The organism is Microbacterium sp. CFBP 8794 (assembly GCF_014841235.1).
In the GTDB taxonomy this organism is placed as follows: Bacteria; Actinomycetota; Actinomycetes; order Actinomycetales; family Microbacteriaceae; genus Microbacterium.
This window is the reverse complement of record NZ_JACYTT010000004.1, coordinates 114897-171059: the sequence shown is the minus strand read 5'-3', so window position 1 is coordinate 171059 and position 56163 is coordinate 114897. Positions and strand designations below refer to the sequence as shown.

Below are 56163 nucleotides of genomic sequence, written 5' to 3'. Positions count from 1 at the left end.
ACCGCTCGTGGTTGCGCCGGTGGGAGGCGACCAGCCCCGACGGGCCGGTCTCGTTCGACATGCGCCTCGGCATCCGTCGTCTTCTGCAGCAGTACCGTGACGGCCTCGGCGTCCCCTTCGTGATGGCGTGGGACGACGAGGTCGCCGGGCAGCTGAACGTGTGGGGGGTGTCGCGTGGGTCGCTCGCCTCGGCGACGATCGGGTACTGGGTCGCCGAGGAGTACGCGGGGCGCAACATCACCACCGTGAGCGTGGCCATGGCCACCGACGTGTGTTTCACCGAGCTCAATCTGCACCGCGTCGAGATCTGCATCCGCCCCGAGAATCACGCGAGTCTGCGCGTGGTCGAGAAGCTGGGCTTCCGATACGAGGGACTCCGCCGCCGGTACATCCATATCGACGGCGACTGGCGCGACCACTACGCCTTCGCGCTCGTGCGTGAAGAGGTGCCGCACGGCGTGCTCGACCGGTGGACGCGCGGTCAGGTGCCGCCCGATGCGGCGCGCATTCCGCCGGCCGATCGGCTGTGACCGGGTCCGTTCGCTCTTTGTGCGCCTGATCGGCGAAACTCTCGGCGCGACACGCGGGAGGATGCCGAGGTGTGATCTCTCGGTGACCTACCGTTGAGCCATGGGTGGGCAGGTACTGAGCGGCGGCGTGATCGTCTTCGTTGCCGTCGCGCTCTGGTTGGTGTATCTCTTGCCCTCATGGCAGAGCCGGCATCGTTTCACCGCCGTCGAACGTAATGCGGTGCGCCTGAATCAGGCGCTCCGGGTTCTCGCCGAGACGGCTGAGACCCCGCGTGAGGTGCGCCTCGAGCTCACCACCCGTACCGCCCACCAGCAGCAGAAGCTCGCTCGTCAGGTGCAGGCGCACAAGGCGCAGACCGAGCTGGCCGCCGCGAAAGCCCGCCTCGAGGTGGCGCGCCTCGAGAACGCCCGCGATCTCGACGTCGTGAAAGAGCAGCGCGCCGCCGCCGTCGAGCTGGCCCGCGCCGAACGCGCCGCGGCCGTCGAGGTCGCCCGCGCCGAGCGCGCCGCGGCCCTCGAGACCACGCGCGCCGAACGCCCCGCCGCGGTCGAGCGGGCGAACGCCGAGCGCGCCGCGGCCGTCGCGCGCCCCGAATTCCGTCGCGCCCGTGCGCGCCGTCGCTTCCGTCTCTCGGTGACGATGGTCGCCCTGCTCGGCGCGATCGCGTCGGGTGTCGGGGCGATCCAGGTCGTCGCGGGCGCCGTTCCCGTGCTTCTCGTCGCCGGCGCCGCGGTGGTGCTCGCCTCTCTCGTCCTTCTGCGTCGCGTGTCGGTCGTCGCCGCGCGCACCGGTATGCGTCCCCTCGAGGTCGCCGCCCCGCGCGTCGCGGCCGTGGTGCAAGACGTCGCCCTCGTTCCCGAACCGCGTCCCACCTGGACCCCGCGCGAGCTTCCGCGCCCGCTGGTCGCCTCGGCCGGTTCTCGCGCCGCCGCGGTCGTCGACGAGCAGATCGCCCGCGAGGCGCTGCGCTCCGCCGCTCGCGAAGAAGCCGCTCGCGAGATCGCCGCGCAGCAGGCGCCCACCCCGATCGAGACGGCACGCCCCGCGGCCGCCGCGGCTCCGGCTTCGCCCTACGCGTCGATGGGCTACGTCGACGACAGCGAGATCGAGGACCACGTGCGTCAGCTGCTCGAGCGGCGCGCGGTCGGCGCCTGAGCCCACCCCTCCCCGTAAGGGAGAGCCGGCGGTATGCCCGAGTCGGAATGCGGCGTCGGGGACCCGAGCGGAGAGTGCGCTCGAGTTCGAGGCACGCCGCTCTGCGTGATAGTGTTGTCGAGGTTTCCGGGCCTGTGGCGCAGTTGGTAGCGCGCCTCGTTCGCATCGAGGAGGTCAGGGGTTCGAATCCCCTCAGGTCCACCAAATTGGTCTCTTTAGAACATGTGACCTTGTAAGAGCCATTTGTTCGCGGCGCTTCTCCGTAAGGAGAGGCGCCGCTGGTGTTTTGGGTCGCAGTCACGATCGTGGCGAACGGCTCAGCTAGCTCGCCCTCAGCTCCCTCGTCGCGAGTGATGAGGATGCGTTTGAAGAACGCCTGATTGAAGGTGCGCCGTAGAGAGTTTGGGGCGCGCACGTAGGCCTCATAGCAATTCTCAATCAGTGCCATCGCGTCATCGAGATTCTGTTCCAGCGCGTGAAACTCGGTTTGCAGGGCGTCGAGTCGATCGCTGATGACTGCCATCTCACGGTTGATGCGTTCCTGTTCATCCCGGTAGAGCTGGCTCGGGATTGTGCTCTCGAGGTGACCGTCGAGGAGCTTCTTGCTGCGCTCCATCAGGCGAGCCTGCTGGTTCAGAAGCTCTTTCTGACGCTGCCCAAAGGGGTGTCGGTCCATATCCGAAGCATCCAAGCGGATGAGTCAGGCGGTTCTGTGTCCCGTTTGCGAGGGAGATCCCGGCCACCGGTTCGCAGTAGGTTGTCGGAGTGAGCGTCGCGAAGTATCACCACATCAACCCACAGTTCGTACTTCGCGGCTTCGCGGACGAAAACGAGCGAATCAGGACCATTCGTCTACCTGAACGGAAGGGCCGCACCTCGCTGGTTGAGAAGACAGGCGGCGAGAACCACCTGAACTCGATACCTGGCCATCCGAGTGGCTCCGATGTGTTTGAGAGGCGACTGGGTGAGGGTATCGAGTCCGAGACTGCGCTCCTGTTCGAACGCGTCGACGAGGGTGACTGGCCGCTACCTCGCACCGACCGCGACACTCTCGCGGAGTTCATCGCATTACAGATGTTGCGCGGACCCGAGCGGCGTCGGCAGATGGAGTCGGCCGCGGGAGGGCTGTTCTCCAAAGCGGCGGGCCAATTGGGTCGAGAGAAGTTTGGAGAGTTGGCGTCGGATATCGTTGGGCGACCACTCAGCGGGGCAGATGTCGACGAGATGTGGTCTGCTATCACTGACCCCGGTGGCTTCCGATTGCCGCAGACAGCTCGTGACCACATCGAATTGATGGGCGAGGCCACCGGCGAGATCGCTGGGTTCCTTGCGTGTCGTCCGTGGACATTGGTGCGGTTCACGGACCGCGCACTCATCACCAGCGACGCTCCCGTATCGCTGGTCGCTCACGAGCAGGCCGGTCCGTGGATGGGCGTTGGTGTCCGGGACGCCCGGCTTGTGCTGTACCCGATGACTCGGAGAATCGGTCTTGTCATGCGGAACCCGTTCGACGGCCGCTACTCAATCGACGACGACCTTGGCGCGCTCATAGACAAAACGCGCTCGGGGTTTCTTGACGATCGGTCATTCGGGACCATAGAAATCGAGAGGACGATGAATGCGTGTACGGCGGCCCACGCAGCGAGCAACATCTATCATCATCCCGACGACTCTCAGTTTGTCCCGTTCGATTTTCGGGAGAAGTAGAACGGTCTGGCGCCTGCGGTTGCCCGAACGCTTCGCCGGCGCGCCGAATTCCCTGGCCCGCTGCCAAACGGACGCCATGCAGCCGGTGGAATGAATCTCCCAGCGCCCCCGCTCACATCCAAGGGCGTATCGCGTACCTGACGCCGCGTGAGCTTACTCACTCAATTTGCTACCGCAGCCCGACGCGGGATCCGCCCAGTCGCTAGGAGGGATTGCAACGATTCGCCACACCAGCCACCACACATAAAAGGGAAACGGAGAGCGCTCTTCTTCATCGGAAATCTGGCCATGGGCTACGCGATGGCGAAGGTTGGGACCCCCTGCATCGCCGAAAAGAGCGCGAAGCTCGAAAGCCAACGAGACCCCGAAGACCTGTTCGAGCTTCCCGGATTTGAGAAGCGAAGGCAGGCTGGTCTCGTCTTCTACTCCGTCGGCGTAGCGGCTGGTTCGATCGTCGATGGCCTTCAGCTGTTCGCGGACGAGGTGCTCGGTTTGCGGGATCAGGAGCTGGAAGGCGGTGAAGAAGTCGCCCGTGAACCCGTAGAACAGTGCTGTTCCAACCGATGTCGTCCTGTCTTTGGGAATCGTGTCGCTCTGGGAGGCGATGTCGACGAAGTCCGAGTGGGACCAGTGCTGTGTTTCGTGGAGGTGCCGCCAGACCGGGTGGAGAAGCTGGGGGACCATGGTGTGGACTCGAAATTCGTGGCTGCGCATCATCTGATGCCACAGAGGTGAGGGAACACCGAAGACTTCCTTCTTGGTGTCGCCGGTGACTGCGCTCACCCGCCCGTCCTTTTCGATGGTCCGGCGGGGTGTGTCGGTGAGAAGCGCAAAATTCTTGCGGATGTTCTCTGCGCCGGCGAGCTCTGCTGCGTAGTCGGTGTTCATAAGGCCAAGAAATATTGCGCGGGCATCGTCGCCCCTGGCGTTGGCGATCTGAGAGAGCACGTGATCCCGCGCGGGGCTCAGGTCGGGGAGCACGGTGCTTCTACGAGTGCTGTGGGACACCATGATCTTCCCGGCGCCGCGGATGTCGGCAGTGAGTTTATTACCGAGGTCTTCGAGAGCCCGGACGGTGCGGGCTCGGATCGAGGTCCGTAGGTAGTTTCTGTATGCACGGTGGAGAAGTTCCGACGCGTAGAAAGCGCTGTCGACACGAGCATCGGCGATGTGCCCTCGTGCTTCCTCCTGGAGCGTCAATGCAAGATCGAGCAGCAGGTCGTCTGAACGATCGCGATCTCCTGCGATGGCGGCCCATTCCGCTGCCTCCTCAAACTCGAAGGTGGACCGGCTGCTTCGCGCGGCGAATGAGAACTGGCAGGCTAGCCGTTTCGCATGGCGGTGGGTGCGTTTGTCCTCACGTAAGCGTCGACTGAATGAGATGTAGTGCAGATCCGGGAGGGGAGCGAAGATGAGCTCTACCACCCGGTCCTCAATCTGCTCCACCACCGCACGATGCGCGGGACCGAAGCCTCCCAGCTCCAGGGCGCGGGTCACGAGGTCGATATCGCGCGGCTTGAAGCCCTGTTCCGCTATAGCTTCTCGCAGGCTCTCCAGCATTGTCAGTGCTGCGTCCGCTCGCGCGCGCCCCGCGCTCCGTAGCGCGATCAGGTCCAAGCAGCGGACCCGCAGCCGCCAACTGTCGGTCATGTCGGCGAGATTGACGACGATCCGCATATCGTCCTCGGTGAGATCTGTGGGGCCAATGTCACCGAGGAACCACGGCTTGTAAGGAACGGAGCGATTAGTGGGGTCGAAGATGTAGTCCTCGACCGAGGTGACAATCTTCTTCGCTCGTTGTGCGTCGGCGTCTTCGGCGCTCACATCGGACACCAGCGCCCGCTGGACGGCCCTGCGCCACCGCTCGTCAACGCCTTGGTCACTGCTCATCCAGTGAGAGTAGCGGCGCAGTCTTATGGCCGGGGTCGATCGCTTGTCTGCCTATACAGGTGCGACGAGATGACGCGATGATCTTGAGATCGCGGGGTCTGCCCCACGGGGATCTCCCACGCAACCACATCCGGGGCGCGACGCCGGCACTCCTGCGTTTCGACACCCGCGCGATGAAGGTGCGCAGTCGTGCGGTAGATCCCGAAACAACGGGCGAGCGCGTACCTGGATTTGTCCGCCTGGTGCTCCTTGATGAGCTTCCTAAGATCTGATACCGGCAAGACTTTGACGCTCTGTTCTGGTGCGCTCCCATTCCCGCAAGGTATCTAGACCGTCTCGGGCACACCGCGCGATTTACTGGAGCAGCGAAAGCGTTGATATTCCGCGGTCCCCGTGGTTCGAGTAGTTTCCCGGCACTTGAAGAGACTTTGACCTGCCGAGAACCATTAGGAGCGGTTCCACTCAGTCGCCCTGACGGAATCGAGACTGGCGAGGCAAAGAGGGGAGCAGGTGCTCGGGTCAGACGCATTCTCTGAGGGCGGGTATGACAATCCCTTTGCGGGCCACCGCGGATGGGATTCAACCACAAGGCGGAGGCGGCGATCGAAAACCTTAAGGTGTCTGAACCTTGGCCACGCCGGCGTACGGCAGTGCCGCGAACGCCTCGAGGAAGCTTGGGTAGTCAGCAACGGGCTCGCGAGGGGCCTCGTTGAGTGAGTACTCGCGCAACCAACCGGTCATGACGGCTCGTACCTCATCGGCTTCGGCGCTGTCGTCGAGTTGGCTGTCGACTTCTTCAATCAGCAGTAGTACGTCCTCGCGCGAGGCGGAGGCGGGATGGTCGGTCTCGAAGCGGTCGCGGATCCGGTTGACACGATCCTTGATCAGCTCCGTCGACTGGACGCGAAGTGCCTTACGCTGCATTGCCGCGAGTTCTCGTAGCAATATCGAGAAGTTGCCTGAGAGCCGCTCCCTTGCGGCGATCGGCACCTTCTTGGAGCCCGCAGAGACCACTACGTGTCGGGCGAATGCGATCTTGTCGAGGTGAAAGTCGTCATTCGAGAGATGAGATCGCACCGCTGCTTGGACGCGGTCGAGTGTCCCCCCTGGCGAAGAGAAGACCGACTTCACGTCTAGCTTGAGGGCATCAACGTTCGCGTCTGTGACGAACTCCGCGACGTAGCTGCGGACCGCGTCCAATGCAACGTCGAGAGGAACCAAGTCTTCGATGCCAATCACGCCGTCCGGGTTGTCGGACTGCAGGCCGGCGATGTCCTTCAGCTGGCGAACGAACTGGGGATCGACCAGCTGCTTGCCGTTCGGGCCGCCCTTCTTCAGTTTGGCGACGGCCTGATTCCCCGCCTCGTCGCTATCGAGAAGGACGATCACGGCGGGCTTGTCGACATCGCGGCCACGCGCAAGGAATGCCATGTACGGCACGTGACTCGCCGAGCCCGCAGGAACGAGGGAGATGTCGTTGAGGTCGAGGTTCTGAGTCTCCGGCGTGCCTGCGTGTCGGAGGGTGCTAGACATGCCCGCAATCATGACTTGATCAGAGGCGCCCTCCAGAACGAGGTTGCAGCCACCCATGAAGGTCGTCTCTGCGACGAGCTCACCAAGAGCAGAGCGGAGCGGCTCGTAATGATTACGGGCCGCGTTCGCGACAACTCGTGTGCCCTCGTCGTGACGGCCTTTGTCCAGGACTCTCAAGCGCTCGGCGTGGTTCTTGTCTATGAGGAAGGGTGAGTGTGTGACGTAGACCACCTGAACAGCGGGCACGGCTGGGTCTTGGGGAAACGCGAACGCCTCGAAAATTCGAAGAAGGTCCTGCTGACCCGAGGAGGACAGGTACGCGTCAGGTTCGTCCATCAGGAGAATCTCGGGACGTGCTCCTGGCGACTCGATTGCCGTCTTCGCAACGTGTGCGAGGTACTGCACGAAGTAGCTGAGGAAGTACTTCAGGCCGCCGCTTCGCTCGTCGAACGAGTATGTGCGACCGGTTCTGTCCCGGATCATGAAGTCGAGGTGGAATTCCTGATGCTCCACGAAGAGTTCGAAGTGCTGGTCTTGCCGCCACCAGTGTTTGAAATTCAGGGCGTGCGACAGCTCCGCGTTGATCGTGTCGACGATGCTGGTCGCGTAGCCGCTCTTACCTTGCGCGATCGCGGCGGATAGATGTTCGAAAAGATCCGGGTTGAGTCCAGCTACATTGAGGAGGAGCGTTCGCGCCAGCTCAAACTTCCGTATATCTGTGTCCGCCACACTCGAGTTGGCCGTGAGGCTCGACCGTAGTGACTCTTTGTTTGCCTCGAAATTCTCGGGCGAAGACATCATCCCAGAGGCGCCGAAGAGCATCTCAAGCCCTGATCGCACCTGGGCATGTGGCATCGCGTCCTTCTTCTGACCGGACGCTACGTACTTGATCGGCACTGAGTCGGGAAGTGGGACCCCCGCGTCAATTTTGAAGACTATCGGCATCCCCATTTGATCCAGTGCAGAGGGCTTCTTCACTGACGCGAGCGACCACTCCTCACCGGTCCTCAGGTAGACGCGGGTCTTCGGTGTCGTGTTCATCCGAAACACCGCCAATTCGTCGGGGACGGCCTCGATCTTCTGCCCGAGTGCCTCCCCAAGCAGCGGCAGGTCCGCATCGGTGAGGCCTTTGAACCTCAAGCCAAACTCCGGTACCAGAAGTTCTTTGTGGCGCAGGAAGAAGGGGGAGTACCGGCAGAAGTCACGTTGCAGAACCTTCTCGCCAGTCAGTCCGAACTCGATCGCGGCCAGGACCTGGCTCTTTCCCGACTCGTTCGCTCCGACGATCGTCGTGATGTGGTCATCCAGTGAGACCTTCACGAACGGGTAGGGAGCTGGGCCACCGGGCACCTCATCCCACGGCAAGGGTTTGTACCCACTGCTGGCCCGCTTCATGAAGTCGAAGTTGAGCGAGCGAAAGAATCGCGCGTACACCGTTGTCAGCTGCATCAGTCCCCCCAAAGAGTTCTGCTCAATGTAGCGACTCGGTCCGACATTCGGGGTGTCTGGGCCACTCAGCCGCACTCAGATGGCCCCGCTTCGAAGTCGCCGCTAATATCTCGCGGACACCGATTGCCGGCGCGGACGGACGCAGGGCGGCAGCTTTGCCGCCGCAACGCCGGTCCGGGGCGACAGAAAGGGGACCGGAAAGGTGCCGGGGGACTTGCCGCTGCTGAGAGTCGCGACCGATGCTGTAGTCCTTGTGCGGCGCGGACGGATCCCAGCCCTCCATGTGCGGCCGTAGGTCGATCACTGACGGCTCCGCGTCGAAGACACCGTCGTCAAGGAGTTCAAGGTTCAGGATCGGGTCACGCCAGTCCGCGCGAGTGCGCGCCCATTCCAGCCATTCCTCCAGGCGGGGTCGCTCCGCGAGCAGTCCTTTCGCGATTGCTGCGGCCTCAAGTTGGTCTGCAAACTCCCGGAGCTCCCGTGCTCCTTGCCAGTTCTCGAACGATCTCGCGAAGATCGTCTCTCGCTGGACAAGGAGTGCCTTGGAGCGAGCGCGGTCACGTATCGCTTCCCATGCTTGCCGCTCGGCTGCCTTCTCCCGCTCGTATGCCTCTCGGGCCTCGGTGCGTTCGCGCTTCTGACGCTCCTCGGTCTCAGTGTCATCGACCACGCCCTTCTTGATCGCACGTGCAACTTCGCGGACGCGGGTCTCGAGTGGCCTCTTCGTTTCATCTGACCAGGTGTCGCTGTTGCGTTCGTATCGGTAGCTTCGATGGTCCAGATGGACCTCGTGCGAACCGTCTCGTTCGATCTTTAGGTGCAACCGGCCGGAGGGCACGTTGTCGAACTTCGGAAACTGCTTCCACGGGGAGCGGCGGAGTTCTCGCTGCTCTGCGTCCGTGAGCACGTGGGGCACCTCGTCCAAGAGCTCTGTAAGTTCGAGGTTCCGGCGACGGGTGCCGACCTGGACGAAGAGTCTCGGTTTTTTCAGCTTGACGTTCGCCCCGAGCTTGAGATCGTGCGTACGGAGCTCCTCAGCGAGACTGAGCACTACCCCGATGGCGCGCGGCCGAAGCGCTGCGCTGACCGTGCTCAGGATCGCCGCGGTCTCCAGTGCGCTACGGAGCGTTTCGACGTTCGTCGTGACAGTTCTTGCCGTCGTTCGGAGGCGGTCCCAGTTCGTGGTTTCCGCAGGGGAGCTGGCACTGAGCATGATGACAATGTCGCCCGAGCTGCGGCCGGTAAAGCGCAGCTCTCGTCCGTCAGGTACCAGGTCCTGGACCCTGCAGGCGTGCAGTACACGTCGATAGCGTGCTCTCATCGACGCATCTGGATCGCTGACGGTGAGTTGTCCTTGCTTCTGGAGCTGCTCGATCAGAACCTTGGCTTCTGCGAGTGTCTCCGGCGCGCCCTTGCCCGGCGCGGGTTTCGCCCGGCTTGGGCGGGCCGGAGGATCACCAGAGACGACCGCGGTGGGCGGCTCGTCGCTGGGAGGGTAGCCCCCATGTTTCAAGTAGAGCATGCCAGCTTCGGTGATCGCGGCGGTCCAGGTGCGACCATGACCGGTGACAGTTGCGAGGCCTCGGGATCTGAGAGCTGCGGCACTGATCTTGTGTACGTTGTTGTCCTCGGACCACCTGCCCGTGGGACACCCGTCAGCGATCCACTGCAAGACCTCCAGCTGCCGGTCATTGACGGGCCTGTTCATAGGAGCACCGTAGCGAAAGGTGCCTGGCGTCGGTTACGTCTGGTGGATGAATTCGAACGGATGGCGGACCTTGCGATCGACTACGCGAGCGTGATGCCTTCCTCGATTTGTTCACGAAACCGGGTCAGGCTTCACTCATGTGTGTAATTACAGCTGCGTGCTGACGAACTGCTGCGCGGCGCGGGGCAGAGACCACCAATGTCCGCCGAAGCCCAACGATTCGCGCTCCGCACTTGAGAACACCTCCGTCATCGCTTCGGCGATCTTGCGCGCGTCAGAAGCGGGGAACAACGCCGCGCGTGCGTCCGCATCGGTGGCGACAATCTCAAAGGCTGGATTGGCTCGGTCCTGGTTCATCGCCGATGCGGCCGGGTATCCACTTCCGTGATGCTGCCCCTCAGCGGCAACGATCAGGCAGTAGAGAATGTCGAACTGGCAGAGCGAGTTGAAGAGCACATCGTCGTGCGCGAGGTCGCCGGGGTCGGCGACCGCACTGTCGGGGACATCAGGACGCATCGCCGGCTGCTCGCTCATCAGGACCCGCGCGGCAGAGATCATCATCCCGCCCTTGCCTGTTGGGAAGAGGTCCGCTCGGCTCGCTTCGACCTGCCCGTGTCTGATCCACGACGAATAGACATACGTGTCACTGCTGGGTGGGTAAGGGCGAAGTACGAGGCTGTGAACGACCGACCACTGCCGAAGGCGGACGGCGAGGCTGCCAAGGACGTAGACGCGCGTGATGATGTCGAGTTGCGTCGCGGCCTCCCCGTGGCCGAGCGTGGTGTAGGCGTCGAAGAGGCTATCGATGGCCTTCACGGCAACTGCGTTGCGCTCAAAGTACATCGCGTGAGCAGCGACGATGGTGATCTTGTCCACCGCCGCCCGCCGCTCGTCGGGAATGCCGGCGAGTGCGGCAGCCTGTCCGAGGAACTGTCTCAGGCGGACGTCGCTGTCAGCTTCCAAGTGCGACACCACCGTCTCGCCGAAAGCGTCGTCTGCCATCTCAACGGACAGCGGGACGAGGGCAGGCCCGGGGCCACCGGCCCGCATGGCCGCCGCCAGGTCCGCGATCAGCGAGTCGACCTGGGCGCGGGCTTGCTCGCGGAGCTGTTGATCTCGCAGGCTCAGCAGGTCGTTCCAGTGCGCATGCCGAAGAGGGGTGTTCCTGGCTCCCTCGCGAACCAGGACATCTCCCTCACGGAACACCACGACTTGCTTGTTGTTAGGGCCGGGGAACTGGCCCAACTTGCTCATCGGCACAGGTAGCCCGTCGCGATGGTGGGGGAGGTAAATCAGAACGACTTCACGTCCGTCGACCTCGTGGATCTGTGAGATGGCGTGGACCTCACCTTCGACGTATTTCCTGATCATGTCACCCAACCGGGCACCGTCGAAGCGAGTTCGATCGGCGATGGTGCCAGTCGGAAGAGCGAGAGTCCCGTCGTCGTTGACACCGACCAAGATGTACCCACCAGGCGGCCGATTGCTCATCGAAACCGCATCCTTGACAAAGTTCAACTCATGATCCTTCGCCGTCAAGTCCAGCTCGGCCTTGAACTCCAGGTGCGTCTGCTCCGGCAACTGAAGAAGCTCGATGAGCTTCTCTCGGTCAGTGCGCCCCTCGACGACGATCACGCCCCATCACCGTGTTCTATACGCGCTGACTCGGCCAGCAATAGAGTCGGTGATGACTGTCGCATGGCCTCTCCCTTTGTCGATCGTGCTTGTCCGAGCATTCCTGCGCTCGATGATCGAGCCTTAGCAACGACTGTACGAGACAGCGCCGACAGAGCCCGCTCAGGCGCGACCTGTCCGCGGATCAGAGGTTTCGAGGATTGGAGTGGCATCCATCGAGCTCTCGTTCCGGCGTGCGTGATGGGCTCGGTCCCACTCGGTACGCACCGCAACCTGCCGGGCGAAAGACTGGCTAGGTCGTCCGCGTCGCACTGATTATGCGCCGGGAGCCGGATTAGGAGAAGCTCGCCCAAACGTCCTTGGAGCACGCCGAGCTCATCCGCGGAGAGAAGGGTCGAGTTTGTTCGTCTGGATCATCTTCTTGACCGTCGCAGGGTCGCGCTTTAGCCGCCTCGCGATCGCAGCGTACGTCGCGCCGGCTAGGTACAGCTCACAAGCTTTCGTCTTCTCGCCGTCTGTCATCGTGCGTCTCATCACGACGCCGGCTGCAGTCAGATGCTGCGAGACGGTGTAGCGGTGTAAGCCGTGCTTGCGCGCAAGGTCATAGATGCTGAGCCCTGCGCGGTAGTCGGCAACAAGCTGGTCACGAACCAGGGGAGTGACCTGCTCATGCGCCTCGTTCCAGGTGTAGCCAACCGAGCTGGCTGCTGCATCGTGCGGGCAGTCACGCCCCGTCGAAGTGCGTCTCGCAGGGCCAACAGGGGTCGTGAATTACTCGCGAGCGCTTCGCTTGGGGCCACCAACGAGACGCCCGTCCCGACACAAGAAATTGTGTCAGGTCGGGCGTTTTCTCTTGTTCACGCCCGTGTGCCACATGCTCGAGCGCGTCGTCACAACGATGCTCGGGAGCTTCGGTACGGGGACGATGACGACATCTTGCAGTTTCCAGTCGAGCGAGATGCATCCTTCTCGTGCGCTTTCGACATCGTCCAGAGACAGTCTTTTCTTTCGTGGCACGACGAAGGCCTCGACGTGGAAGACATGTCCTTCGTCGCGCACGCGGCTACCGGCCTCTGCGACCCAGGAAAGGCCGGCCAAGTACTGGTCGACGCGGTCGGCAAGGGGGTGCGGCTGCGTGTCGTCGAAGGTGGTCGCCCGCCCGTCGACGAGGTCTACGACGGCCGCGCGCAGGTTGCTCACGCCGTCGTGCACGATGCTGATGGCGATGAAGATCGCGGCCGCCGCGTCCATCCACCACAGCCCCACACCGATCCCCAGGACACCCACAATGGTGCCCACCGACGTCATCCAGTCAGCCTTGTTCATGTCGGCGTCGGCGTAGAGCACCTTGTCGTGCAGTTCGTTGGCGAGCGTGAGCTTGAGGTGACCGATGATGACCGGCGGGACGGCGGTGAGGGCCATGACCGCGACCATGAGCCATCCGAGCCAGATAGTGACCCCGAACAGGTTGACCGTTCCGATGGTGGGGTGCTCTGCCGTGACGAGTCCGATGCCGGAGTCGACGATGAGGAACGCGCCCATGGCGGTCAATGCGACCGCGGCAACGAGGTGCCCGACGCCGATGGAACGGTGGTATCCGTATGGGTGCCGCGTGGTGGGAGGGCGCCGAGCGAGCCGCACCGCGATGAGGAACGCGAGGGGAGGGATGAAGGACAGCAGGTCCTCGATCCACGCCGCCTTCATCGCCTGCGAGTTGCCGAGCACGAGGGCAACGAGAGTGGCGGTGACGGACAAGAGGCCGATCGTGATCCACTCGAGCCGGATGGCGCGCCGTAACACTCGTGCCTGTCGCTCAGGGAGTGCGCGGCGCCCGAAACGAACCGTGCCGCTGTTCATGGCGCTGTACCCACCCGCGCGGCCTCATCAGTGAGGAATGTCTCCAGGGCCGACACGAAAGCGTTCTCTCCGAGCGGAACGAGCATGACGAGTTCGACAGTCGAGCCGTCCGCGAGCGTCGCCTCGGCGTAGGGCCTGGTCATTCCGGCCTTGTTCGTCCAGGGGGTGTGATCGGTCAGGCCACCAGCGACGACGTCGAGCTCGCCGTCTTCCAGCCCACGCACGAGAGCTTGCTCGGACCCCACCGTCCATTCCACATCGGCGTCGAGCGACTCGGCAAAGCGGGTGAGTGCGTCTATTTCTGAACCAGTCGGTTCGTTCTCGTCCATGCGAACCCACTCGCCATTCGGGGTCACCCCGGCGCGCAGAACACCGCCCTGGACCGCGTCCAGGGTTCCAGACGGGTCAGTGGGAATCCGCACGCCGCAGCCCCCCAGCAGCAGTGAGACGGCCGCCACAGCCGCCGCGTATCTGAATTTCGCCATGAATCTCCCTCCCGGCAGGCAGCTTGCTCGTGCCCGGTGACTGTTGTCGCGGGGGTTGCGACGATGGGCTGAAATGCACCACTGAGCAGATGGGCTGCTGAGAAGTCGTTACGCGTCGCGAGGTTTCCGCCAGCGCTGAAGACAAGACGGACCTGAGCGGGCGATTGTCACGCACGGCGCGGCGGCACACAACCCCCATGTGCATCTCGTCGGATCGGCCGTCTGTTAGGGGATACGCGTCGACCAGTCATCTGGTCGGCACCCTCCCCCAGGACGCAATGAGGAGAACACGATGTATTTCCACCGGCAAGAGCTGCAGCACTCCGCGACCCCCGACAAGCCCGATGCGGTCTACGCCCGCAAGCTCCAGGAGGTGCTCGGCGGGCAGTACGGCGAGATCTCGGTCGCGATGCAGTACCAGTTCCAGGCCTGGAACATGCACATGCCCGGCAAGTACCGCGACCTGGTGTTCGGCATCGGCGCAGAGGAGATGGGGCACGTCGAAATGCTCGCGGTCATGATCGCCCAGCTGCTCGAGAAGTCGCCGCTCGGCATCACCGAAGAGGCCGTCCAGGATGACCCCACGGTCGCGGCCGTCATCGGCGGCACCGACATCCAGCACGGCATCGTCGCCGGCGCCGGCGCGCGCCCGGTCGACTCCAACGGCAACCCTTGGCAGGGCAGCTTCATCACTGCCAGCGGCAACCTGCTCGCCGACTTCACCGCCAATGCCAATGCCGAGATGCAGGGCCGCGTGCAGGTCGCGCGGCTCTACCACCAGACAGACGACCACGGGGTGAAAGACCTTCTCGCGTTCCTGCTCGCCCGTGACACGATGCACCAGAATCAATGGGCCGCCGCCGCCGCCGAGCTCCAAGCCGAGGGCTACGAAAAGCTCCCCGTTCCCAGCAACTTCCCCCTCGATAAGGAGGACCGCGACGTGGCGTATCAGTACATCAACTTCAGCGATGGAAAGCACGCGGGGGAGGGAACCTGGGCTTCGGGTCCGACTCCCGACGGTTGGGGCGAATTCACTTACCTGCCCGAGCCGCCTGCGGGCGTTCCGATGCCGCCGCCGACCAAGCCCGACGTGCGCTTCTATGGCACGACCGAGCTGCCGAACCCGGTCGAAAAGCTCGCCGGGCGCGCGCAGGACGCGCTCCACAAAGAATGAGCGGGACGGATGCCGTGACACCGGGCCCGGCGACAATCTCGGCGCCGCGAAGCGGAGCGAGCTTCCTCGCGATGAGGGCTGCCAAGGTACCTCGAGCGGTCGTCGCGGGCCCCTATGGGCACCCGTTCCACCCGGTCGCGGTGACCATCCCCCTCGGGGCGTGGTCGTCGAGCCTCGTCTTCGACCTGCTCGGCTTCGCCGCCGACGACCCGCGCGGTTTCGCTCAGGGCTCGAGATGGCTCATCGCCATCGGGCTCGCAGGAGCCGTGGGGGCCTCGGTGCTCGGGCTGCTCGATATGTCGCGCATCCCGAAAGGCACGCCCGCCCGGCGCACGGCCGTGGCGCATCTCGTTCTGAACGTCACTGCGATGGGCCTGTTCTCGACGAGTCTCCTCGTGCGGATGCTCGACCTGGGTCGCGTGCCGGGCGTCGCCTTCGCGCTGAGCGCGACCGCCGCGACCGGGCTGAGCGTCTCGGGTTGGCTCGGCGGCAAGCTCGCGTATCGCTGGGGCGTGCGCGTCGCCGATGAGAACACACAGCGCGAAGGCTTCGAGACGACGTGACCCTCGTGGCGTGAGATCTGGGGGCCCGGTTCGCCATGGCATCCGGGCCCCCGACATCGGTGAGCTCAGCGTGGCCGGCGCAGCGGGATGCGCGACCAGCCTCCGCTCACCGCACCCGGGCCACCCGGTCAGCGGACACCACCGGGGGCAGCGGGAAGGGCCGTGCGGCCCGTCGCATTCGCGGCGCGCTGGGAGATCGGCGTATCGATGCTCACCGGCAGCACGATCTTCACCCGGATGCCGCGATGGGCGAGCATCTCCTGCCGCAGAGACCACGCAAAGCCGAGCAGGCCCGTGCTTTCCCGCGATGTCGATGAGATCTTCGACGGACCCGCTCAGGCGAACGACTCAGAGGGCACGCTGTCTTCGGGGGGCTCGGGTACGACGTACAGGCCGGTGGCGGAGTTCGCGGTGGACATCAGCGCCTCGAGCCACGCGCGGTTCAAGGTCGGTGGCCGCCCGCCATGGAATTTGAAGACGAGATTCGCGCCGGGGTGCATCCAGACCGAGGTGCGGCCGCCTCCCGTGCTGATGTCGTCCTTCCAGACGAAGTAGAACGGTTCACCGCGGCGGAGCTTGTTTCCCACGACCACCTGCAGGTGCGCGAGGAGACGATCTTCGAATTCGTGTCGAACGCCGCTCTCGTAGACGAATTTACCCACGTGTTCCTCCCGCGGGCACCGTGCCCGCTCCTTTTCACTGTGCAAGGGAGAGGTCGCTTCGTCGGGGTCTCGGCACGTCTCGCGCAACGGCGAGACCGAACACGTCGCGTCAGAACATGCGTGCGATCTGAGCGGGATTCTGCCCGTAGTGCTCGCGATGGTAGCGAGCGAAACGCGAGGCGCTCGAGAACCCCCAGCGTCGCGCCACCTCCGCCACCGACACGGCCGTCCCCGCGCGCAGTTCCTCGTGCGCCCCCGAAAGTCGCACGAGTCGCAGGTACTCCGTCGGCGTCGTGTCGAGTGCGCGGCGGAACGCGTGCTGAAGCCCGCGTGCCGAGATCCCGGATGCCGCAGCGATGTCCTCGAGTGTGAGGGGCTCGCGCGCGTGCGCCTCGATGTGAGCCACGGCCCGGCGGACGGTCCGCGGAGCGGCCGAGCGCTGATGAGTGCGCTGCATCGCGTCGAGGTACGGCGTGTGGAAGGCGCTGAGGGTCGACATGAGCGCGTGGCGTCGCAACTCGACCGCGAGGATCGCGTCGTCGTGCACAGCGTTCAGTGCCGTCGAGACGTAAGAGAAGCTGCGCTCCCACTGCAGGCCCGCGTCGCGGTCGCGGGCAGACGGCGCGAGTCGCCGTAAGACCAGGCGATCATCGCCCGTCGCGAGACGAGCGACGCGTTCCGCATCCGTGCGATCGAACACGAACGCCCGGACGCGGGCGGTGTGGGTCCACTGCGCCTCGGTCGATCCGCCGGCCCCCAGCCACGGCCGCCGCGGATCGACGCTGTGCCCGTCGGCCTCCAGCCGCACGCTGTCGCCCACGAGACGGCACGCCATGATCTGGTCGTCCATGCGGATGGACGAATGCACGGATGCCGCGAGCTCGTACGCCACCGTCGAGAACCCGGGAAGCTCGACGGAGTCCCACGAGAACGACACCCGTTTCGGATCGATGCGGTCCAGCCGAGCGCTGGGCACGAACCGCTGCCAGACCCTCTCCACCTCCTCGTGTCCCGTCGAGCGGACGTTCAGTCTCTGCCCCATCTCGCTCCTTCCGGTGCGCTGCGTTGAGGCGGAGAGCGAGGGTGCAGTGGGGGACACAGGCGGTACTGTGACGTCTCGATCGACGGATGCCGAGACCCTTGACACGCACGCGGGCGTGCGGTGAGGCACTGATGCCACGGTGCAGGTCCCCGGCCGACGTTCGAGCTGACGGACGAGGGGACATCTCACGTCCGGCCGTCTTTGGCAATGCCCTGGACCTCTTCTCACTGCTTCTCGACCCTGGCGAAGCGCTTCTCCACGATGAGGACGCACGCGAGAGGAGACGCCATGAGCATCGAGACCACCGCCCCCGACCGGTTCTTCCGGTGACGGTCTCCTCCACCCCCGCACCTCTTCGAGACGAGCCTTTCGGCACTGCCCGCGCGGAGCGCCGCCGCACGCGCCAGAAGGTGAAGTACAACCGTCGCGAAGCGATCGCGGGCTATCTCTTCATCTCGCCGTGGATCATCGGATTCCTCGTCTTCACGGCGGGGGCGATGATCTACAGCCTCGTCATCTCGTTCTCGAGCTACAACCTGGCGACGGGCTCCGCCCGCCCGGTCGGACTCACGAACTACGCGCAACTGTTCGACGACCCGCGGGTGGCCGTCTCCCTCGGCAACACGCTCTTCTACGCCGTCATGGCGGTGCCGCTCGAGATCGCCTTCGCGCTGTTCCTCGCGCTCCTGCTCAGCCGGGTCGGACGCGGTGCGGGCATTTTCCGCACCCTGTACTACCTGCCGAAGATGACGCCGGCCGTCGCCACCGCCGCCGTGTTCTTCCTGCTGCTGAACGGTAACTCCGGCGCCATCAATCAGGCGTTGCGCGCCGTCGGCATCCCCGGCCCGCAGTGGCTTGTCGACCCGGCGTGGGTCAAACCGAGCATCGTGCTCATGGCCCTGTGGACCGTCAGTGGAACGATGGTCATTTTCCTCGCCGCGATCAAGAACGTGCCCGTCGACCTCTACGAGGTCGCGCAGATCGACGGAGCCGGGCCGGTTCGGCGTTTCTTCTCGATCACGCTGCCGATGATCTCGGGCGCGATGTTCTTCAACGTCATCGTGCTGACGATCGCGGCGTTCCAGGTGTTCGACCAGGCCTACCTGTTGTTCTGGCGAGATCAGAGCAACGCCTCGCCCGAGGCGTCGCTCTTCTACGCGATCTACCTCTTTCAACAGGCGTTCCGGCAGTTCAATTTCGGCTTCGCCGCGGCGATGGCGTGGCTGCTGTTCGTGATCATCCTGCTCATCACGCTCGTGCAGATACGCCTGGGCAACCGTTTCGTCTACTACGAGGGGGACCGCTGATGACGAACACCCTGCAGACCCCGGGCGTCGCCCAGGCTCGGCCGGAGCTGGCGGCCTCGGCGACGAGACCCCCGCGGTGGCGCCGTGCGCTGAAGCAGCCGAAGACCCTGGCGGGCCGCGTGATTCTCGCGGCCGTGCTGGTCGTCTTCGCTCTGCTGTTCCTCTACCCCTTCGCGTGGCTGCTGGCCGCGAGCCTGAAGCCGCGAGGCGAGGTGTTCGACAACGCCCTGATACCGAGAACCTTCACCCCCGGCAACTACGCCGAGGTGTGGAACCAGCTCCCGTTGCTCAGTTGGATGTTCAACAGCGTCGCGATCGCCCTTCTCGCCGCGACGACCGTCGCCATCATGAGCTCGATCGTCGCCTTCGGCTTCGCCTACTTCCGCTTCCCCGGCCGCGGACTGCTGTTCGGTCTCGTGCTCGCGACGATGATGCTGCCCGGCGCGGTCACGATGATTCCGATCTACCTGATCTGGAAGGAGACCGGGCTTCTCGGCACCTGGGTGCCGCTGTGGGGGATGAACCTCTTCGGCTCGGCCTTCTACATCTTCCTGCAGCGGCAGTTCTTCCTCGGGGTGCCTCGCGAGTTGTTCGAAGCAGCGCGACTCGACGGCGCCAGCGCGTGGGGTCTGTTCTGGCGCATCGCCATGCCGTTGTCGATCCCGTCGTTCATCATCGTGTTCCTCTTCGAGTTCCAGGCCAGTTGGAACAACCTGCAGGCGGCGCTCATCTACCTGAACGCCGGCAGCGTCGAAGAGTTCACGGCTCCGCTCGGTATCGCCTACGCCATGACCAAGTACAGCCCCAGCGCCGGCGGTCAGGGCGACTACCAGTACGTGATGGTCGCCTCGCTGCTGGTGACCCTCCCGATGCTCATCATCTTCGCCTTCGGTCAGCGCTATTTCATCGAGGGCGTCGCAACCCAGGGCCGCAAAGGCTGACCCCTCTCCCCGTCTCGAAAGGACACACCATGCGAAAGCGTTCCGCCGCCGCCGCCGCCGTCACGGCATCCGTCATCGTGCTCGCCTCGTGCAGCGCCGGATCCGACGACCCCGCCGCCGACGTCGATTTCTCCGCGGCCCCGACGGGCGCCCTCGCCGCCTGGGGCTTCGAGAACGCGGACGACGTGGGCCAGTCACGTCTCGACTACGCCGCCGACCAGCTCCCCGACGTCGAGGTGACCCTGGATGCCACGGCCTTCGACGCGCAGAAGTTCACGACCCGCATCGCGAGCGGCGACGTCCCCGATGTGGTGCAGATGGATCGCCGCTACGTCACGACCTACGCCGCGCAGGGCTTGCTGATACCGCTCGACGCGTGCTTCGAGGCCACACGCGTCACCCCGAACGAGCGCTGGTACCAAAACGTCGTCGACGACGTGACCTACGACGGCGGCGTCTACGCGGTGTCGCAGTTCTACCAGCCGCCCGCGATCCTGCTGAACATGAACGTGCTGAACGAAGCCGGGGTCACCCCCGAAGAGTTCGACACCTCGAACATGGACGGCCTGCTCGCGGCGGTCGGAAAGATGTATCAGGCCTCCGGCGGCACTCCGTCGCGTCTCGGCTTCGACCCGGTCGCGACGGGACAAGGCGGCCTGTGGGTGCTCGGCATGGGCGGGCAGCTCACCGACGACTCCGGCAGGCCCACCCTCGACGACCCCGCCAACGCCGCGGGCATCGACGCGCTCAAGCAGATCACCGACGCGCAGGGCGGCTACGCGGCGGTCAAGAGCTTCACCGACTCGTTCGACACCTTCGGCGACGCCAACCAGTTCGTGAAGAATCAGGTCGGCGCCCAGGTCGCGAACCAGTGGTATCCGAACGTGCTCGGGGCCTACCGCGACCAGGTCTCGCTGCAGGCGGTCCCGTTCCGAGATGCCGACGGTCAGCCGTTCTCGCTCGCGTCGGGCACCGCGTTCGCGATTCCGGTGGGGGCGAAGAACCCCGCGACCGCATGCGCGTGGATGGCCGACCTCACCTCGACCGACGCATGGATGGCCGCCGGCGCCGCGCGCGCCGCGACGATCGAGAGCAAGGGCGGGCTGAACACCGGCCTGTTCACCGGGTCGCCCGAGGCCGACGCGATGATCCGCGATCAGTTCGTGGTGCCGACCGGTGACGATGGCTTCGACCAGGTGATCTCGACGTACTACGACGTCGTGGAGAGCGGGAAGTCCTTCGGTTCGTCGCCCGCCGGTCAGGACATTCAGAACGAGCTCAACAACGCGATCACCGCCGCCCTCCTCGGCGACAAGACGACCGAGCAGGCCCTGGCCGACGCCCAACAGGCCGCCCAGCGAGCGTTCGACAACGCCACAGCGGGCTGAGCCTGAGCTGGGCGTCTCGTCGCCGGGCCAGACCTCTCGTCACCCTGCGCGGTTCACCGCGTCGGGCGGGTCGGCCGAGCGCGTCCGGGTGTTCGCCGCAGCGCTGCCTCAGCTCTCGTGAACCACGGCCGTCAGCTCGAGGAGGAGATCGCGCGCGAGGAAGCCGATCCCCACTCGCTCCTGAAGACGGTCGCCGGCGCGCGCGTGGGTCCATCCGCCCCAGACGCTCGCCCGTGCGGCATCCATCCCCCGAGCGGCGAAGCCGGTGATCGTGCCCGACAGGACGTCGCCGCTGCCCGCGGTGCCGAGGCCCGACCCGCCCGGTTGGGCCTGCCAGCACCGGCCGTCGGGGGTGGCGACGGTGCCGAAGCAGTGCACGACGGCGCGGTAGCGGCGCGCGATTTCAAGAATGTCGGCGGCGCGGTCGTCGCCGAGGTCGCGCTCGAGCAGCAGCTCCGCTTCCTCTGCGTTCGCGTTGATCAGCAGATCGTCGGGAAGCAGGTCCCGATCGAACGACGGCAGGATGCCGAGCGCAAAAGCATCGAGCACCAGCCGGCCCACGTCTGCGTCGCATACCGCGTGAAGGGCCGCGCGGGTGGAATCCGGATCATCGAAACCGGGGCCGAGGAGCACGGCGTCCGCCGACTCGAGCCCGGAGCACAGGGCGTCGTCGACCGGGTCGGAACCGACCGGCAGCTCGTAGATGCCGGCCTCGGGCATGGCCGGACCGAGTTGCGGGGCGATCGCGGACGGAACAGCGATACCGACGCGACCCGCGCCGACACGCAACGCGGCCTCGGCGGAGAGCAGCGGAGCGCCGGGCGAACGTCGCGAGCCGCCGACGACGACGACCTGGCCGCGCGACTTCTTCGAGCCGTCGGCATCGGGCACCCCCCACTCGCGGAGCAGCTGCAGGGTGACGGGTTCAGGCATCGTCTTCTCCTGCGTGCACGGTGACGTCGGCGCCTTCGGTCGTCAGGTGATCGACGGCCGAGAAAGTCAAGAGCTTCCAGCCGTCGTCGTCGCGGACGAGTTCGGTCACCGACGCGTTGCGCACGGTGTGGGTTGCGGCGAAGGCCATGAGCTTCGGCTCGTCGAGGGGGAGAAGCACGTGCAGGATCAGCATGATGACGGCGTCGTGGGCGACCACCAGGGCCGTCGGGCCGGGGCGGTCCAGAGCCTCGCCGAGGAACGAGCGGAGCCTGAGCGCGACGTCGGCCCACGACTCCCCACCCGGCGGCCGGTGGTAGTACTTGCCGAGGTGCCGCCGCCGCGCGGCCTCTTCGGGGTGGAGTTCCTCGACGCCCCTCCAGGTGAGCAGGTCCAGGATGCCGAGCTCCCGGTCTCGCAGCCTCTCATCGACACGCGCGCGCCGGTCGTCGCAGACCGCAAGGGCGAGGGTCTGCTTGGCGCGGCGATACGGCGACGCCCAGTACTCGTCAATCGGCGCGTCGAGCGATGCCACCCAGGTGCGGAGGGCTTCGGCCTGCTCGCGGCCGACGGGGGAGAGCTCCACATCGGCATCGCGCGCGTCGAGGGCGATCACCGGGGATCCCTCGCGTTCCGCTTTCGATGCGGCGACGTTGCCTTCGCTTTCCCCATGCCGGACGAGCCAGAGTCGAGTTATTGCCATGGCGGCACGATAGGTCGGCGCGCGAGTGGTCGCACGGGCGTTGACAGCGCGGACCGTTGGGCGAACCGGTCGAGATCGCCTGAGCACCTCCTCGCTCGCGTGGTGTTCGCGGGCGCCCCCTCTGTTCCGCGGGGTGAGTCAGAGGATGGGCTTGCCTCCGGTCACCGCGACGCGGGCGCCCGAGACGTAGCTGGCCTCATCGGAGGCGAGCATTACGTACACCGGAGCGAGTTCGGCCGGCTGGCCCGGGCGAGCGAGGGGTACCTGCTCGCCGAAGCTCTCGACCTTCTCCGCGGGCATCGTCGCGGGGATGAGCGGAGTCCACACCGGACCCGGCGCCACGCTGTTGGCCCGAATGCCGCGCTCGGCGAGAAGCTGGGCGAGGGAGGCGGTCATATTCGCGATCGCCGCCTTGGTCGCGGCATAGGGGAGCAGTTGCGGTGAGGGCACGTCGGAATTGACCGAGCTCGACGCGACGATCGATGCCCCCTCCGTCAGGTGCGGTAGCGCGGCCTTCACCGTGTGGGAGTAGGCGCTGACGTTCGTCGCCCACGTGTAGTCCCACTCACTGTCCTCGATCTCCTCGAGAGTGTCGTGGCTCATCTGGAACGCCGCGTTGACCACGAGAACGTCGAGCTTTCCGAGCCGCTGCACGGTCTGTGCGACGAGGTCGCGGCAGTGGGCAGGGTCGGAGACGTCGCCCGGGCACAGGATCGCGCGGCGACCGGCGTCCTCGACGAAGCGGCGGGCCTCCTCGGCATCCTCGTGCTCGTTCAGGTAGGCGATCCCGACATCGGCACCCTCGCGGGCGTAGGCGAGGGCGACGGCCTTGCCGATGCCGCTGTCGGCTCCGGTTATCAGGGCGACCTTGCCCGCGAGTCGACCGGACCCGCGGTAGCTCTGCTCGCCGAGGGGCTACGACGGCGTGCACCCCCCCTTAGATTTCATCGAACAGGGCAGAACTGGGATCCCACTCGATGAACGTCGCCGGGTCGGGGGCGTGGAAGGCGGCGATCTTCGTCGTGAGATCCGCCATGGCCGGTTCGTCGCGGGCTGGGTGCGTTGATGTGCCCCACCGGGTGACGGCGAGGGTCTGAGAAGGTGTCAGCGTCAGTCGCATGGTGCGGTGATGACCATCCGCGTCTCGAGTGGGGATGTCGACGACGTCGTAACCGTCGCTGCGGGCGAGCAGCAGCCAGTATTCCAAGACGGCATCGGCGACGGCCGCGGTCGTGATGAAGTTCCCGACGGGGGTGTGCAGCGTGTTCATGACTCTCCGGGTTCGCGCTCGTGAGCGAAGTCACCGGGGTCCGGGGCGACGACACCGCGAAACTAGGCCGGGCCGGGTGTGCGCGTTAACGGCCTTGCCATTCGGCAAGGAGTGTGGTGGGTGTCACACTTCGATCGACGATGCGCGCGGCAACGGTCCTCAGGGGAAGGGTGTTTCGCCGCGCAGAGGAACGCAACAAGGAGAATGCGTGTTCGACCGAGCACTCGAGCAGGCGAGAGACCACACCCTTCGCTTGTTCGATCACGATCCGGCTATCCAATGCCCGCTGCAGCTGACGGGCGAGGTCCTCCGCGTTGCGCAGCCGCATCGGAATGGCGTGCACGGCAGACACCCCGAGGCTTTCGGCCACGGTACGGAAGGCCGCCCATTTCGGCGGCGTCTGCGCAATGTCGGGGGCGGACACCTGTTCACCCGTCCGGAAGCAATCGATGCACGGACCTGGGTGCGCCGCGATCTGCATCACTCGGTGATCGAGTACGCCTCGTCGTCTCGGAGCGCTCGACCTGGCGATCTTCACCGGAGACTTTCGTCGAAGGCGACAGAAATCGCCGAGGTTGACATCGCGGCCCCTGTGACGGCGCTCGTTCCCGCTATCGCCGCGTGAAAATGCGCACGGACGGTGTCGGTGAAGCGCCACGGCGATTCGAGCCCGCAGCGATCGAGTCGCTCACGCCGACGCCGAGACGCTCACAACCGAATGCAAACGGGTGAGTGACTACCTCGAGACACCAATAAAATCAAGGGGATAAACATTTGCTCACCGATGTTCCCAATCTAGATTCGTGGGCTGCCCCGCGATTCTCGCCCTCCACGCGGCGGGCCACGTGGGGAGAATCATGGGAAAGTTCATCTTCGACTCGAACCTGAAAGCCGACTTCGAGGACAGGCTCCTCGCTCACCTGCAGGCCGTCATCATGGCGAAGGTCCGCCGCGGAGAGAGCTTCGTCTTCACCTGGAAAGACGACATCAGCACGGGTGGAGGACGCACGAGTGTGTACATCCATCCGCACGTCTCGCTCGTGTTCAAGTTCCACGGTGGACGCACACCCCAACTCAACCCTGCGTGGCTCCAGGCGCTGACCTACAACGCCAACACCGTCCGCGGTCTCTACGTCGTCCCGGAACCGGACTCGTACACACCCCCCGAACAGAGACCATCGGAGATGGTGTTTCGAGAAGTTCCGGCGACAGCGCCGTTGTCACCCTGATCTCCGGTCGCTCCCGCACACAGCTTCCCCTGAGCAGGTGACGCCGCGGGGAGAGTGCGATCGGGCGCCCGGCGCTCAGCGCCGGTGGAAAGGGCAGGCCGACGGCGCATCGACGGAACGCACGCGACCGCCGGAACGCGGCTTCATCGGCATCCGCCGCCTGTTCACCTCGAGTCCGCGACCGCTGATGCGCACGCGCGGGTCGCTCAGGGCGGCGACGGCCGCCGCGAGGCCGGCGATCGCCAGTTTCTCGCCCGGACAACGGTGGCCGGTGCGGACGTCGGCACCGCCCTGCGGCACGAACGCCTCGAGTGCCTCGTAGTCGTCGATGCCGCGGAAGCGTTCGGGGTCGAAGCGCGCGGGGCGCTCCCACTCGCGGTCATCGGTGTCGGTGCCCAAGATGTCGAGCACGACCCGCCCGCCCTTCGCGACGCGCTGCCCGTCGAGTTCGATGTCGGTGTCGGCCCACGCCGGCAGCATCGGCACGAACGGCGCGGTGCGGCGGATCTCTTGAGCGAACATCGTCGCCAGCTCGCCACCGACGAGGGAGTCGCGCTCGGCCGTCTCGGCCGCGATGCGCACGCGCCACTCGGGGCGATCGTGCAGCTCTTTCGCGGCGAAGGCGACGAACCGCGACACGGCGATCATGGGGCGGAAGCTGTTCTGCACCTCGATGCCCGCCTGCGTCGCCGACAGCAGCCGGCCGGAACGGTCGCGATGCCACGCCCAGGCATGGAGTGCCGTGCCCTCCGCCGGGTCGAGGGTGCCCGCGCGCACCGCGTCGACCAGCGCGGCGGCGTGACGGTCGGACCAACGGCGGTTGATGAGGGCAAGGAGGTACTCGGGCGAGTAGGGCACGCCGAAACCATCGACGATCTGCGCCTGCCGTCTCGCCCAGCGCGTCTGCGCGGCAGGTGTGCCCGGAATACCCGCCCAGCGCATGATCGCGCGGCCGAAGGCCCCCACGGCCGCGTCGTACGCCGTGTGGTCACCGCCCGCGATCCAGGCGTCGAGCTCGCCTCGCCACTGCCGGTCGAGCTCGGGCAACAGGCGTTGCACCTCGACGTCGTCGTACAGCACGTCGACGAAGGTGGCCTTGCGATGACGGTGGTCGGCTCCGTCGAGGCTGTGCACCGAGCCGTGGCCGAACAGCGACTCCTGAATGAACGCGGGCATCGCGCCCTGCCTGCTGACGCGCGATTCGTCGTAGAACAGGCGCACCCCCTCTTCGCCGCGGACGAACAGCGCGTCACGCCCGAGAAGGCGGAACGGCACCGCGCGAGCGCCACGATCGGCGCGACGCCAGAGGTGAGCGCCGAAGCCGTAGCCGCGGATGAGAAGGGAGAGGGAGTCGTCGCGGAGGAGGGTGCGGGGGGAGACCATGATCGCCACGTTTCCACGCGTCCGCCACCACACCGAGGGGGCAGCACGCCGAGCAGACGTGTGATAGCCGCGGCCTCTCTCAGCGCCGCGCTTCGACGTGTCCGCGCTGCCGCTGCCGCTGCCGAGAGAGCGCCGGGTCACGCCCCCTGGTAGGTCCGCAGCTGCGCGAGCAGCGCCGGAGCGCCCGCGTCGAAACGACGCCCGCCCACCACGATGCCGATCGCGAACACGGCGACTCCGAGCACGGGCCCGACCGCGAGGGCGATCCATCCGGCCACGGCCGAACCGCCGAACGCGGCGATCAGCGCGGGGATGACGGCGGGCAGCGACAGCGCGGCGACGAGCACCCAGCACGCGAAGAACGTCAAGAACATCGCGAACGTCGAACCCGGCACCCGTTTGAACGGCGAATCGCCGGGCGCCGGTGTCGGGATGACGAGGAACGCCGAGCTCACGGCGCTCACCCCGAGCCCCACCAGGGTGAGGGCGAGAGAGCCGCCGAGCACGGCCGGGAGCAGGTCCCAGCGCGCGGCGATGCCGAGGGTGACGAGGTCGGCGAGGATGACCAGGGGAACGCTGACGGTCGCCGCGCCGAGCATGCGTCCGAGGCGGTCGTCGCGTCCCCGGATGCCGGTCTGCATGACCGTGGCGAAGGCGGTGCCGTCGTACGAGACATCGGTGTACGCGAGGATCCCGGCGAAGAAGCCCACGAGCAGCCCCGACAGGGCGAAGAACGGCGACGACAGGTTCCACTGCGAGTAGAGCAGGATGAGCACCGGCGCGAACGGGATCAACAGCAGCTGCTTGATGTAGCGCATGTCCCGCGTCCACGACGTGAGGGAGCGCGCCCAGGTCGCGCCGACGGGACTCGACGGCATGACGCCGAACCAGCCGAGCGAGCCCGAGCGCCGGCGAGCCGCGGAGCGGGCCGGGGGAGCGACGACCGAGGCCGCCAGACTGCGGTTCCACAGCAGCCAGAGCGCCGACAGCGTGGCGGCGGCGATGACGAACCTCACCACCGCGGGAAGCCACGCGCCGGCGGCGAGGTCGCCCGGGACGGCCCAGGCCGCACCGATCGGCGTCCACGCGACACCGTCGACGATCGACTGCACCTGCATGCCCTGGTCGGTCGCCGCGCGGACGCCGTTGAGGATGCCGACCAACAGGGGGCTGGCGAAGATGAGCACCGCGAAGCCGATGAGGCCGATGAGCTCGCGCGTGCGTCGTCCGCCGCCGAGGCCGCCCGCCAGGGCCGCCACCGCCCGCGAGGCGACCACGCAGATGAGCACGCCCAGGGGCACGCAGACGAGCGCGGCGATCGCCGCGACGGGCTCGCGCAGCCACACGAGAAAGGTCAACAGGGCGCCGAGGCTCGTGGCGATCCCGGGGATGCCGGTGAGCCCGCCGGCGGTGATGGCCACCATCATCTGCCGCGTCGTCATGGGGAACGGCGCGAGCTTGGCAGGGTCGAGGGTGGTGTCGATCCCCGCGGCGAACACCGGGCCGATCACCCATCCGAGCGTCAGCACGGCGCCGGCGGCCGTGACCGCCGCCCGCGCGACGTCGAAGTCGAGGGTGCCGATGAAGAAGAGGCCGACCCCGGCCAGCAGCAGCATCCAGAGGGCGCCGAGGACACCGAAGATGAAGCCGACCAGCTGCATGGGGCTCCGCGTGAGGTTGTTGCCCAGCACGCGGAACCGGATTCTCAGGACTGTCGCAACCACTGGGGCCCCTCCGCGTGGTGGCGTCCGCCGACGAGGTCGACGAAGCGGTCCTGCAGGGTCGCGCCCGCGCGCACCTCGTCGACGGTCCCGGATGCCAGCAGCCGGCCCTGCGCGATGACGGCGACGTGATCGCACATGCGCTGCACGAGGTCCATCGAGTGGCTCGACACGATGACCGTGCCGCCCGACGCGGTGTAGCCGCGCAGGATGTCCTCGATGTTCGCCGCCGAGACCGGGTCGACCGACTCGAAGGGCTCGTCGAGCACGAGCAGGCGGGGCGCGTGCACGAGAGCGCACGCGAGGGCGACCTTCTTCGTCATGCCGGCGGAGTAGTCGACGACGGGAGTGCCGGCCGCCTCGCCCAGGTCCATGATGCGCAGCAGATCGGCGGTGCGCGCGGCGACCTCGTCGCGCGCGAGGCCGAACATCATGCCCGTGTAGGTGACCAACTGCTCGCCGGTGAGGCGGTCGAAAAGGCGGACGCCGTCGGCGAGGTTGCCGATGAGCTTCTTGGCCTCGACCGGCTGCGCCCAGACGTCGACGCCGTGGATGCGCGCGACGCCCGCATCGGGGCGCAGCAGACCCGTCGCCATCGACAGGGTCGTGGTCTTTCCCGCGCCGTTCGGTCCGACGAGGCCGTAGAACGACCCCGCGGGCACGGTGAGGTCGAGCCCCGCGACCGCCGTCTTCTCGCCGAACCGCTTCATCAGACCGGTGAGCTCCATGGCGGGCAGTGAGTCGGTCGACGTCGGCGGTGCGACGGCGTCGGGGAGGGCGGACGGCGGCGGTACGTCACGGGGAATGTCGGTCACCCTCCGAACCTATCGGCGGGCCCGGTCCGACCGCAGCATTCGGTTCGACCGTGCGTTCAGTAGCGGATCGCGTCGATCACCCGCACCCGCACCGCCACCAGCGCGGGCAGCAGCCCCGCGAGGGCCCCCACGGCGGTGGCGGCGATGAGGCCGGTGATCGCGGCATCCACGGGGAACGGCGGGAAATCGCTGACCATGCCCTGTCCGATGAGATCGCGCATCGCGGGGGACTGCACGGCGATGATCGACACCGCGACCCCCACGGCGCCGGCGACCACGGTGGCGACGACGCTCTCCATCATGACCGCGAAGAACACGCGACCGGCCGTCGCACCGAAGCTGCGTCGGATGCCGATCTCGCGCACGCGCTGCTTCACCGTCACGAGCGCGATGTTCACCAGACCCAGGGCGCCGAGCAGCAGCACGAGCACCGCGATGCCGATGACCACCATCTTGGTCACGAGGAACGGATCGTCACCGTACTGCGCCCAGTCCTGACGGTTGGCGTTGACCTCGACTCCCTCGCCGAGGGAGCCCGCGAGGTCGCGCTTGATGAGGGTCGTCAGCTGGTCGGCGAGCTCCGGGGGGATCCACATCTCGTACTGCGTCTGCGGGGCTCCGCCGCCGTACGGATCGACGGCGACGGCCGACGATCCGCGCTCCCCGGTCGCGGCGTCCTGCATCGCCTGCAGTTGCCCGGCGAGCATGAACATCGAGGGCTCCACCTCGTAGTCCGCCGCCGGGGTGACGCCGACGACGACGGCGGTCACCCCGCCCGCGGGAATCCCGGATGCGGCGTTCGGCACGCCTTGACCGCCCAGAGCCACGAGGGGGTGGCTCTCGAGGGGCGGGCGTCCCATGCGGTCCCAGAAGACCTCGTTGACGATGAGCTGCGGGGCCAGCTGAGCGGCATCCGCCGACGTGAACCACTCGCCCTCGAGCATGCGCACGCGGTGCATCTCGCCGTAGGGCTGATCGACGGCCTGCGTCGCGACCTGCGCGGCACCGGTCGAGAAGGGCACGAGCTGCTGGATGCTCTGCACGCGGCTGGCGTACGACACCTGGTAGCGGTCGACGACCTCCGACCAGGCGGTGTCCATCGCCGCCGCGTCGAGGGCGGACCCGTCGGTGCGATACGCCTGGACGTACAGGGTGGCCGGCCGGCCGCTCGAGCGCTCGCTGAGCTCTTGGTTGGCCTGCTGCACGATGGCGCCGAGGGCGACCACCGTGGTGAGCGAGCAGACGGCGACGGCGACGCCGATGAGCGACAGCAGCACGCGCGTGCGGTGCACCCGCACCTCTTGCCAGGCTTCGAGCAGGGCGCCCACGAGGGCGGTCAGCGCGCGCATCAGGCGTCTTCCCGCTCGGACGCGTCACCGGATGCCGTGGCGACGGGCGGGGCGGAGGGCTCGACGCGGAGGGGCGCATCGGGCGCGAACCCCAGGTCGGCGAGGGCGTCGGCGTCGGTCGGGGCCGCCCCGTCGTCGGCGTGCGCGGCCGCAGGGTCGGCGAGGACGAGGGCCGCGGCGCCCGCACCGGGCGCCATCTCTTTGCGGTCGCGGCGCGTCAGCGGCTCGAGAGTCGGGTCGTCGACGGGGGTGAGGATGCCGCGATCGAGACGGAAGTGCCGACGGGCGCGTCGCGCGATCATCGGGTCGTGGGTGATGACGACCTGCGCGGCGCCCGTCCGGGTGGCGACGTCGTCGATGAGCTCCATCACGCTCTGCCCGGTGTCGAGGTCGAGAGCCCCGGTAGGTTCGTCCGCAAGGATGAGGCTCGGCCCGCGCACGAGCGAGCGTGCGATCGCGACGCGCTGCTGCTCTCCACCCGACAGGCGGTCGGGCATGCTGTTCAGCCGGTGCTCGAGCCCGACGAGTTCGAGCATCTCGGCGGCGATCCTCTTGCGACGCCAGAATGTGCGGCCGGTCGAGTACAGCAGCGGCATGGTCACGTTCTCGAGCGCCGTGCGGCCGGGCAGCAGGTTGAACTGCTGGAAGACGAAGCCGATCGCAGCCCCGCGCAGTCGATCGCGTCGCGCCGCCGACAGGGCGCGGACGGGCTTGTCGTCGAAGGTGATCTCGCCGCTGGTGGGCTGGTCGAGCAGACCGAGCAGGTTCAGGAGCGTCGACTTGCCTGACCCGGAGCGCCCGACGATCGACACGTGATCGCCGGGCTCGATGGTCAGATCGACGCCCGACAGGATCGTCAGGGCGGGCTGATCCTGCGGGATCACCGTGCGGGTGACCTCCCGCAGCGCGAGCAGGCTCATCCGGCCGGCGCCGGTTCGCAGAACATCGAGCCGTCGGGGTAGGTGGTGCACCCCTCGCTCCCGGCGGCGAGGGCACCGGGGGCGAACTCGAGGATCTCCTCGCCCTCGGCGAGTCCCTGGGTGATCTGCACCTGGGTGCCGTCGGTGAGACCGAGGGCGACGGCGCGTTCCTCGGTGCTGCCGTCGGCCGCACTGACCCAGACCGTGCCGCTCTGCGCCGCGCCGCGCACGGCGGTCGTGGGCACCAGCAGCACGTTCTCGGCGCGGCCGCCCGCGATGGTCATCTCGGCAGCGAGCCCCGAGAACACCGTCACCTCGCCCGGAACCCCGCAGGTCGCGGTGGTCGAGGCGCCGGAGGTGCCGGTGCCGGCCGCCGCGCCCTCGGTCCCAGACGTCGGGGACTCTCCGCCGCCGCTGCCGGCGAGCGGGGTCGTGATGCGCAGGTTGCCGCACGTGAAGGCGGCGGGACCGCCGGTGATCGTGACGGTGGCCTCGGTGGGGCGGTTGAGCAGCCGGTACTGCTGGGCCGGCTCCAGGGTGCCCGACACCGAGTAGCTCGGCGGTGCGACGTTGCCCGCGACCGCGCCGATCGTGACCTCTTGGCCCGAGATGACGCTGAGGGCGCTGAGGGTGCCGCCGGCGGGCGCCGTGACGTTCTCCCACCGGAAGATGGCCGGCTTGGGCTTGCCCTCGGCATCCACGCTGTCGGCGGGGTCGCGCTCGATCGGCACCTTGACGTCGAAGACGACGTCTCCGGCGTTGACCTGCGCCCCCTGGGCGATGAAGATCTTGTTCACCGTGCCGGCGGCAGTGGACTTCAGCGGCACGGCCGCGTCGGCCGAGACCGTCGCCTTCATGACGACGTCGTTGGTGATCGTGCCGAGGGCGGCCACCACGCGGGGCTCGACGATCGCGCCGGTCGGTTCGGCCGGGGCCGCGTCGGCGGGCCGATCCGGGAAGAACGCCAGCTTCACGAGGGCGACCGCGAGGATCGCCACGAGAATGATGCGCAGAATCGGAAAGACCCACGTGCGTGCGATCCCCATGAAACCCCCCGGATGTCGGAACCGTCGTCGACGACGCGATTTCTCTCACCCTAGGGGTGCGCCCGTTTCGTCGATGTATGGCCCCGACGGGGTGAACGACGGATGCCACGACCCCGGCCGTGCACGGACGGCGGGGTCGTGGCATCCGGTGTCGCGAGGGGATTACTCCTTCGGCGGCGAGACCACGCGGGGCTTCGACGGGTCGAGGGGAGCGCCCGTCGCCAGGCGCGAATGACGGCGCGAGTACGCGAAGTAGATCGCGAACCCGATGGCCAGCCAGATGAGGAAGCGCAGCCAGGTCTCGACCGAGAGGTTGAGCATGAGGTACGTGCAGATGAGCGCCGAGAGGATCGGGAGCACCGGGTTGAACGGCACGCGGAAGCCGCGCTTGAGGTCGGGACGGTTGCGGCGCAGCACGATGACGCCGACCGACACGAGCACGAACGCCGACAGGGTGCCGATGTTCACCATCTCTTCGAGGACGCCGATCGGAGTGAACCCGGCGACCACCGCGACGATGGCCGTGACGATGACGGAAATCACCCACGGCGTACGGAAGCGGGGGTGAACCTTCGCCAGTTTGCCGGGCAGCAGGCGGTCGCGCGACATCGCGAAGATGATGCGGGTCGCGCCGATCATCAGCGTCAGCACCACGGTGGTGAGACCCGCGACGGCTCCCGCAGCGATCACGGTGGCCATCCACGTCTGTCCGTGGAACGCGAAGGCGTTGGCCAGGGCCGCTGCCGGGTTGAGCTGGTCGTAGGGCACCATGCCGGTGACGACGATCGCGACGGCGCAGTAGAGGATCGTGCAGATCACCAGCGACGCGATGATGCCGATCGGCAGGTCGCGCTGGGGCCGCTTGGTCTCTTCGGCGGTGGTGGCGACGACGTCGAAGCCGATGTAGGCGAAGAACACCAGGGCCGCACCCGCCAAGATGCCGCCGACGCCGAACGTGGCGGGCTCCAGACCCGACAGGAACTGCAGCAGCGGCTGCGTGAGGCCCGACGCCGACTCGGTCGGGACCGACTCCGGCACGAAGGGGCTGTAGTTGGCGGGGTTGATGAACATGATGCCCGCGATGATCACGAACAGCACGATGAACAGCTTGACCGCGACCAGCACCATGTTGACGCGGAGCGACTCCTTGATGCCGAGGGTCATCAAGCCGCCCAAGACGATGACGAGCAGGATCGCGGGCAGGTCGACGACACCGCCGTACGAGAGCTCCGCCGGCAGCGTGATGCCGATCTGCTGCAGGAAGGTGCCGAGGTAGGCGCTCCAGCCCTGCGCGACGACGCTCGCTCCGAGGAACATCTCGAGGATGAGGTCCCAGCCGATGATCCAGGCGAACAGCTCGCCCAGCGAGGCGTACGAGAAGGTGTAGGCCGATCCCGAGACCGGCACCGTCGAGGCGAACTCGGCGTAGCACATGGCCGCCAGGCCGCAGGCGATCGCGGCGACGATGAAGCTGATGACCACGGCGGGGCCGGCGACGTCGTGCGCGACGCGACCGGTGAGGGTGAAGATGCCGGCGCCGATCACGACGCCCACGCCGAACACGGTGAGGTCGACCGCGGTCAGGGACTTCTTCAGCCGGAACTCGGGCTCGTCGGTATCGGCGATGGACTGCTCCACCGATTTCGTACGGAAAAGGCTCACGCGGTGCATCCTCTGTCTCGGGTGGTGCTCGGGGAGCGAACACCACCCACGGAGAGTAGTACCGTCTTCGCCGTTGCGCCTAGCGTCCCCGCGGGAACGCCGGAGGGTGTAGCACGTCGCGCGCGCGGTGAGAAATACAGGGAATGCGGGTGTAAAGTTTTTCGTATTATGGCTCTCAAGCACATCACGCACCTCGTCGACGATCTCGACGGTTCCGTCCTCGAAGAAGGACAGGGAAAGCAGATCACTTTCTCTCTCGAAGGTCGTACGTACGAAATCGACCTCTCCGACCGCAATGCCGACAAGTTCTATTCGGCGATCGCTCCTTTCGTCGACGCCGCGCGTTCGGCATCGCGAGGCGCGTCGACCACGCGTCGTGCGCGTCCGGCCCGCCGCGCGAACGACGTCGATCTGGGTGCCGTGCGTGAATGGGCGCGCGCGAACGGACACACCGTGAGCGACCGCGGTCGTGTTCCCGGGACCGTTCTCGACGCTTACACGGAAGCCCATTCCTGAATTGACCTCGGCCGGATCCGCCTCGAGGACGGCGCCGATCGCGTCGACGTCGGTCACGCAATTCGCCGTTCTCGATGCGCTTCTGGGCGGCGTCTATTCGTCGGGCATCGCCGTTCCCGACGTGCGCCTTCTCGGCGACACCGGGATCGGCTGCTGCGAAGGCCTCGGTGGTGAGGTCGTCGTTCTCGACGGACAGCTCTTCGAGTGCACGACCGACGGCCCGCCCCGGCTGATGGACGACAGTGAGGTGCTGCCGTTCGTCGACGTCTGCACCCTGGCGGATGCGGCGACCGCGAAGGTCGAGGGCCTCGACCTCGACGGGATCGGCGACGCGGTCGACGCACGACTCGCGAGCCGCAATCTGTTCCACGTCGTTCGCCTCGACGGAGTCGTCTCCCGCGTGAAGACGCGCGTCACGCGGCGGCAGGAGGCGCCTTTCCGGCCGCTCGCCGAGGTGGCGGCGGAGCAGATCGAGACCGTGACCGTCGACCGCGCCGGCTCGCTCGTGGGCTTCTGGATGCCCCGCATCTATCAGGGCATCACGGTGGCGGGTCTGCACCTGCATTTCCTCAGCGACGACCGGCTCGTCGGCGGCCACGTTCTCGAGGTGCAGCTGGATTCGGCCCGTCTTCGCGTGGCCGCGTTCGCCCGATTCACGTTGCAGTTGCCGCAGGATGCGCAATTCCTCGGTACCGAGCTGACGCACGACGACGACCATCGCATCGTGGCCGTAGAGGGCGGTCCGCTCACTTCATCGACCCGATGAAAGCGGATGATTCGGCGGGTGAATCTGCAATAGCAGACACCGGATCACCCGGGAATCCCGACTTAGGATGACGGCATGGCTAAAAAGCAGATCACCCAGTTGATCGACGATCTCGACGGCACGGTTCTCGACGACGGAGACACGGTTCGTTTCTCACTCGACGGCCGGGCGTACGAACTCGACCTTTCCGCTGAGAACGCGCAGACCCTCCGTGACGCTTTTGCGCCTTTCATCGCCGCGGGTCGTTCCGTCGGGTCGCCGTCGCCGAGTGGCCGCCGTGTTACCCGCGGACGGGCGACATCGTCACGGGATCTCGTCGACGTGCGCACCTGGGCCGCAAAGAACGGCCACGACATCAATGCGCGCGGGCGCATCTCGACGACAATTCTCGAGGCCTACGACGCCGCGCACTGACCTTTTCCGAAAAGAATCCGGATGCCGCGAGACCGCGGCATCCGGATTCTTTTTCGTTCACACCGGAGCTGCGGCGCCCGCTCCGACGGAAAGTCGTTCGGCGGCCAGACCCTCGGCGGCGGCCAGAGGGGTCACCCCGCGGGTCTCGGCCTCGTCGAAGACGCGGCGGAGGGTATCGCCGATGCCGGCGACGCGCCCCATGATCTCGTCGAGGGTGCCGCGTCGCTTGGCCACGAGGTCGAGGTAGATCACGCCGCCCGCGTTCACGACGAAGTCGGGGGCGTAGAGGATCCCGCGGCGGGACAACCGCTCCGCCCCCGCGCGCTCGGCGAGCGGGTTGTTCGCCGGACCGCACACCGCGCGCGCGTCGAGCGCGTCGATGACGTCGTCGGTGAGCACTCCACCGATGCCGGCCGGCACGAACACGTCGGCCGGAACCAGGTGCGCCTCGCCCGGCTCGACCCAGGCGGCACCGAGCTCGGCTGCCCGGGCGCGCTTGGCGGGATCGACGTCGGTGACGGTCAGGGCGGCGTGCTCCGACGCCAGGCGTTGGGCCAGTCGGCCGCCGACCTGGCCGAGGCCGGCGATCGTGATGCGGCGTCCCGCGACGTCGCCGGTGCCCACCGCACGCTCCAGGGTGGCGACGAGCGAGGCGTAGACACCCGAGCTCGTGGGGCCGGCGGGCTCGCCGGAGCCTCCGACAGAGTCGGGGAGACCCACCACGTGCGCGGTGCGCTCGCTGACGGTGAGCATGTCTTCGGTCGTGGATCCCACGTCCTCGGCGGTGCGGTACAGCCCGTCGAAGCTCTCGACGGCGTCACCCAGGTCGAGGAAGGCGGCACGGCGCCGGTCGGTGTCGAGCACCGTCCCCTCGGGAAGGCCGATCACCGACTTACCCCCGCCGGCGTCGAGACCGGCGGCCGCGTTCTTCAGCGTCATGGCGGCGGACAGGCGCAGCGCGTCGCCGACCGCGTCGGTCCACGACGGGTAGGTCCACAGTCGCGCGCCGCCGAGAGCGGAGCCGAGAACCGAGGAGTGGAGGGCGACGGCGACGAGCAGACCGCTGCGCCGCCCCGTGATCACCTCCACGCGTTCGTGCGTGAAATCGGGCAGGGGGAGGGCGTGGGTCATCGCGTTCCTTGTCGTCGACCGCCTTGTGGGCGGTACTCAGCGGGTGCCGCGGCGTTGCGGCATCCACCCTCCATTGTGACCCGGGCCCGCGGCGTGCGCGAGTGAGGCGTGCGCGAGTGCGTCGCGCAGTGGATGCCGAGAGCCCACGATCGGCGCGAGGACCCGCGAGGAGGTGCGACCCCCCGCGGACCGTGTGCTCTCGCGAGGGAGCGAGGGGGAGCACCTAGGCTGACGCCATGAACCACGCCCTTCCCGCTCGCAGCCGTCTCGTCGCCGCCTCGCTCGAGGCCGCGGGCATCGAGGGGGCGATCATCGTGCTTCCGGATGCCGCTTCCACGGCCGCGCTCGCGGCGGCGGCGCTCGACATCGAGGTGGGGGCGATCGCCAACAGCCTCGTGTTCTGGAGCGACGACGAGCCGCTGCTGGTGATGACGAGCGGCGCGCACCGCGTGGACACGACGACGCTGGCGGATCGGCTCGGGCGCGGGAGCATCCGCCGGGCGACGCCCGATCAGGTGCTCGCGGCCACGGGGCAGCCCATCGGGGGCGTCGCCCCCACCGGGCACCCGGCCCCGCTGACGACGATCGTCGACGAGGCGCTCGCGGAGTTCGCCGAGATCTGGGCGGCGGGCGGCACCCCGCACACGGTGTTCCCCCTGACGTTCGACGAGCTGGTTCGACTCACCGGCGGCACGGTGACGCGGGTCGCCTGAGAACATCGGGTCGCGCGACGTGTCGAAAGGCCGGACGACGGCGGTCGGGGGAGGCCGCCGCCGCCCGGCGGCTACGCTCCGGGCGAGGTCGTGAGCGCGGTCAGGCACACCACCGCGGCGGCGGCCGACCAGGCCTGGGGGCGGCACGCCGCGGGGTACGGCGTCGGCACCGACGAATGGGTGCGCGGGTCGCCGGAGTGCAGCTCGGGTACGCGGTAGGCGAAGCCCTCGGCCGCGTCGAGCAGCCCTCCGACGACCGCCCGCGCGTCGGCGCGGAGGCCGGCGCGCAGCATGCCGTGGGCGGCGATCGCGGTGTCGTGCACCCACACGCTGCCCCCGTGGTACGACAGCGGCCAGTAGCCCGCGGCCGCGGTCGACATCGTGCGGATGCCGTACCCGCTCGACAGGCTCTCGCCGCGGAGCAGCCCCGCGACGTGCGCCTCATCGTCGGGTGAGAGGATGCCGGTCCCCAGCAGATGCCCGATGTTGCTGGTGAGGGTGTCGACGGGCTCCTTGTCGCGGTCGAGCGCGACGGCGGGGTACCGGCCCTCGGGCGTCTCGACCCAGTAGCTCTCGGCGAACCGCGCCTTCAGATCGGCCGCCCATCCGCGCCAGAACACCGCCTCGATGGCATCCGACTCGCTCCCGAGCGTGTCGAGCAGGTCGGCACCGGCGAGAGCCGCCTCGTAGGCATAGGCCTGCACCTCGCAGAGCGCGATCGGCCCCTCGGCGAGTCGACCGTCACGCCACTGGATCGAGTCGCCGGAGTCCTTCCACCCCTGGTTCGACAGGCCCGTGCCCAGGCGGTCGATGTAGTCGAGGAAGCCGTCGCCGTCGCTGTCGCCGCTGTCGCGGATCCAGCCGAGCGCGGCGCGCAGCGTCGGGAGCAGCTCCCGCACCTCGGCGTCGGGCATGCCGGCGCGCCAGGTGTCGGCGAGGAGGCAGATCCACAGCGGCGTGGAGTCGACGCTGCCGTAGTACTTCGGCGGCAGCACGATGCCCTCGCCGGGCATCTCGAGCGCCGAGGCGCGCAGCTCGTGCAGGATCTTGCCCGGCTCCTGCGCGGTCGACGCGTCGTCGTCGGCGCCCTGCAGCCGCGCGAGCACGCGCAGCGTGGACTCCGCGATCGCTCGGTCCAGCGGCAGCGTCAGACGCGCGGCCCAGATCGAGTCGCGGCCGAAGAGCGTGAAGAACCACGGCGCTCCGGCGGCGAAGAACTCGTCGTCGGGGTGCTCGGGCAGCACGAGGCGCAGGGCGTCGAGATCGTCGAGCGCGGTGTGCAGCCACCGTCCGAGCCGCGGGTCGGTGGTCGTCTGCGCGACGGCGGCGGCATTCCACCGCGCGGGCGCCGCGGCCGAGCCGACGACGAGGGTGTCGTCGCGCAGGGTGAGGGTCCACGCGACCTCGACCGATCCGAGAGCGGGGATCTCGACGTCCCAGCGGGCGGTGAGCTCGCCGGCCCCGGATGCCACACGTGCCCCCGGCGCGATCAGCTCGAGTCCCTGCGGGCCGGCGTCGACGATCGCGCGATCGCCGGCGAGCTCGATGGCGGCGGGGCGGGGGTGCGCGTGGCCCGACTTGACCTCGTGCAGTTGCGCGAACTCGGGACGGAGCGCGAGGTGCAGGGTCGTCACGACGGGGTGTTCGACGCGCGAGCGCAGGGTCCAGGTTTCGCTGAGGTGCCCGTCGGACACCCGGCGATCGCGCAGCAGTCGCACCTTGGGATCCGGGGTCGCGTCGTCGAGCGCGCGCAGCAGACCGCCGAACACGATGCGCGATGCGCCGTCGGGAGCCGTCGAGATCCACTCGACGGGGGAGTCGTCGCAGCTCGCGGTCAGCGACCGCACGTGCCGCACATCGCCGTGGTAGACCCCGTGCACGGCGGCGGAGCCCATGTCGCCGGTCGAATCGGACCACACCTGCGTGGGAGCGCGGAGCGCGATGACGGCGTCGTTCAACAGGGGCTGCACAGGAGTCGGGGTGGCCGTCGTCCCGGACACGCGCGAGGCGGGCGAGGTGGTGGGGGCGGTGGTCATTCTTTGACGGCTCCTTCACTGGCGTTCATGATGCGGCGCTGGAAGACGAAGAACACCACGGCGACGGGGATCGTCATGATGGCCGCGGCCGCGAGTTTGAGGGGGAACTGGCTGCCCTGGCTGAGCTGACCGCTCGCGAGGGCGGCGACGCCCTTGGTGAGGGTGGTCAGCTCGGGGGACTGGGTCGAGACGACGAAATGGCTCAGCTCGTTCCACGATCCCTGGAACGACAGGATCACGATCGTGATGAGCGCGGGGCGCGCCATGGGCAGCACGACCGACCAGAAGATGCGGAAGGTGCCGGCGCCGTCGACGCGCGCCTGCTCCTCGACGGACGGGGGGATCGACTCGAAGAAGTTCTTCATGATGAACACGCCCGCGGCATCCACGAGGAGCGGGAGGATCATGCCGGCGTACGAGTCGTAGATGCCGAGTTGGTTGATCACGAGGAACTTCGGGATCAGCAGCACCACCGTGGGCACCGCCATGACCCCGACGAGTCCGGCGAACACGAGACCGCGTCCGCGGAACTGCAGGCGGGCGAGCGCGTAGCCGGCGAGGGAGTTGAAGAACACGCGGCCCAGGGTGACGAAGACGGTCACGATGGCGGAGTTGCCGAACCACACGGGGAAGTCGGAGTTCAGGAACAGGCGCTCGTACGCCGCCCACGTGAAGGGCTGCGGTGCGAGCGAGATCGGATCGGCCGCCGCCGCGGCATCCGTCTTGAACGAGGTCGCCACCTGCACCAGGAACGGATAGATGTAGATGACGGCGAGCACGATGAGCAGGACGTAGAGGCCGATCTGCCAGCGCAGGGCCTTGCCCGACAGGCGGTGCCGGCGGGGACGCCGGGGCCCCTCGATCCGCTGCTCCGCGAGGACGGTGGTCGCGGGGGATGCCGTGGCGGTCATCGCGTGCCTCCCTTGGTGCCGGTGCGTACCTCGTACTGCCGGATGCGGCGCCGCGAGACGGGACGGTCGCGCAGCACGAAGCGCTGCAGGATCGTCAGCGCGACGATGATGACGAACAGCACGAAGGCGATCGCGGCTCCCTGGCCCCACTGCTGCGACAGGAAGGCCGACGAGTAGCTGAGGTACGCGGGTGTGAGCGTCGTCTTGCCCGGGCCTCCCTGCGTGCCGGTGTAGATCTGGTCGAACACCTGCCACGTGCCGATGAGGCCCAGGGTCAGCACTGTGAACAGCACGGGCTTGAGCTGGGGGAGGGTGACGCGCCAGAACCGCTGCCATCCGGTCGCGCCGTCCATCATGGCGGCCTCCTGCACGTCGCCGCCGATGTTCTGCAGACCCGCGATGAACAGGAGCATGAAGGTTCCCGAGGTCGTGAACACGGCCATGACGATGAACGCCGACATCGCCACCGAGGGACCCGCGAGCCAGTCCCACCACGACACCCCGAGCAGGGTGTTGCCGGTGAGGAAGGCGGGGCCACTCGTGATGCCGACGGCGCCGAGAAGGTTGTGCACGACACCGGACGGGTCGCTGAACCAGTTGGGACCGTTGATGCCGAGCCACGACAGCACCTCGTTGACGGCGCCCGAGGCCGAGAAGAGGAACAGCCACAGCACGGTGATGGCCACCGAGCTCGTGACCGAGGGGAAGTAGAAGGCGGTGCGGAACAGCCCGCGACCGCGCAGGACCGCGCGGTTGACCAGCACGGCGAGGAAGAGCGAGAGCGCGGTCTGCAGGGGCACGACCAGCAGTACGTACCAGCCATTGTTGCGCAGGGCCGTTCCGAAGTCGCGTTCGGCCAGACCCCCGCCGGTGGTGACGGCGGCGTAGTTGTCGACGCCGACGAAGTTGACGTTCGACGAGAAGGGGCTGCCGCGCCCGGTCCAGTCCGAGAAGCTCACCCACAGCGCCATCAGCACGGGAACGAGCAGGAAGACGCCGAGGATGATCAGCACGGGGGCGGTGAACAGCCAGCCGGCGGCGGCCTCGCCGCGCCGGATCCCCGAGGAGGGGGACCCGGCGCGGCGGGACGCGGTGGTGAGAGCACTCATGAGGGGTTCGCGTTTCGTGGGCGCGATTACTTGACGATGGCCTCGAGGTTGGACTGCGCCGTCTGCAGCAGCGCCTGCGGGTCGCCGGTCTTCAGCGACTCGAGCTGGGCGTTGAAGTCGGTGATGACGTCGGCCGCGCCCGCCATGTTCGGCGGGAACTGGGCGTACTCGGCGCCGGCGAGGAACGCCGTCAGCGTCGGGTTCGCGCTCGTCCACGCGTCGGCGGCGGACTGGATCGAGGGCATCGGGCCGAAGGCCTGCGAGAACGCCAGCTGCTGGTCGGTGCCGGTGAGGTACTCCACGAGCGACCGGGCCTGCTCCTGATTGCCGCCGTCGGCGGCCATGCCCCAGCAGTTGGTGAACTGGAGGGTGCCCTTGCCGCCGGGGCCGGCGGGAAGCTCGGCGACGGTGTAGTTCACGTCGGGGTAGTCGGCCGACATCGCGCCGGTGATCCAGTTGCCCTCGATGACCATCGCGGCCTTCTGGGTGCCGAGCGCCTCGCCGCCCCAGCCCGCGCCCACGTCGGACGCGAAGGCGAAGGTGCCGTCGTTCAGGTGCGTCTTGACGTAGGTCAATGCCTCGACGTTCTCGGGGCTGTCGGCCGTGGCCTGCCCGTCGGTGACGAGGCCGCCGCCCGCTTGCGCCATGAAGGCGCCGACGCGCTGGTACTCGGCGCCGAACGCGAGTCCGACGCGGCCGTCGACCGTGAGGCGCTGCGCGACGGATGCCAATTCGTCCCACGTCGTGGGGATGTCGGCATCCGTGAGACCGGCGGCCGACCACAGATCGGCGTTGATGATCAGCGCGAGCGTCGAGAAGTCCTTGGGTGCGCAGTAGAAGGTGCCGTCGACGGTGAAGTTGTCGACCAGCGAGGAATAGAAGTCGTTTTTGTTGGCCAGGTCGTCGCCGTAGGCCGCGATCGAGCCGTTGGCGGCGTAGCCCGCGAGGGCCTCGGGCGCGAGGTAGAAGAGGTCGGGCGGGGAACCGGCGGCGAAGCCCTGCGACAGCTGCTGGGGCAGGTCGTTGGCGGTCTGCACCTCGGCCTCGACGCCGGACTGCTCGCTCCAGGCGGCGACGGCGTCGGTGACGGCCTTCGTCTCGGCGTCGCCCGAGGAGCCGATGAGCAGGCTGAGCTTTCCGCTGCCGGACGCCTGGTTCTCGCCGGGGGTGTCGGAAAAGCCCGAGCCGCAGGCAGTCAGCGCGAGGGCGCCGGTGGCCAGCAGAGCGCCGGCGCCGAGCCAGGTGCGCGCGCGGCGGATGGGAGTGTGCCGTGTCATGTGTCTCTCTCCTTCGATGAGGCATGCGACCCCTCCGTGGTGCTCGGAGGGCCAGAGTTTGAACGTTCAAACTGTGGTGCGACTACGGTAAGGAGGGGGAGCGGCGTCTGTCAAGCGGTTGTCGCGCGGCTTAGGCTGACGGTCTGGACGGCGTCGGTCCGCCCGAATCGACGAGCGAGGGGGTCGCATGGCGAAGGCGCCCACCGTCGACGACGTCGCCCGTGTCGCGGGCGTCTCGCGCCAGACCGTCTCGAACGTCGTGAACACCCCCGACATCGTGCGCGAATCGACACGGCTGCGCGTGGAGGCCGCGATCGCCGAGCTCGGCTACCGGCCGCACGCCGCGGCCCGGCGTCTGCGCACGCGCCGCAGCTCGACCATCGGCATCCACCTCGATCCCTATGCCGGGGGGATCTCGGGCGTCGTGCTCGACCGTTTCGTGCATGCCCTCACCGAACGGGCGGGAGAGCGCGACATGCGCGTCCTGCTCTACGCCGCGCGCACCCCGGAAGAAGAGATCGCGCGCCTCGGCGACCTGCTCGAAGGTGGCGAGGTCGACGCCGTCGTGGTGACCGGAACGTTCCACGGCGATCCCCGCACCGGGTGGCTGACGGCGCGGAACCTCCCCTTCGTCTCGTTCGGTCGCCCCTGGGGAGAAGACGACGTCGAAGCCCCCGCGCACCTGTGGGTCGACGTCGACGGCGCGGCGGGCACCCGCGCCGCCACGCGACACGCCCTCGAGCACGGAGCGGGACCGGTGGCGTTCCTCGGCTGGCCCCGCGGGTCGGGCACCGGCGACGAACGCGAGCGAGGCTGGCGCGAGGCCGTCGCCGACGCCGGGCGCCAGCCGGTGCGGTGGACGGTCGAAGAGAACGTCGCCGCAGCCCGCGACGCCGTCGCCGCGGGGCTGGCGGACACCCCCGGCATCGGCGCGATCGTCTGCGCGAGCGACTCCCTGGCGATCGGCGCCCATCTGGCCGCCAGCGTCGCCGGGCGCGACGACCTCGTCATCGTCGGCTTCGACAACACCCCGGCGGTCGAGGCTCTCGGGCTGTCGAGCGTCGAGCAGCTCCCCGAGCGGGTGGCATCCGGAGCCCTCGACCTGCTCATGGGCGAGAACGGCACCATCGTCGCCCCCCGCGCGGCCGTCGCCGGCGCCGCGCACGTGCTGGTGGAGCCGCGGCTCGTCGTGCGCTGAGACGTGGGGCGGGTTCCGCGGCGTGGGCGCCCGGGCTGCGGTGGCGCGGACGCGTCCGCCCGGTCCGCGGCGGTGCGGACGCCCGGCCCGGCCCGCGGCGGCGCCGACGCTCGGACCGTTGAGTGTCCGAGACACGCCGTTCGGGAGGCGCGGGGTGCGGCGTGTCTTGGACACTCAACGGGGCGTGCGTCGGCCGGGCGGGCGGGACGGCGCGCGGCGGCGTGCCTCGCTTCGCCCGCGCTGCGGCGTGACCGCTGCGGACACGACCCCGTTGAGTGTCCGAGACACGCCGTCCGGGCGGGGCGGGGTGCGGCGTGTCTTGGACACTCAACAGCGTTTGCGTCGTGCGGGGCGGGACGGCGGGCGGCGGCCGGACTCGCGGCGGCGGGACTCGCGCGGGCCGGGCCGGGAGGCGGGGCGGCGGGCCTCAGCCGGGTCGGCCGATCCGGCGGGACAGCTCCGCCGCCGTCGCCGAGGCGGCCTCGGCGAGGGCGGCGGCGTCGCGCTCCGCGCCCTCGGCCGGCCAGGTGAGCGCCACGGCAGCGGCGGGCCACCCGGTGTGATCCCGCACGGCCGCGGCCACCGAACGGAACCCGGGGGTGACCTCGCCGTCTTCGCTCGCGAACCCGGCGGCGCGCACGTCGCGCAGCATCTCGCGCAGCGCGCGCGGGGTCGCGGGACCGAGACCGTGCCGCTGCGTCAGGGCCGTGGCATCCGGGAACGACGCCCTCACCTGCTCGCGCGGGAGGGCGGCGAGCATCGCGCGTCCCGTCGCGGTGAGGTGCGCGGGCAGGCGCACCCCGACGTCGGTCACCAGCGCGGGGCGGCGCGGGGCGCGCTCCTCGACGATGTACAGCACGTCGCGCCCGGTGAGCACGGCGAGGTGCGCGCTCTCGCCGACGCGGTCCGACAGGGCGGCGAGCAGCGGGCGCCCGAGGCGCGCGAGCGGCTGCTGCCGGGCGTAGCCGCCGCCGAGTTCGAAGGCCGCGGTGCCGAGCCCCCAGCGCCGGTCGCCGGGCAGGTGCACCACGTACCCGTGCTGCTCGAGGGTGGCGAGCAGGTGGTACGTGCTCGATCGGGGGATGCCGAGCGTGGTCGCGATCGTCTGCGCGGCGACCGGCCCGGGCTGGCGCGCGAGCAGCGAGAGGATCCGCAGCGTCTGGTCGGCGGCGGGAACCTGCGGGGCGGGAATGTCTGGCATGACAGACACAGGATGCCAGATCCCCGCCACGCGGGGCCCCCGCCGCGATCGAATCAGGGCATGAACTCGAGCGTCACCGTCGGATCCACCCCCCTCGCCCCCCGCGACGTCGTCGCCGTCGCCCGTCACGACGCCCGCGTCGAGGTGGCCGCCGAGGCGCTGCGCCGGGTCGCCGACAGCCGCTCACTCATCGAGGCGCTCGCCGACGACCCGCAGCCGCACTACGGCATCTCGACGGGCTTCGGCGCCCTTGCGACGACGTTCATCGCCGAGGACCGGCGCGCCCAGCTGCAGGCCAGCCTCATCCGCTCGCACGCCGCCGGCACCGGCGCCGAGGTCGAGCGCGAGGTAGTGCGCGCCCTGATGCTGCTGCGCCTGCAGACCCTCGCGACAGGGCGCACGGGCGTGCGTCCCGCCGTGGTCGAGACGTACGCGGCGCTGCTGAACGCCGGCATCACCCCGGTGGTGCGCGAGTACGGCTCGCTCGGCTGCTCGGGAGACCTGGCCCCGCTGTCGCACGTGGCGCTCGCGGTCATGGGCGAGGGCGAGGTGCGCGACGGCGAAGGACGCGCCACGACGGCCGCCGAGGCGCTCGCCGCTGCCGGCATCGCCCCGCTCGCCCTGCGCGAGAAAGAGGGGCTCGCCCTCATCAACGGCACCGACGGCATGCTGGGCATGCTGCTGCTCGCCCTGCACGACATCGACATGCTGTTGACGACCGCCGACGTGTCGGCCGCGATCTCGATCGAGTCGCAGTTGGGCACCGACGCCGTCTTCGCCGCCGACCTGATGGCTCTTCGTCCCCAGCTCGGTCAGGCCGCGTCGGCGGCGAACCTGCGGGCGTTCCTCGCCGGCTCGCCGATCGTCGCGAGCCACCGGGGCCCGCAGTGCACGCGCGTGCAGGACGCCTACTCGCTGCGCTGCGCGCCCCAGGTGCACGGCGCAGCCCGCGACACGGTGGCGCACGCGGCGGCCGTCGCTGACCGCGAGCTGCTCTCGGCCGTCGACAACCCGGTCGTCACCGTCGATGGGCGCGTCGAGTCGAACGGCAACTTCCACGGCGCCCCGGTGGCCTACGTGCTGGACTTCCTCGCCATCGCGGTCGCCGACGTGGCATCCATGTCGGAGCGACGCACCGACCGCGCGCTCGACGTGGCCCGCAGCAACGGTCTGCCGCCGTTCCTCGCCGACGAGGTGGGCGTCGACAGCGGCCTGATGATCGCGCAGTACGCCGCCGCGGGCATCGTCTCGGAGCTCAAGCGCCTGGCCGTGCCGGCGTCGGTCGATTCGATCCCCTCGAGCGCGATGCAGGAGGACCACGTGTCGATGGGCTGGGCCGGTGCCCGCAAGCTCCGTCGCGCCGTCGACGGGCTCGCCCGTGTGCTCGCCATCGAGGTGATGACCGGATGCCGTGCCCTCGACCTCCGCGCCCCGCTCGCCCCCGCGGTCGCCACCGGCGCCGTGCGCGACCTCGTGCGCACGCGGGTCGCGGGCCCCGGACCCGACCGATTCGTCTCTCCCGAGATCGAGGCCGTCACCGACCTCGTCCTCTCGGGTGCCGTTGCGGAGGCCGCCCTCGCGCGGATCGAATCAGGTCGCGCCTGACCGATACGACGGCAGGTGCCCCGCGCGAAGGGCGGGTGGGTACGCGGGTGCGGCCGACCGCGGCTCTCAGGGCGTCAGCAGCTCGAACTCGTCGGGCGGGGTGGCATCCACGTCGTCCCACGTTCCTTCGTGCCAGGTGAACACGGCCACGGCGCACGTGACCATGCGCTCGTCGCGATCAGCCAGGCGCGACACCAGCGCGCTCATGCCCGGGTCGTGGGCGACCACCATGACCTCGTCGACGCCGGCGGCGCGGGCGGCGGCCAGCAGATGGTCGGGGTCGGCGAGGTACAGGTCGGCCTGCTCGACGACGTCGACCTCGAACGCCCGGCCGAAGGCCTCGGCGGTCTGGCGGGCGCGCAGTGCCGTGCTCGACAGCAGCACCTCGGGGCGCACGCCCTGACGCACCACGCGGCGCGCCATGACCGGCGCATCTCGGCGTCCCCGGTCGTTGAGCGGGCGGTCATGATCGTCGAGGCCCTCGTCGGCCCAGTCCGATTTTGCGTGTCGCGCGAGGATGAGTTGGATCATCGTCTTTCCGCCAATCCGGGCAGGAGTTCGAGCGTGCACAGCGCGGGAAGCCGCACGGTGCGGGCGTGGTCGGTGTCGGCGCTGGCGGCACCGGGGTGTGAGGCGGGGGAGGGTCGTCGCCCCGCGGTGCGGCCGGCGCGCACGGACACGTCGCCGGCGCGCGGCCGGAGCGGACCCAGGGACAGAGCGCTCATGCGGCCACGTACACCCATGCTCGGATGCCGCTCGCCAGGGTGACCGAGGCACGGCGGTACAGCGACACCTCGTACTCGTCGGCCGCGTCGAGCTCCTCGGCGGTCAACGTCAGGACGCGACCGAACACGCGATCGTGCGCGTCGCCCGTGTGCCGCAGGATCGGGTGCTTGTCGAGGCCCGAGACCTGCGCGACGCGCTCGTCGTCGATGTCGGTCCACTCGAGGCGGTATCCGGGAAGCGCGTCTGCGTCGCCGCCGACGAGGCGGCCGAACGTGTCGAGCTGTACGTCGGGCAGCTGCAGCGTGCCGTAGGTGAAGAGGACCTCGAGCCCCGAACCGTCGCTCACGCGCCCCAGGCTACCCACCCGGTGACCCCGACGGGCGGTGCGACGCGATCGCCGTCACGGCACGGTCGTCGGAGCTGTGCGCCGCGCCGCCGGAGGACGGCCGTCGCGGCCCCGCTCCCGGACCTTCGCGCCGGGCCGCCTCGAGTCGACGGCCCTCTCCGCCCCGCCGCCGGAGCCTCACGCCGGGCTGCCGGGAGACAACACGAGACACTCACGAGCCCCATGCGAGGTGGGCGATCGTGAAGATCGCGAGGCCCGCGAGGGCGCCGACGATCGTGCCGTTCAAGCGGATGTACTGCAGGTCGCGACCGACCATGAGCTCGATCTTCTCGGTCGTCTCTTCGGCGTCCCACCGTTCGACGGTGTCGGTGATGATCGAGGCGATGTCGTGGCGGTAGCGCCCGACGACGAACACGGCGGCGTCGGTCACCCACCCGTCCACCCGCTTCTGCAGGGTCTCGTCGTGCTGCAGGCGGCTCCCGACCTCGGCGAGGGCGGCCGAGGCCCGGCGGCGCAGGGCGCTCTCGGGGTCGGCGAGGGCGCGCAGCAGTCCGCTCTTCGCGGTGTTCCAGGCATCGGCGGCGAGTTGACGCACGCGCGGGCTGTCGAACACCGAGGCCTTGGCCTCTTCGAGGCGCACCATGGTGGCGGGGTCGTGCTGCAGGTTGTCGGCGAGGCGGCGGAGGTAGCCGTCGATCGCCCCGCGAGCCTGGTGCCGCGGGTCGGCGCGCACGGCGTCGACGAATTGCACGGCCTCGCGGTAGACGGTGTCGTCGACGAGTCGCGTGGCCATGCTCGGCACCCACGTCGGCATGCGGCGCGAGACGAGGCCGTCGAAGACCTCGCGGTTGTTGCCGAGCCACACGGCGATGTTGTCGAGAGCGAGGTCGACGGCGCCGTGGTGGGCGCCCGACCCGATGACGCGTTCGAGCCACCCGCCGATCGAGGGGCCCCAGTCGGGCGAGAGCAGGTGCTCGCGGGCGAGGTCTTCGATGAGCGTCTGAACGTCGTCGTCGCTCAGTGCCGTGAGCACGCTGGTCGCGAGCGTCGCGCCCTCGGCGGCGAGGCGGTCGGCGTGCGCGGGCTCGGCGAGCCAGGCTCCCGCGCGGGCGGCGAGCGGCGTGGACTCGAGCTTCGTGCGCACGACGTCGCCCTCGAGGAAGTTGGTCTCGACGAACTCGCCGAGCTGCTTGCCGATCTCGTCCTTGCGTCGGGGGATGATCGCGGTGTGGGGGATGGGAAGGCCCAGCGGATGCCGGAACAGCGCCGTGACGGCGAACCAGTCGGCCAGTGCACCGACCATTCCGCCCTCGGCCGCGGCGCGGACGTACTGCATCCACTCGATTTCGCGCTGCAGCGAGAACGAGATCGCGAAGATGACCGCCATGCCCAGCAGCGCACCGAGGGCGACGCCCTTCATCACGCGTAGCGCGCGGCGGCGTTCCTGGTCGGCCGGGCTGAGCAGGGTCGACGGGGTGCGGGCCATCACGCGGTCACCGGCCCGAGCCAGGCCGAGGCGGCGGTGGAGTGCGCCGATTCGGGATCGGAGGGATGGAACATGCCGGCGAGGACGTCTCGGTAGAGGCGGCTCAGCTCGGTGCGCGAGAAGTACGCCGATCCGCCGGCGACGAGGACCGCATCGTCGACGACCGACTTGGCCATGGTGACGGCGCGGTGCTTGACGCCGGCCAGCAGCGAGAACCACCGGGAGCCGTGGTCGACCACCGCGTCGACGTCGGCGCTCAGGGCGGCGAGCTGCGGGGGCAGCGCCTCGTAGGCGATCGCCATTCCGGCGACGCGTCGACGGATGTCGGGGTCGTTCGCGTACGTCGTGCCCGTCTTCTTCGACCGCTTCGACGTCGCCGCCTCGACCGCGAGGTCGAGCGCGCGCCGGGCGATGCCCGTGTAGACCGATGCGAGCAGGATCTCGAAGACGGCGAAGATGCCGAAGACGAGGGCGTCGGGCTGCGGTCCGGGATCGATGCGCCGCACGACGCGGTCGGCCGATGCGCGGGCGTGGCGCAGGTCGGTGGTGCGGCTCTGCGTTCCGCGCATGCCGAGGGTGTCCCAGTCGTCGCGGGTGACGACGGCCTCGTCACGGTCGAGGAAGGCGAACACCATCTTCGGTGCGTCGGGCGACGTGGTGTCGAGCCCGTGGACGCCCAGATGGGTCCACACCGGCGAGAGCGAGGTGAAGATCTTCGTGCCGGTGAAGGCATACCCACCGTCGCCGTCTGGGACGGCGTCGGTGTCGCTGCCGAAGAGCACCAGGTCGTTGCCGGCCTCGCTGATGCCGAAGGCGAACACCTCGCCCGCGGCGGCCCCGCGCTGGACGAACTCGAGGTCGTCGATCCCACGATCGCGCAGCACCTTCGCCACCCCGGTCCACACCAGGTGCATGTTGATCGCGAGCGCGGTCGCCGGGGCGGCCCCCGCCAGGCGCTGCTGCAGCACCGACGCGTCGGCCAGGGTCAGTCCCGCGCCGCCGAGCTCCGCCGGCACCAGGATGCCGAGATACCCGGCCGCGCGCAGCTCGTCGAGGTCGTCGTGCGGAAAGGTGTTGTCGCGGTCGTGCACCACGGCCCGCTCGCGGATGCGCGCGAGGAGGTCATCGGGCAGGTACTGCGCCGGATCGAACGGGGTCATGGCATCCATTCTGCTCGGGTGCGCCGACATCGCGGGCGGGGTGGCAGCGGGTGCCGAAAGCTGCAGCACGATCCGACGCCGCTCCGGCCGTCGTCACCGGGGCCTGTCACGCCAGCGCGGCGAGAAGGGCGGCGATCGCGGCCTCGGGGCGATCACGGTGAGGTGAGTGCCCCGCCCCCGCGACGATCTCGAGGGTGATGACCGGGTTCTGCAGGACCTCGGCGGCCAGGTCACCGGTGAAGATCGAGTGCACGGCGGGGTCGGCGCCGATGATGCGCGTCGGCAAAGCGAGGGCGGCGGCCTGCGCGCGGACGTCCCAGATGTCGTTCTGCGTGCTCGTCTGCTCGACGGCCCACCGGCTCGCGCGCCGCGTCGCCCGCGCCTTCAGCTCCACGTCGATCGGATGCCAGGTGGGATGCGCCGCGCGCACGGCCTCTTCGCTCGGGTCGGCGAACGACTGCTCCTGACTCGCTCTGACGATCGCGCGGTCGTCGTCGGACAACCGGATCGCGGGGTCGACGAGCACGAGTCGACGCGTCCACGAACGGTCGTTCGCGGCGGCCACCGTGGCGGCCGCCCCGCCGAGGGAATGCCCGACCACCGCGTCCCACGCGCCCCCGCCCGCCGGCACCGTGCCCGACAGGTCGGCGGCGTACGCGTCGATGCGGTAGTCGAGGGTGCGCGGGGCGTCACCGTGTCCGCGCAGATCGACGGCCACGGCGTGCCATCCCGCGTCGGCCAACGCCGAGGCGTACCGCCACATCAGGGCGCCGTCGGAGCCGAGACCGTGCGCGAGCAGCACCCGCGGTCCGCGGGGATCGCCCCACGACAGGCGGGGCAGGGTGACGGGGGAGGTCATGGCATCCATTCTGCTCGTCGCTCGCGCTCGCCGGAGCGCGCGGAGACGCATGGCGTCAGGGGGAATCGATCGCGTCCGCGTGCACGCTTCGGCCCGGCATCGCGCGACGGCCCCCAGAATGGATGCCATGATCTCGACCGAGATGGCCCTGGCCCTGCGCGAGGCGGGATTGGTGTGGCATCCCCGCTCCGGCGACCGTTTCCAGCTCGACGAGCCCGAGTTCGAGGCCGACGTCTTCACAGTCAGCGAGATGACCGTCGAACCCCGCGACTATCCGACCGGGCGCATCCTCGCATTCAACGGCACGACGGAGTGGGCGCTGGACTCCGTCGCCACCGAGGAAGCGCTGTGGCTGCCGTCGGAGTCGCAGCTGCGCGAGCTGCTGAGGGCGACCTTCCGGTCGCTGCGCCGACTGTCGGACACCTACGAGGTCGAGATCTCGGTCGCGGGCGCCTCGCTCGTCTTCGACCACCCCGAGCCGGCCGACGCGTACGCGCTCGCCGTGTTGGAGCTGCTGCGGCGGACGCAGTGACGTCGGCGTAGCGGCGTCTACGCGGGGGTGTGTGGGGCGCGGGCGTTCGCGTGTGGGTGTTTGGGTGCGGGGCTTTCGCGTGCGGGCGGATTGCGTGCGGTCGAGTTGCGCGTGTTCGCGTGCGGGTGAGCTGCGTCCGTGCGTTTGAGTGCAGGCGTTCGCGTGTGGGGCGAGCGGAGGGTGAGGGACGAACGGAGGAGGGGATGCCGGTGTCTCGCCCTCCCTTCGTCCCTGGTCCTCCCTTCGTCCCGCGCCGGAGGCGGAGTTCGCGACGGCCGAGACCTGAGCGGGCCAGAGAGTCGGCGCAGGCAGGGGAGCTCGCGCTGGCCGGGGAGCCCGCGCCGGATGCGTGACCCGCGCGGGCAGGGTGAACGTGCGCCGGTGAGGGCGACGGATGCCGGGGATGCGGCATCCGGGCTCAGGTGATGGTCTCGACAGGCTCGGTGTCGGGGATGGGGCTCGAGTCGCGGTGGCGCAGGTCGGGGAAGCCGCGCACGAACACCGCCGCGACGATGAACCCGGCGACGGCGAACGCGGCCGCGGCGACGTAGGCCCCCTGCGGGCCGATGCCGTCGACGAGGAAGCCGGCGACGGCCGAGCCCGCGGCGGCTCCGATGAGCTGCCCCGTGCTGATCCAGCCGTACGCCTCGGCGGTCTCGCTGAACCGCACGCTCGCCGAGGTCATCGCGAACATCACCGCGAGCGCCGGGGCGATGCCCGCGCCGGCGACGAGGAGCGTCGCGCCGATCCACCACGCGTTGAGCGAGAAGACGGTGAGCGAGAGTCCGAGCGCGACGATCGCGAAGCGACGGGCCATGGCCCAGGGACCGATGGGGATGTGGCCGAACGAGAGCCCGCCCGCGAGGCTGCCGACGGCGAAGACGGCGAGGATGAGTCCCGCCTCGAGGCCGCCGTGGTCGAACGTCGCCACGACACCCGCCTCGACCGCGGCGCAGGCGCCGATGAGCAGGAACCCCGTCGCCGTCGCGAGAACGACCGGCGGCTTGCCGAGCACCCGGCCGAGGCCGCGGCGGCTGCGCGGAATGCGCACGCGTCCGACCTCGGGGCTGAGGATGAACCAAGCACCGCCACCGAGCAGGATGACGACGACGAGCAGCAGACCGGGGACGGTGCCGACCTGGGTCGCCACGAGGGTGATGAGCACGGGCGCGAGCACCCAGATGATCTCTTGCAGGGAGGCGTCGAGCGAGTACAGGGGAGTGAGCTGCTTCGACGGGACCATCTTGGGGTAGATGGTGCGCACGGCCGACTGCACCGGCGGAGTCGACAGGCCGGCGACCAGGCCCAGGACCATGTACAGGGGCAGGGGCATCTCGATCAGGGCGAGCGTGGCGATGGCGGCGGCGCACACGACGAGCGTCACCGAGAGCACCCGGCGCATGCCCCAGATCCCCATCCAGCGGCTCGTGACGGGACCGGCGACGGCCTGCCCGATGCTGGTCGCGGCGAGGACCAGGCCCGCGGCCCCATAGGAGCCGGTGACGTGCTCGATGTGCAGAAGGACGGCGAGGCTCGTCATGCCGTTGGGGAAACGCGCCGTCAACTGTGCGGCGATGATGCGACCCACGCCGGGGGTCTGGAGGAGTTCGCGGTAGCCGGCCACCGCACAACGCTATCTCCCCCCTCCGACATCGGGGAACGGAGGTGTTCCGACCCCGGGCGACGAGGGGGAAGGGCCCACCGGGGCGACACGCCCGCGACACGCCGGAGGGTGGATCGGCCGACCTGTGCAATGTCGGAACCCCTCGCTAGCGTCCGATCTGTGGACAAGTCGGCGCGCCGCTGTTAACAACCGCGGAATCGCGCCGGTCGAACGGCTTCGGAGAGGAGTGGGATCTGTGGATGAAATCGTGGACAACCTGTGTTGTACATGGGGAGAGACGGTGGAAAATCACACGGATGTAACTACTACCCCTTGTGGTGACTTCCGATGTCGGTCCCCATATGTAGTATTGAGGTCCCGGCTAGCCCTGCTTGCTCGGACGAAGAATTTCCAGGGGAGAGAGACAACATGGCGATCACGGTCTACACCAAGCCGTCCTGCGTCCAGTGCACCGCGACCTACCGTGCGCTCGACTCGAAGGGCATCGAATACAACGTGCTCGACCTGTCGGAAGACCCGTCGGCACTCGAGCAGGTCAAGTCGCTCGGCTACCTGCAGGCCCCCGTCGTCATCACCGACGAGGACCACTGGTCGGGCTTCCGTCCCGACAAGATCGATGAGCTCGCCTCGCGCCTCGCTTGATCCCTCGACAGCCTCGACGACTCCCGTCATGAGCGCTGTCCTGTCGGCGACCGAGGCTCCGCTGCTGGTCTACTTCTCGAGCGTGTCGGGCAACACCGCACGTTTCATCGAGAAGCTCGGCAAGCGGGCCGTGCGCATTCCGATGCGACCGATCGATCCGCCCCTCCACGTCGACGAACCCTTCGTGCTGGTCACCCCCACCTATGGCGGGGGTGCCGGCCGGGGCGTCGAGAAGGGCGCGGTCCCCAAGCAGGTCATCCGCTTCCTCAACGAGGAACGGAACCGACGCAACATCCGCGGCGTCATCTCCGCGGGGAACACGAACTTCGGCGACGCATTCTGCCTCGCCGGCGACATCATCAGCCGCAAGTGCACCGTGCCGCACCTGTACCGGCTGGAAGTATTCGGCACGCCAGACGACGTCGAGCGCGTCACCCAGGGATTGGAACGATGGTGGAAGCTGAACTGACCGACGTGCACTTCAAGGCGGAATTCAAGACCGAGGCCCGTTTCGAGGGGCTGGACTACCACGCCCTGAACGCGATGCTGAACCTGTACGACGCCGACGGCAACATCCAGTTCGACGCCGACAAGCGGGCGGCGCGGGAGTACTTCCTGCAGCACGTCAACCAGAACACCGTGTTCTTCCACTCGCTCAAGGAGCGCCTCGACTACCTCGTCGAGAAGGAGTACTACGAGCCGACCGTGCTCGCGAAGTACTCGATGGACTTCATCCAGGAGCTCAACGACCGCGCCTACGGCGCCAAGTTCCGTTTCGAGACCTTCCTCGGCGCGTTCAAGTACTACACGAGCTACACGCTCAAGACCTTCGACGGAAAGCGCTACCTCGAGCGCTTCGAGGACCGCGTCGTCATGACCGCCCTCGCCCTCGCCGACGGCGACCCGCGTCTCGCGGTGCAGCTGGTCGACGAGATCATCTCGGGACGCTTCCAGCCCGCCACCCCGACGTTCCTCAACGCCGGCAAGGCGCAGCGCGGCGAACTCGTCTCGTGCTTCCTGCTGCGCATCGAAGACAACATGGAGTCGATCGCCCGCGGCATCAACTCCGCCCTGCAGCTGTCGAAGCGCGGCGGCGGCGTGGCCCTCCTGCTGTCGAACATCCGCGAGTCGGGTGCGCCGATCAAACAGATCGAGAACCAGTCCTCGGGCATCATCCCCGTGATGAAGCTCCTCGAAGACAGCTTCAGCTACGCCAATCAGCTCGGCGCCCGCCAGGGTGCCGGTGCGGTGTACCTCAACGCCCACCACCCCGACATCCTGCGCTTCCTCGACACCAAGCGTGAGAACGCCGACGAGAAGATCCGCATCAAGACGCTCTCGCTGGGTGTCGTCATCCCCGACATCACGTTCGAGCTCGCCAAGAACGGCGAAGACATGTACCTCTTCTCGCCGTACGACGTCGAGAAGGTCTACGGCAAGCCGTTCGGCGACATCTCGGTCACCGACAAGTACCGCGAGATGGTCGACGACCCGCGCATCAAGAAGACGAAGATCAACGCGCGCGAGTTCTTCCAGACCCTCGCCGAGATCCAGTTCGAGTCGGGCTACCCGTACATCATGTTCGAAGACACGGTGAACAAGGCGAACCCCATCGCCGGCCGCATCAACATGTCGAACCTGTGCTCCGAGATCCTGCAGGTCAACACCCCGACGACGTACAACGAAGACCTCTCGTACGACACCATCGGCAAGGACATCTCCTGCAACCTGGGCTCGATGAACATCGCCCTGGCGATGGACGGCGGCGACCTGGGCCTCACGGTCGAGACCGCGATCCGCGCCCTCACCGCCGTGAGCGTGCAGAGCCACATCGCCTCGGTGCGCTCGATCGAAGA

52 protein-coding genes and 1 tRNA gene (2 of these 53 running past the window's edge) are annotated in these 56163 nt (G+C 68.3%); 20 read left to right on the top strand and 33 right to left on the bottom strand.

Annotated elements, in window-relative coordinates:
- The 4 genes from IFU19_RS11660 to IFU19_RS11645 all read left to right on the top strand — a co-directional run.
- On the top strand, positions 1-530 hold the 3' portion of the coding sequence (locus tag IFU19_RS11660; RefSeq protein WP_055938123.1) for a GNAT family N-acetyltransferase. It extends 94 nt beyond the left edge of the window; the window shows 530 of its 624 coding nt (coding positions 95-624); the start codon falls outside the window, past its left edge; the stop codon is at positions 528-530.
- A gap of 100 nt (positions 531-630) precedes the next feature.
- The gene (locus IFU19_RS11655; RefSeq protein ID WP_192013960.1) at positions 631-1686 is read left to right on the top strand and encodes a large exoprotein; all 1056 of its coding nucleotides are present in this window, start codon (positions 631-633) and stop codon (positions 1684-1686) included.
- 128 nt (positions 1687-1814) lie between these two features.
- A tRNA-Ala gene (locus tag IFU19_RS11650) sits at positions 1815-1890 on the top strand.
- A gap of 561 nt (positions 1891-2451) precedes the next feature.
- Positions 2452-3393 (top strand): DUF4238 domain-containing protein, encoded by a 942-nt coding sequence (locus IFU19_RS11645; protein WP_192013958.1) that lies wholly within the window; start codon positions 2452-2454, stop codon positions 3391-3393.
- A 153-nt stretch (positions 3394-3546) separates the two neighbouring features.
- Here IFU19_RS11645 and IFU19_RS11640 read toward each other — a convergent pair whose 3' ends face one another.
- The 6 genes from IFU19_RS11640 to IFU19_RS11615 form a co-directional block, all read right to left on the bottom strand.
- Positions 3547-5283, bottom strand: a complete 1737-nt coding sequence (locus IFU19_RS11640) for a DUF4209 domain-containing protein (protein WP_192013956.1) — start codon at positions 5281-5283, stop codon at positions 3547-3549.
- 612 nt (positions 5284-5895) lie between these two features.
- Positions 5896-8265: an AAA family ATPase gene (locus IFU19_RS11635; protein WP_192013954.1), complete on the bottom strand. Its 2370-nt coding sequence runs from the start codon at positions 8263-8265 to the stop codon at positions 5896-5898.
- Between the two features lie 22 nt (positions 8266-8287).
- A complete protein-coding gene (locus tag IFU19_RS11630) occupies positions 8288-9973 on the bottom strand; it encodes a hypothetical protein (RefSeq protein WP_192013952.1) in 1686 nt (561 codons plus the stop codon).
- Positions 9974-10120: 147 nt separating this feature from the next.
- Positions 10121-11608, bottom strand: a complete 1488-nt coding sequence (locus tag IFU19_RS11625) for an RNA-binding domain-containing protein (RefSeq protein WP_192013950.1) — start codon at positions 11606-11608, stop codon at positions 10121-10123.
- Between the two features lie 834 nt (positions 11609-12442).
- Positions 12443-13465 (bottom strand): cation transporter, encoded by a 1023-nt coding sequence (locus tag IFU19_RS11620; RefSeq protein WP_192013948.1) that lies wholly within the window; start codon positions 13463-13465, stop codon positions 12443-12445.
- Positions 13462-13950, bottom strand: a complete 489-nt coding sequence (locus IFU19_RS11615) for a transporter substrate-binding domain-containing protein (protein ID WP_192013946.1) — start codon at positions 13948-13950, stop codon at positions 13462-13464. The genes IFU19_RS11620 and IFU19_RS11615 overlap by 4 nt, the downstream gene beginning before the upstream one ends.
- A 292-nt stretch (positions 13951-14242) precedes the next feature.
- Here IFU19_RS11615 and IFU19_RS11610 point away from each other — a divergent pair, with 292 nt between their 5' ends.
- Complete coding sequence (locus IFU19_RS11610; protein WP_192013942.1) at positions 14243-15124, top strand: manganese catalase family protein; 882 nt, start codon at positions 14243-14245, stop codon at positions 15122-15124.
- Between the two features lie 71 nt (positions 15125-15195).
- The gene (locus tag IFU19_RS11605) at positions 15196-15687 is read left to right on the top strand and encodes a DUF2231 domain-containing protein (protein WP_244630631.1); all 492 of its coding nucleotides are present in this window, start codon (positions 15196-15198) and stop codon (positions 15685-15687) included.
- A 335-nt stretch (positions 15688-16022) separates the two neighbouring features.
- Here IFU19_RS11605 and IFU19_RS11600 read toward each other — a convergent pair whose 3' ends face one another.
- Together IFU19_RS11600 and IFU19_RS11595 are read right to left on the bottom strand one after the other, a co-directional pair.
- Positions 16023-16349: a DUF7882 family protein gene (locus tag IFU19_RS11600; protein ID WP_192013940.1), complete on the bottom strand. Its 327-nt coding sequence runs from the start codon at positions 16347-16349 to the stop codon at positions 16023-16025.
- Positions 16350-16458: 109 nt separating this feature from the next.
- Entirely contained in the window at positions 16459-17391 is a 933-nt protein-coding gene (locus IFU19_RS11595; RefSeq protein ID WP_191915663.1) for a helix-turn-helix transcriptional regulator, read from the bottom strand.
- Between the two features lie 410 nt (positions 17392-17801).
- Between IFU19_RS11595 and IFU19_RS11590 the strand changes: the two genes are divergently transcribed.
- The 3 genes from IFU19_RS11590 to IFU19_RS11580 are packed head-to-tail and all read left to right on the top strand — an operon-like array spanning position 17802 to position 21027.
- Complete coding sequence (locus IFU19_RS11590) at positions 17802-18698, top strand: ABC transporter permease subunit (RefSeq protein WP_192211961.1); 897 nt, start codon at positions 17802-17804, stop codon at positions 18696-18698.
- Positions 18698-19639 (top strand): carbohydrate ABC transporter permease, encoded by a 942-nt coding sequence (locus IFU19_RS11585; protein ID WP_192013938.1) that lies wholly within the window; start codon positions 18698-18700, stop codon positions 19637-19639. The genes IFU19_RS11590 and IFU19_RS11585 overlap by 1 nt, the downstream gene beginning before the upstream one ends.
- A gap of 29 nt (positions 19640-19668) precedes the next feature.
- Positions 19669-21027 (top strand): ABC transporter substrate-binding protein, encoded by a 1359-nt coding sequence (locus IFU19_RS11580; RefSeq protein WP_192013936.1) that lies wholly within the window; start codon positions 19669-19671, stop codon positions 21025-21027.
- Positions 21028-21135: 108 nt separating this feature from the next.
- Here the strand turns inward: IFU19_RS11580 and IFU19_RS11575 are convergent, their stop codons facing one another.
- The 5 genes from IFU19_RS11575 to IFU19_RS11555 form a co-directional block, all read right to left on the bottom strand.
- Positions 21136-21960 (bottom strand): ADP-dependent NAD(P)H-hydrate dehydratase, encoded by an 825-nt coding sequence (locus IFU19_RS11575; protein ID WP_192013928.1) that lies wholly within the window; start codon positions 21958-21960, stop codon positions 21136-21138.
- Positions 21953-22660, bottom strand: a complete 708-nt coding sequence (locus IFU19_RS11570) for a histidine phosphatase family protein (RefSeq protein WP_192013926.1) — start codon at positions 22658-22660, stop codon at positions 21953-21955. Before IFU19_RS11570 ends, IFU19_RS11575 begins: the two co-directional genes overlap by 8 nt.
- 138 nt (positions 22661-22798) lie before the next feature.
- Positions 22799-23497, bottom strand: a complete 699-nt coding sequence (locus tag IFU19_RS11565; RefSeq protein WP_342343428.1) for an SDR family oxidoreductase — start codon at positions 23495-23497, stop codon at positions 22799-22801.
- 100 nt (positions 23498-23597) lie between these two features.
- The gene (locus IFU19_RS11560) at positions 23598-23930 is read right to left on the bottom strand and encodes a hypothetical protein (RefSeq protein WP_192013924.1); all 333 of its coding nucleotides are present in this window, start codon (positions 23928-23930) and stop codon (positions 23598-23600) included.
- Between the two features lie 85 nt (positions 23931-24015).
- The gene (locus tag IFU19_RS11555; protein WP_192013922.1) at positions 24016-24354 is read right to left on the bottom strand and encodes an ANTAR domain-containing protein; all 339 of its coding nucleotides are present in this window, start codon (positions 24352-24354) and stop codon (positions 24016-24018) included.
- Positions 24355-24787: 433 nt separating this feature from the next.
- On the opposite strand from IFU19_RS11555, the gene IFU19_RS11550 reads away from it, so the two are divergent.
- Positions 24788-25159, top strand: coding sequence for a DUF7882 family protein (locus tag IFU19_RS11550; RefSeq protein ID WP_192013920.1), 372 nt, complete (start codon positions 24788-24790; stop codon positions 25157-25159).
- Between the two features lie 75 nt (positions 25160-25234).
- Here the strand turns inward: IFU19_RS11550 and IFU19_RS11545 are convergent, their stop codons facing one another.
- The 7 genes from IFU19_RS11545 to IFU19_RS11515 form a co-directional block, all read right to left on the bottom strand.
- Entirely contained in the window at positions 25235-26542 is a 1308-nt protein-coding gene (locus tag IFU19_RS11545) for a cytochrome P450 (protein ID WP_192013918.1), read from the bottom strand.
- Between the two features lie 137 nt (positions 26543-26679).
- Positions 26680-28266 carry a hypothetical protein gene (locus tag IFU19_RS11540; RefSeq protein ID WP_192013917.1) on the bottom strand — a complete coding sequence of 529 codons (1587 nt, stop codon included), beginning with the start codon at positions 28264-28266 and terminating at the stop codon, positions 26680-26682.
- Positions 28248-28991, bottom strand: coding sequence for an ABC transporter ATP-binding protein (locus IFU19_RS11535; RefSeq protein WP_055939325.1), 744 nt, complete (start codon positions 28989-28991; stop codon positions 28248-28250). The genes IFU19_RS11540 and IFU19_RS11535 overlap by 19 nt, the downstream gene beginning before the upstream one ends.
- Before the next feature lie 143 nt (positions 28992-29134).
- Positions 29135-30427: an ABC transporter permease gene (locus IFU19_RS11530; protein WP_055838096.1), complete on the bottom strand. Its 1293-nt coding sequence runs from the start codon at positions 30425-30427 to the stop codon at positions 29135-29137.
- The gene (locus tag IFU19_RS11525) at positions 30427-31347 is read right to left on the bottom strand and encodes an ABC transporter ATP-binding protein (protein WP_192013916.1); all 921 of its coding nucleotides are present in this window, start codon (positions 31345-31347) and stop codon (positions 30427-30429) included. The genes IFU19_RS11530 and IFU19_RS11525 overlap by 1 nt, the downstream gene beginning before the upstream one ends.
- Positions 31344-32393: an efflux RND transporter periplasmic adaptor subunit gene (locus IFU19_RS11520; protein WP_192013914.1), complete on the bottom strand. Its 1050-nt coding sequence runs from the start codon at positions 32391-32393 to the stop codon at positions 31344-31346. The genes IFU19_RS11525 and IFU19_RS11520 overlap by 4 nt, the downstream gene beginning before the upstream one ends.
- Positions 32394-32555: 162 nt before the next feature.
- On the bottom strand, positions 32556-34055 hold the full coding sequence (locus IFU19_RS11515; protein WP_055838090.1) for an amino acid permease: 1500 nt from the start codon (positions 34053-34055) through the stop codon (positions 32556-32558).
- Between the two features lie 21 nt (positions 34056-34076).
- Between IFU19_RS11515 and IFU19_RS11510 the strand changes: the two genes are divergently transcribed.
- The 3 genes from IFU19_RS11510 (at position 34077) to IFU19_RS11500 (ending at position 35751) form a co-directional block, all read left to right on the top strand.
- On the top strand, positions 34077-34571 hold the full coding sequence (locus tag IFU19_RS11510) for a histone-like nucleoid-structuring protein Lsr2 (protein WP_342343410.1): 495 nt from the start codon (positions 34077-34079) through the stop codon (positions 34569-34571).
- A 1-nt stretch (position 34572) separates the two neighbouring features.
- Positions 34573-35337, top strand: coding sequence for an acetolactate decarboxylase (locus tag IFU19_RS11505; RefSeq protein ID WP_199858739.1), 765 nt, complete (start codon positions 34573-34575; stop codon positions 35335-35337).
- A 75-nt stretch (positions 35338-35412) separates the two neighbouring features.
- Positions 35413-35751: a histone-like nucleoid-structuring protein Lsr2 gene (locus IFU19_RS11500; RefSeq protein ID WP_055838082.1), complete on the top strand. Its 339-nt coding sequence runs from the start codon at positions 35413-35415 to the stop codon at positions 35749-35751.
- A gap of 57 nt (positions 35752-35808) precedes the next feature.
- Here the strand turns inward: IFU19_RS11500 and IFU19_RS11495 are convergent, their stop codons facing one another.
- Positions 35809-36882, bottom strand: coding sequence for a Glu/Leu/Phe/Val dehydrogenase family protein (locus IFU19_RS11495; RefSeq protein WP_192013910.1), 1074 nt, complete (start codon positions 36880-36882; stop codon positions 35809-35811).
- Between the two features lie 236 nt (positions 36883-37118).
- Here IFU19_RS11495 and IFU19_RS11490 point away from each other — a divergent pair, with 236 nt between their 5' ends.
- Positions 37119-37595 (top strand): YbaK/EbsC family protein, encoded by a 477-nt coding sequence (locus IFU19_RS11490; RefSeq protein ID WP_192013908.1) that lies wholly within the window; start codon positions 37119-37121, stop codon positions 37593-37595.
- 71 nt (positions 37596-37666) lie between these two features.
- Here IFU19_RS11490 and IFU19_RS11485 read toward each other — a convergent pair whose 3' ends face one another.
- Genes IFU19_RS11485 through IFU19_RS11470 form a run of 4 tightly spaced genes read right to left on the bottom strand, consistent with a single transcriptional unit; the run spans position 37667 to position 42928 of the window.
- On the bottom strand, positions 37667-39631 hold the full coding sequence (locus tag IFU19_RS11485) for a glycogen debranching N-terminal domain-containing protein (RefSeq protein WP_192013906.1): 1965 nt from the start codon (positions 39629-39631) through the stop codon (positions 37667-37669).
- Entirely contained in the window at positions 39628-40542 is a 915-nt protein-coding gene (locus IFU19_RS11480; protein ID WP_055838073.1) for a carbohydrate ABC transporter permease, read from the bottom strand. Before IFU19_RS11480 ends, IFU19_RS11485 begins: the two co-directional genes overlap by 4 nt.
- The gene (locus tag IFU19_RS11475; RefSeq protein WP_055838070.1) at positions 40539-41651 is read right to left on the bottom strand and encodes a carbohydrate ABC transporter permease; all 1113 of its coding nucleotides are present in this window, start codon (positions 41649-41651) and stop codon (positions 40539-40541) included. Before IFU19_RS11475 ends, IFU19_RS11480 begins: the two co-directional genes overlap by 4 nt.
- Positions 41652-41677: 26 nt before the next feature.
- On the bottom strand, positions 41678-42928 hold the full coding sequence (locus tag IFU19_RS11470) for a sugar ABC transporter substrate-binding protein (RefSeq protein ID WP_192013904.1): 1251 nt from the start codon (positions 42926-42928) through the stop codon (positions 41678-41680).
- A 187-nt stretch (positions 42929-43115) separates the two neighbouring features.
- Here IFU19_RS11470 and IFU19_RS11465 point away from each other — a divergent pair, with 187 nt between their 5' ends.
- On the top strand, positions 43116-44126 hold the full coding sequence (locus tag IFU19_RS11465; protein ID WP_192013902.1) for a LacI family DNA-binding transcriptional regulator: 1011 nt from the start codon (positions 43116-43118) through the stop codon (positions 44124-44126).
- Between the two features lie 427 nt (positions 44127-44553).
- Here the strand turns inward: IFU19_RS11465 and IFU19_RS11460 are convergent, their stop codons facing one another.
- Positions 44554-45327 (bottom strand): IclR family transcriptional regulator, encoded by a 774-nt coding sequence (locus tag IFU19_RS11460; protein WP_192013900.1) that lies wholly within the window; start codon positions 45325-45327, stop codon positions 44554-44556.
- A 60-nt stretch (positions 45328-45387) separates the two neighbouring features.
- On the opposite strand from IFU19_RS11460, the gene hutH reads away from it, so the two are divergent.
- The gene (gene hutH, locus IFU19_RS11455) at positions 45388-46932 is read left to right on the top strand and encodes a histidine ammonia-lyase (RefSeq protein WP_192013898.1); all 1545 of its coding nucleotides are present in this window, start codon (positions 45388-45390) and stop codon (positions 46930-46932) included.
- Between the two features lie 66 nt (positions 46933-46998).
- Here the strand turns inward: hutH and IFU19_RS11450 are convergent, their stop codons facing one another.
- The 6 genes from IFU19_RS11450 to IFU19_RS11425 all read right to left on the bottom strand — a co-directional run bounded on the left by IFU19_RS11450 (position 46999) and on the right by IFU19_RS11425 (position 51509).
- Entirely contained in the window at positions 46999-47463 is a 465-nt protein-coding gene (locus IFU19_RS11450; protein ID WP_070409597.1) for a SixA phosphatase family protein, read from the bottom strand.
- Positions 47460-47657 (bottom strand): hypothetical protein, encoded by a 198-nt coding sequence (locus IFU19_RS11445; protein WP_191915677.1) that lies wholly within the window; start codon positions 47655-47657, stop codon positions 47460-47462. The genes IFU19_RS11450 and IFU19_RS11445 overlap by 4 nt, the downstream gene beginning before the upstream one ends.
- Entirely contained in the window at positions 47654-48004 is a 351-nt protein-coding gene (locus tag IFU19_RS11440; RefSeq protein WP_191915678.1) for a gamma-glutamylcyclotransferase, read from the bottom strand. The genes IFU19_RS11445 and IFU19_RS11440 overlap by 4 nt, the downstream gene beginning before the upstream one ends.
- 211 nt (positions 48005-48215) lie before the next feature.
- A complete protein-coding gene (locus IFU19_RS11435; RefSeq protein WP_192013896.1) occupies positions 48216-49490 on the bottom strand; it encodes a DUF445 domain-containing protein in 1275 nt (424 codons plus the stop codon).
- Positions 49490-50650 (bottom strand): acyl-CoA dehydrogenase family protein, encoded by a 1161-nt coding sequence (locus IFU19_RS11430; RefSeq protein WP_055838050.1) that lies wholly within the window; start codon positions 50648-50650, stop codon positions 49490-49492. Before IFU19_RS11430 ends, IFU19_RS11435 begins: the two co-directional genes overlap by 1 nt.
- Positions 50651-50756: 106 nt before the next feature.
- Complete coding sequence (locus tag IFU19_RS11425; protein ID WP_191915680.1) at positions 50757-51509, bottom strand: alpha/beta fold hydrolase; 753 nt, start codon at positions 51507-51509, stop codon at positions 50757-50759.
- Positions 51510-51636: 127 nt separating this feature from the next.
- Here IFU19_RS11425 and IFU19_RS11420 point away from each other — a divergent pair, with 127 nt between their 5' ends.
- Positions 51637-52041, top strand: a complete 405-nt coding sequence (locus IFU19_RS11420) for a hypothetical protein (protein WP_055838046.1) — start codon at positions 51637-51639, stop codon at positions 52039-52041.
- A 418-nt stretch (positions 52042-52459) separates the two neighbouring features.
- Here IFU19_RS11420 and IFU19_RS11415 read toward each other — a convergent pair whose 3' ends face one another.
- The gene (locus IFU19_RS11415; protein ID WP_192013894.1) at positions 52460-53665 is read right to left on the bottom strand and encodes an MFS transporter; all 1206 of its coding nucleotides are present in this window, start codon (positions 53663-53665) and stop codon (positions 52460-52462) included.
- Positions 53666-54073: 408 nt separating this feature from the next.
- On the opposite strand from IFU19_RS11415, the gene nrdH reads away from it, so the two are divergent.
- The 3 genes in view from nrdH to nrdE are tightly spaced (at most 28 nt apart) and all read left to right on the top strand, a layout consistent with a single transcriptional unit that may run on beyond the window.
- Complete coding sequence (nrdH, locus tag IFU19_RS11410) at positions 54074-54307, top strand: glutaredoxin-like protein NrdH (protein WP_055838040.1); 234 nt, start codon at positions 54074-54076, stop codon at positions 54305-54307.
- A gap of 28 nt (positions 54308-54335) precedes the next feature.
- Complete coding sequence (gene nrdI, locus IFU19_RS11405; RefSeq protein WP_055838034.1) at positions 54336-54776, top strand: class Ib ribonucleoside-diphosphate reductase assembly flavoprotein NrdI; 441 nt, start codon at positions 54336-54338, stop codon at positions 54774-54776.
- Positions 54758-56163 carry the 5' portion of a class 1b ribonucleoside-diphosphate reductase subunit alpha gene (gene nrdE / locus IFU19_RS11400; protein ID WP_055838031.1) on the top strand. It continues 763 nt past the right edge of the window, so the window shows 1406 of its 2169 coding nt (coding positions 1-1406); its start codon is at positions 54758-54760; its stop codon lies beyond the right edge, outside the window. The genes nrdI and nrdE overlap by 19 nt, the downstream gene beginning before the upstream one ends.

Excerpts from the sequence above, each read along its gene's own strand:
- IFU19_RS11655 (WP_192013960.1), top strand. The coding sequence starts at position 631 with ATGGGTGGGCAGGTACTGAGCGGCGGCGTGATCGTCTTCGTTGCCGTC.
- IFU19_RS11640 (WP_192013956.1), bottom strand. The coding sequence starts at position 5,283 with ATGAGCAGTGACCAAGGCGTTGACGAGCGGTGGCGCAGGGCCGTCCAG.
- IFU19_RS11635 (WP_192013954.1), bottom strand. The coding sequence starts at position 8,265 with ATGCAGCTGACAACGGTGTACGCGCGATTCTTTCGCTCGCTCAACTTC.
- IFU19_RS11630 (WP_192013952.1), bottom strand. The coding sequence starts at position 9,973 with ATGAACAGGCCCGTCAATGACCGGCAGCTGGAGGTCTTGCAGTGGATC.
- IFU19_RS11620 (WP_192013948.1), bottom strand. The coding sequence starts at position 13,465 with ATGAACAGCGGCACGGTTCGTTTCGGGCGCCGCGCACTCCCTGAGCGA.
- IFU19_RS11615 (WP_192013946.1), bottom strand. The coding sequence starts at position 13,950 with ATGGCGAAATTCAGATACGCGGCGGCTGTGGCGGCCGTCTCACTGCTG.
- IFU19_RS11610 (WP_192013942.1), top strand. The coding sequence starts at position 14,243 with ATGTATTTCCACCGGCAAGAGCTGCAGCACTCCGCGACCCCCGACAAG.
- IFU19_RS11605 (WP_244630631.1), top strand. The coding sequence starts at position 15,196 with ATGAGGGCTGCCAAGGTACCTCGAGCGGTCGTCGCGGGCCCCTATGGG.
- IFU19_RS11595 (WP_191915663.1), bottom strand. The coding sequence starts at position 17,391 with ATGGGGCAGAGACTGAACGTCCGCTCGACGGGACACGAGGAGGTGGAG.
- IFU19_RS11585 (WP_192013938.1), top strand. The coding sequence starts at position 18,698 with ATGACGAACACCCTGCAGACCCCGGGCGTCGCCCAGGCTCGGCCGGAG.
- IFU19_RS11580 (WP_192013936.1), top strand. The coding sequence starts at position 19,669 with ATGCGAAAGCGTTCCGCCGCCGCCGCCGCCGTCACGGCATCCGTCATC.
- IFU19_RS11575 (WP_192013928.1), bottom strand. The coding sequence starts at position 21,960 with ATGCCTGAACCCGTCACCCTGCAGCTGCTCCGCGAGTGGGGGGTGCCC.
- IFU19_RS11570 (WP_192013926.1), bottom strand. The coding sequence starts at position 22,660 with ATGGCAATAACTCGACTCTGGCTCGTCCGGCATGGGGAAAGCGAAGGC.
- IFU19_RS11560 (WP_192013924.1), bottom strand. The coding sequence starts at position 23,930 with ATGAACACGCTGCACACCCCCGTCGGGAACTTCATCACGACCGCGGCC.
- IFU19_RS11550 (WP_192013920.1), top strand. The coding sequence starts at position 24,788 with ATGGGAAAGTTCATCTTCGACTCGAACCTGAAAGCCGACTTCGAGGAC.
- IFU19_RS11545 (WP_192013918.1), bottom strand. The coding sequence starts at position 26,542 with ATGGTCTCCCCCCGCACCCTCCTCCGCGACGACTCCCTCTCCCTTCTC.
- IFU19_RS11535 (WP_055939325.1), bottom strand. The coding sequence starts at position 28,991 with ATGGAGCTCACCGGTCTGATGAAGCGGTTCGGCGAGAAGACGGCGGTC.
- IFU19_RS11530 (WP_055838096.1), bottom strand. The coding sequence starts at position 30,427 with ATGCGCGCGCTGACCGCCCTCGTGGGCGCCCTGCTCGAAGCCTGGCAA.
- IFU19_RS11525 (WP_192013916.1), bottom strand. The coding sequence starts at position 31,347 with ATGAGCCTGCTCGCGCTGCGGGAGGTCACCCGCACGGTGATCCCGCAG.
- IFU19_RS11520 (WP_192013914.1), bottom strand. The coding sequence starts at position 32,393 with ATGGGGATCGCACGCACGTGGGTCTTTCCGATTCTGCGCATCATTCTC.
- IFU19_RS11500 (WP_055838082.1), top strand. The coding sequence starts at position 35,413 with ATGGCTAAAAAGCAGATCACCCAGTTGATCGACGATCTCGACGGCACG.
- IFU19_RS11495 (WP_192013910.1), bottom strand. The coding sequence starts at position 36,882 with ATGACCCACGCCCTCCCCCTGCCCGATTTCACGCACGAACGCGTGGAG.
- IFU19_RS11490 (WP_192013908.1), top strand. The coding sequence starts at position 37,119 with ATGAACCACGCCCTTCCCGCTCGCAGCCGTCTCGTCGCCGCCTCGCTC.
- IFU19_RS11485 (WP_192013906.1), bottom strand. The coding sequence starts at position 39,631 with ATGACCACCGCCCCCACCACCTCGCCCGCCTCGCGCGTGTCCGGGACG.
- IFU19_RS11480 (WP_055838073.1), bottom strand. The coding sequence starts at position 40,542 with ATGACCGCCACGGCATCCCCCGCGACCACCGTCCTCGCGGAGCAGCGG.
- IFU19_RS11475 (WP_055838070.1), bottom strand. The coding sequence starts at position 41,651 with ATGAGTGCTCTCACCACCGCGTCCCGCCGCGCCGGGTCCCCCTCCTCG.
- IFU19_RS11470 (WP_192013904.1), bottom strand. The coding sequence starts at position 42,928 with ATGACACGGCACACTCCCATCCGCCGCGCGCGCACCTGGCTCGGCGCC.
- IFU19_RS11465 (WP_192013902.1), top strand. The coding sequence starts at position 43,116 with ATGGCGAAGGCGCCCACCGTCGACGACGTCGCCCGTGTCGCGGGCGTC.
- IFU19_RS11460 (WP_192013900.1), bottom strand. The coding sequence starts at position 45,327 with ATGCCAGACATTCCCGCCCCGCAGGTTCCCGCCGCCGACCAGACGCTG.
- hutH (WP_192013898.1), top strand. The coding sequence starts at position 45,388 with ATGAACTCGAGCGTCACCGTCGGATCCACCCCCCTCGCCCCCCGCGAC.
- IFU19_RS11450 (WP_070409597.1), bottom strand. The coding sequence starts at position 47,463 with ATGATCCAACTCATCCTCGCGCGACACGCAAAATCGGACTGGGCCGAC.
- IFU19_RS11445 (WP_191915677.1), bottom strand. The coding sequence starts at position 47,657 with ATGAGCGCTCTGTCCCTGGGTCCGCTCCGGCCGCGCGCCGGCGACGTG.
- IFU19_RS11435 (WP_192013896.1), bottom strand. The coding sequence starts at position 49,490 with ATGGCCCGCACCCCGTCGACCCTGCTCAGCCCGGCCGACCAGGAACGC.
- IFU19_RS11430 (WP_055838050.1), bottom strand. The coding sequence starts at position 50,650 with ATGACCCCGTTCGATCCGGCGCAGTACCTGCCCGATGACCTCCTCGCG.
- IFU19_RS11425 (WP_191915680.1), bottom strand. The coding sequence starts at position 51,509 with ATGACCTCCCCCGTCACCCTGCCCCGCCTGTCGTGGGGCGATCCCCGC.
- IFU19_RS11420 (WP_055838046.1), top strand. The coding sequence starts at position 51,637 with ATGATCTCGACCGAGATGGCCCTGGCCCTGCGCGAGGCGGGATTGGTG.
- nrdH (WP_055838040.1), top strand. The coding sequence starts at position 54,074 with ATGGCGATCACGGTCTACACCAAGCCGTCCTGCGTCCAGTGCACCGCG.
- nrdI (WP_055838034.1), top strand. The coding sequence starts at position 54,336 with ATGAGCGCTGTCCTGTCGGCGACCGAGGCTCCGCTGCTGGTCTACTTC.